Genomic DNA, 42,509 nt, shown 5'->3' with positions numbered 1-42,509 from the left:
TCGAGCGCTTTATGGCGCTGCAAGCAATGGGCAGCCCTTCGGCCAGACAAGACATCAAGACGTTAAAACACGCCGTGCTCTCACGCCCTGCGCCCAATCCAAACGCCCTGATGACCGGGCTCACCTTACTCGCCGACTGCGACTACCGCCACCAGCTCGCGGCGATCTCACAACCCACACTGCGCCTGTACGGCCGACTCGATGGTCTCGTACCCGCCAAAGTGGCCAAAGACGTCAGCGCCCTGATGCCACACAGCACCAGCCACCTCTTCACCGCCTCCTCACACGCGCCCTTTATCACCGAGTTCGACCACTTCTGCCAAATCATAAAAGAGTGGGTGGAGTAAGTGCCTAGAAAAAAGAAGTGCCTAGTTCCTAGAAAAATAAGTGCCTAGAAAAACAAGTGCCTAGTTCCTAGAAAAAGAAGTACCTAGAAAAACAAGTGACTAGTTTCTAGAAGTCCCCCTCTAGGAACTAGGCACTAGGAACTAGACACTAGGAACTCTCCCCTCTAGAAACTAGAAACTTCCCCTCAACTTTTCCGTTCACTGGTCGATAAATAATCGATACCAAAAAATCACCGCATTTGGTGAGGATTTGGTTGGGTGTGAGGAAGATAGCTATGCTCGTTTCACCAACGAATGTCAGTGTTCCACTCATCGCCCCATCGGTTAATGTGCAAACGGAGCAAGCGGCGCGGGAGAACAAAGTTCGCGAGCCGATTGGTCCTACAATGGCATTAGCCAAGAGCAACGCTGAGCGGAAAGTGAAAGCCGACGATAAGCGCCGCCGTGACGCCTCTTGGGATCCCTCAGAGCATCCGAGCTATGAGATGGATGAGAGTGGAGAGTCACACGCCGCGATTCGTGAAGAGCCTAAAGATAGACTCGATAGGCTGTTCGAGCTGCTGTCACTGGCCAGCTACAGCGAGCACCAAGGTAAAGGCTACGCCATGCGTTTTCGCTTGCCGAAACGCATAATCGATGCGGCGATAACTGAAGGCCAAATGGAAAAACGTCGGACCGTGATTAAGTTTCACTACGGTCATGCCGTGGCCCCCAATACGCCGTCAGATGTCATTGCGGTATTGTAGTACTGAGCGACACTGTGCTTGGAAGATCCAAACACTGCTCGGAAATGCCAAAAAAAACTCCCCGCCGTGGCGGGGATTTTCTTGGTGATGCTGGGTTTGGGGTTTAGGGTTATGGGTAGTGGGTTTGGGGTTAGCGCTTTGCTTTGGCGAACGCGGCGGCAAAGGCTCCGCCCATCGCTCCCCCAATCGCACTATCGCCTTGGCTCGCTTTGCTGGCATGCTCACGCGAGCGGCCATTCGATGGGCTCTGACGACGCGGCGCATTGGCGCGGCGCTCTTGCCCTGGCTCATCATTAAGACGCATCGACAAGCCGATACGCTTACGCGCAGCGTCCACTTCCATCACTTTCACTTTGACAATATCGCCGGCTTTCACCACATCACGAGGGTCCGCGACATAGCGATCCGTCAACGCTGAGATATGCACTAAGCCATCTTGGTGTACGCCAATGTCGACGAAGGCGCCAAAGTTGGCCACGTTCGACACCACCCCTTCCAGCACCATACCCGGTTCCAGATCGGTGATTTTGTTGACACCTTCAGCAAAGGTCGCGGTTTTAAACTCAGGGCGAGGATCTCGGCCCGGTTTGTCGAGTTCTTTGATGATGTCGGTCACCGTTGGCAAACCAAAATGCTCATCGGTGTAATCCACCGCACGCAGATCGCGCAGGAACGCACTGTCGCCAATCAGCGATTGAAGCGCTACGCCATTTTTTTCAGCGATATTTTTCACCACAGGGTACGCTTCTGGGTGCACCGCTGACGCATCGAGTGGGTTTTTGCCATCCATAATGCGCAAGAAACCGGCACACTGTTCAAATGCTTTGGGCCCCAAACGCGCGACTTTTTTCAAGGCGCTGCGCGTATCAAATCGGCCATGTTCATTGCGGTATTCGACAATGTTTTGCGCCAGCGTGCTGCTTAGGCCCGCCACACGCGTCAAGAGCGCCGATGACGCGGTATTGACATCCACACCGACCGCGTTCACACAGTCTTCCACCACCGCGTCCAAACGCTTGGCCAACATTGCTTGGCTCACGTCATGTTGATACTGACCAACACCAATCGATTTAGGATCGATTTTTACTAGCTCAGCCAAAGGGTCTTGCAAGCGACGCGCAATCGACACTGCGCCGCGCAGCGATACGTCCAGATCGGGGAACTCTTTCGCCGCGAGCTCAGACGCCGAGTAGACCGAGGCACCCGCTTCACTGACCATGATTTTCTGCACTTTCAATCCGTAGCGCTTGATCAGATCGGCGACAAAGCTGTCGGTCTCACGCGAGGCGGTGCCGTTACCGATCGCAATCAAATCGACCTGATACTGCTTGACCAGCGCGGCCACCACTTGGCCTGCTTTGTCGTATTGGTTTTGTGGCGGATGCGGGTAGATGGTCTCAGTGGCCAGCACTTTACCTGTGGCGTCCACCACGGCAATTTTGGAGCCGGTGCGCAGACCCGGGTCAAGGCCAAGCGTCGCGCGCGGGCCTGCCGGTGCGGCCATCAACAAATCTTTTAGGTTAGTGGCGAACACTTCAATAGCGTCGATTTCTGCGCGCTCTTTCAATGCGCCCATCAGTTCGGTTTCCATGTGCATGGCAATTTTGATGCGCCATGCCCAGCTCACCACTTGTTTGCGCCACCCATCGGCAGGGGCGTCACTCAGTGATAAGCCGTAGTGATCGGCGATGAGGGTTTCGCAATACGATTGACGCACGCCCTCTTCCTGGGCAGGGTCTGCGTCCATGGTCAGCGTGAGGAAGCCTTCATTGCGGCCTCGCAACATCGCCAAGGCGCGGTGAGACGGCACTTTGGCGAGCGGCTCGCGGTGATCAAAGTAATCTTTAAACTTCTCACCGTCACGCTCTTTGCCTTCAACAACGCGCGAGACCAACTCGGCGTGGCGGGTTAAGTAAGCGCGCACCTTTTCCAGTAAGCTGGCGTCTTCTGCCAAGCGCTCCATCACGATAGCGCGCGCGCCATCGAGCGCCGCTTTGCTGTCGGCGACCCCTTTACTTTCATCGACGTAACGCAGCGCTTCACGCTCCGGGTCATGTTCAGGATGATGCCACAAGGCATCGGCGAGCGGCTCGAGCCCCGCTTCAATGGCGATTTGCCCTTTGGTGCGACGCTTAGGTTTGTAAGGCAGGTATAAATCTTCGAGACGGGTTTTGCTGTCCGCTTGTTCGATCTGCGCTTTCAGCTCCGGGGTGAGCTTACCTTGATCGTGAATCGATTTCAGAATGGTCTGACGTCGGTCATCCAGCTCACGCAGGTAAGATAAGCGGCTATCTAGGGTACGCAGTTGGGTATCATCGAGTCCGCCGGTCACCTCTTTACGGTAACGGGCGATAAACGGCACCGTGTTGCCATCATCAATCAGCTTGACGGCAGACACGACTTGCTCAGGGCGAACATTCAACTCCTGAGCGATCAATTGGCAGAGTGCTTGGCTCATCCGTTGGCTCTCATTTTTCTCTTTAATGGGCGATATATTGGGGTGTGCACGATGAAATGCAACGATTTTCCATTCGAGACGCATCGCACCTCAAACAGTATCAAGGTCAAGATAGTCGCCAAACTGGTTGGCAATTGTGTGAAAATTGTGTCAGAACTAGAAAACGTCACGAACTTAATCACTCAGCACCCCTCTCACTCATTTCAACGAGTGACATTCACTAATCATGATGGAAATGCGATGAAAAAACTCTGGTTCAGTCTCTCCTTAACGCTTCTTTCCCTGTTGGCGCCGACGTATGCGCTGGCAGACGCCGCGTACGTCACGCTCGATACGCGCATCGACGCGACCACTGATGCGCCCGTCACCCGCCTCGAGGAAAAATTGGTGCTCGGTCGACTCGAAAACGTCACCCTGAGCGTCAAAGATGAGCAAGGGCAAACCGCTCTTGAAGGGGTGCCCTTTGCCGGCAAAATTGACACCGGCGCGGACACCACCTCGATGCACGCCATCGACATTCACGTCTCTCAGCCAACATCCGGACTACGCCCAGTGGCAAGATGAAGACTTGATGCGCGCGCTGGTCAAAGACGTCGAGCAAGTGCGCGACATTAATTACAACGATTGGAACCGAGCGGTGTTTGAGCCGTATCAAGTCAGCGTGCGCTTTTCCATCATTCACCCCTATAGCGGAGAGCGCGTCACCTTGGCTCTACCCCTCGAGCGTGTCGGCGTGATTCGCAGCCGATCCAGCGCAGAGCCCATTTTGCGCCCGACGGTCAATGTGCCGCTGACCATCGCCGGCACGACGGTGGAGACCGACGTCAACTTAACCGATCGCAGTCAGTTTTCAGCGCCAATCTTGATTGGTAAAACGTTCCTCAAAGATCACGCTTGGGTGTTTGCCGGCGCCGACCATCTGCAAACGTGGAACAGCGCGCAGCTGATTGGCCGCAAAGAAACCGTAGAGATTGACGGCGTGGCGCAGCGCGTCAGCTACTCGTTAAACGCCGCCTACAGCGTGCTCGATGCCAGTGACATTGACGTGAGTGACGATGGCATGCACGTGCGTTTTACGATTGAAGGCCCGCAAGGCGAGCGCAAAACGCTCTCTCGCCCGGTGATTCGCACGCTTAAGGTGAGCGGCAAGTCGCGCCCTATGGTTTACGTGCCTGTCACTCTCGGCGAGCAACAGAGTCAGCAGTGGCTGGTGTATCTCACCGATCGCCACCACAAGAGCAGTGACATTCGCCTCGGTAAACAGACGCTCAGCGAGCACTTTGTGATTGACCCAAGCGCGACGGATCTATTGTCCGGCAAAGCGCAAACGCTCTCGAGTCGTCAAGCGCAAGCGGCGCTTCAAATCACGGGGCAAGAAACGCTGCTGCTCGATGGTATCGCCCTGCCCGCCGAGCCCTCTTGGACAGTGGGCACACCGCTATTGAAAGTCGCCAGCTTTGAGACCTATCAACAAAAAGGCAAAGAGTGGGTCACTTATTATCTCAATGACAGCAAAAGCGGGCTCAATGACAACAAGGGCGAGGCCAAGCAGTTCTCCAAACCGATCCACAAAAAACTCAAAGTTGGGGAGACCACACGCCCAGTAGTGTTTGGCTCGTTTATGTTAAAAGGGCAAGAGGTGGAGCTGCCATACGCAATTGAGGTGCTTGGCGATAAAGAACCGCACGAGCACTTTATCATCGGCCGCAACATGACCGAGGGTGGCGTGCTGATCAACACTCGCAGCGAAGAATTACTCAGCCGCTACCCGCTGTTTAAGGCCGGCCACATTGAGGTCGCGCAAGTGGAAGGGCTCACCTTCCCGGTGAAACTCGATACCGGCGCTGATGTCTCCTCACTGAACGCGCAAAACATCGAGCGCTTTGAACGTGATGGTCAAGCCATGGTGCGTTTTGACTATGAAAACGATCAGGGCGATAAAAAGACCTTCACCCTGCCGGTGGTGCATGAGATGAGCGTGCGCGCCAAAAAAGGCGAGCAAGCCAACGTGCGTCCAGTGGTGGAAATGCGCGTCAAGCTCGGCGAGCTAGAGAAAAAGATTCGCGTCAATTTGCAAGACCGCGACCGCTTCCACTACAGCATGATTTTGGGCAAGAACTTCCTCAAATATGGCGTGGTGGTCAGCAGTGATGATGACTATCTAGTGACGAAAAAGCCAAGCGGCGAGTAATATAATAGGCCGGTAAAGCGGTTCAATAACTTGGATTACAGCAGTGAAAACAAAACTCATCACCCGCGAAGGTTACAAAAAGCTCAAAGCCGAGCATGACCATTTATGGAATGAAAAACGCCCGGAAATTACCAAAATAGTCACCTGGGCGGCCAGCCTTGGCGATCGCTCTGAGAACGCGGATTACACCTTCAACAAGCGCTTGCTTCGTCAAATCGATCGCCGAGTGCGCTTTCTGCGCAAGTTTCTCCCTGAGGTGACCATCGTTGACTACTCGCCGCAACAAGAAGGTAAAGTATTCTTCGGCGCGTGGGTCGAGATTGAGAATGAAGCGGGTGAGGTCAAAACATTCAGAATTGTTGGGCCGGAAGAAATTTATGGCGACGCCAAAGACTACATCTCCATTGATTCACCGATGGCGCGCGCGCTCCTCAAAAAAGAGGTCGATGACGAGTTCACCGTTCGCACCCCTGAGGGCGACAAAGAGTGGTTCATCAACGCCATCAGCTACCAGAAGCCTGAATGTTGATGCGCGTCTCTCACCGACCCCACGATTAAGATCCGGTTTAATATCAAAAAAGTCATACTCGCTAACAATTCTTTGCACCACTTTGCGCGGCGCTCTGTTACATTTTACTGTGCGCCCACTCAAATCGACTCGGTCGCATTGGAATGACATAGGTGGATTCACACATGCAAGAAAATCACAAAATCCTCGTCGTGGATGACGATGCCCGTTTGCGTGCATTGTTAGAACGTTACTTGTCTGAACAGGGATTTCAGGTACGCAGTGTCGCCAACAGCGAACAGATGGATCGTTTATTAACCCGCGAGAACTTTCATTTGATGGTGCTCGACCTTATGCTCCCTGGTGAAGATGGCTTGTCGATTTGTCGCCGTCTGCGCAATGCCGGCAGCTCACTACCGATTCTGATGCTCACCGCCAAAGGCGATGAAATCGATCGCATCGTGGGCCTCGAAGTGGGCGCCGATGACTATTTGCCTAAGCCGTTTAACCCACGTGAGTTGTTAGCGCGCATTAAAGCGGTGCTGCGCCGCCAGACGGTCGAGCTGCCAGGCGCACCGAGTTCTGCTGAGTCGATTGTTGAGTTTGGTGAGTTTCGCTTAAACCTCGGCACGCGTGAAATGTACCGCGGCGAGGAAGCGATGCCGTTAACCTCGGGCGAGTTTGCGGTACTCAAAGCGCTCGTGACCAACGCGCGCGAGCCGATGTCGCGTGATAAACTGATGAACATGGCTCGCGGCCGAGAGTACTCCGCGATGGAGCGCTCCATCGACGTGCAGATTTCACGTCTGCGCCGCATGTTGGAAGTCGATCCCAGCAAGCCAAGATACATTCAAACCGTTTGGGGCTTAGGTTATGTCTTTGTCCCTGATGGTAAAGACGCCTAAGCGGCTAGAGAGCGGGGCGCGCCTACCACAGGCGTTCCCCATCCCCTAGCCACCTTTCGGACCCGCTAGGAAAACTCCATGCGCATTCGCAGCTCATTCACTCAATCGATTCTCATCTTTCTGACCTTGCTGATTGCCAGCCAAGTCTACTCCTACTACGCCGTATTCAACTATGCGTTGATGCCCAGCTTGCAGCAGTTCAATAAGATCCTCGGCCATGAGATCAATTTGATGCTCGACGATACGCAAGACTTAGACAGCGAGCTCGATATGGACGCGCCGCTGCGTCGCCGAGTGCTTGAGCAGCTTGGTGTCACCATTCACGCCGAAAACAGCCCGATTGCTGCGGAGTACGAGCATGCGGTGACCATCGATTTGATGAGCGAAGAGATGAGCCAAGAGCTAGGCTCGGCAACCGACGTGCGGATGATGCTTGGCACAGACAGCTACGTGCTGTGGATGAAAATCGAGTCCCTGCCCGGCTCGCTGCTGCGCATCCCGCTCTCTGAGCTGCAAGAAGAGGATTTCACGCCCCTATTTCGCAACAGCGTCATCATGGCGCTGCTGATTGTTGCTGGGTGTTGGCTGTTTATTCGCTTGCAAAACCGTCCACTGATCGCACTAGAAAAAGCAGCCAAGGTGGTGGGTCGCGGTGAAATCCCGCCGCCACTGGTGGAGCAAGGCGCCTCAGAGATCCGCTCGGTCACCCGGGCGTTTAATCAGATGTCGAAGGGAATTCAGGCGCTCGAAGAAGATCGCGCGCTGCTGATGGCGGGGATCAGCCACGATTTACGCACGCCGCTGACGCGCATTCGCCTTGCCACTGAAATGATGTCGCCAGAAGACAGCTACTTGGCTGAAGGTATCATCAGCGATACCGAAGAGTGCAACGAAATCATCAGCCAGTTTATGGATTACCTTAAACCGGTGAATAAAGAGTCGTTTGTTGAGGTGGCACTCAATGAGATTGCCAGTGACGTCGCCAGCGCAGAGGGCGGCTATGAGATGGAAATTGACACCCACTGGCACCCTGCGCTCAAGCCGATCAGCGGTAGCCCGATTGCCATTAAACGTGCGATCAGCAATCTCGTGGTCAACGCCGTCCGCTACGGCAACGGCTGGGTGAAAATCTCAACCGGCATGACCGCCGACAGCAAACTGGCCTGGGTATCGATTGAAGACAACGGCCCCGGCATCAAGCAAAGCGACATCGGCAAATTATTTGAACCCTTTACCCGCGGCGACACCGCCCGAGGCAGCGAAGGCACCGGACTGGGCCTTGCCATCGTCAAACGTATCATGAGCCAACACAGCGGCTCGGTGATCGTCAATAACCGCAGCGGCGGCGGATTAAAAGTGCAGTTGAGTTTTCCGGTCCGAACTAAAGGTGTTTAGGGGGGAGTTCCTAGAGAAAACAAGTGCCTAGTTCCTAGAGAAAACAATCACCTAGCTTCTAGAAATCACCCTCTAGGCACTAGGAACTAGGAACTAGGAACTAGGAACTAGGAACTAGGAACTAGGAACTAGGAACTAAAAACTTCACCACCTCCCCCCATATTCAAACGCGTACTTTCCGTCCGTTGGCGCGGGGAGCCATTTTAGCTGCTCTTGGAGCGCTGGGGGGAAGTTGGATTGCGGTGTGAACCAGGCGCGGGTTTGGTAGCGGCGATCGGGGGTGAGATCGAGCGTGAAAGCGCTCTCGACCTGATCGCTTTGCTGATTACCTGCGACGCTAAGCGCGCTGTCTTGACAAGTAAACGGCGCGACAACAGGGCCTGTGGTTAATTCGGCGATGGGCGTGCCGACGCCTTGCGTATTGAGCACCACGCTGCCTTTCGCCGAGCGGCACCATGGCGCTTGATAATCCCAGTGCTGGATATTGAACTCCACCCGCCCTTGCACATCGAGTGGTACGGGCGGGCGAGGTAGCCAAGGTGTGATTTTCTCAACGGAGAGACTGGCCACCACGTTTTGTGCGAATGCGCCTTGGCGATTGAGACCCAGTGTGCCACGCCCCACGACAAGGCCGCCGCCTTGGCCCACGCGCACTTGCGCTTGTAGGCGGCCACTCAAAAGCGCGCCGATATCAAGCGACCAATTCACTGCGCCCAAATCGTAGCGCTGCCAACGCACTTGCGCCGCGCGCCCTTGCCAAAGGGTGCCTTGAATGCCATCGACACGCAGTTGCGCTGGGATAGCGGCATACTGACCTAAGGTGTGATAAACAAACGATGCCGGCATGTGCACCAACGCGCTCAAGCCAAATACACCCAGTAAACCTGCGCCGAGCAGAAGCCGTTTTTTCATCCCTCTACCCCTTCACCAACTGTAAGCGACGCACATCCACTACGCCCTCTTGCTTGCCTCTATCGAGATCAAGCGCGGTGACGTGCACGCCGTGGGTCTCTTGCAAAAAGGCAATCCAACTGACGAACTGGTTGAACGGCATTGGGCTTATCCACACTTGTAGCTCCTCACCGCGTGGCTGAACGCGCACCAACTCGACGTTGAAACGCTTCGCCGTTGAGGAGACCGCCTGATTCAGCGGTAAGGTTGATACCGAGCGCCCACCGGCGGCGCGCAAACTCGCGATCGTCTCGGCTTGATCTTCGACCCAGCCCAATAACTGCTTTTCGCTTTGCAGCCTAAGCTCTGCCTGCTCTGCGCGCGTGGTCAAGGGTTCGACAATGCCCCAGTATAGGCCGCCCGCCATCACAAGGCCCGCGCATACCATCACAAGGCGCTGCTCACGCGGGGTAATGGCGGACCACCATGCGCTCAGCTTGGTACTAAGCGGCGCCAATAGCGGCGCAAGGCTCGATTGAAAACGTGCTTTCATGACTCTCCTTACGACTGGCCGTCACGTAGCGTTAAAACAAACGAGCCGTTGACACGCTCGCCACTGCGACTGAGCTGCCCTTGCTCAACCTTAAAACGCGATTCAAGCTGCGCTTTGGCACGCTCAAAACTTTGGAAATCATCGCTTTGCGCTTCAAGGCGCACTTCTTTGCGATTGCGATCAAACTTGATACTGGTCAAGCTCAAACCCGGCACTTTGCTAACCGCATCAGGCAGTTGCACCATCCACTCTAACCAGACCGTTTCACTGCTGCCACCGGACAGTTGCGCCGCTTCTCGCTCCATCTCCCGTTTTAAATAGCTGACGGTCGGGATGCGCGTGCGCCCCGGTAGTGCCTCACGAAACAGACGCTCACTCTCGTTGCGATACGCATCGGCTTGTGTTTCAAAGCGCGCGGTTTTCAGCACACTGTCGACGCAAATCAGCGCCAGTAGCAGCATCGCGGCCATGGCACTGCCTTGCCAGACGCGCCAATATTTGCCGAGTGACGATTTAGGCTTGAATGCACCGGTTAATAGATTAACTGGGCTGAGTAAGGCGTGCTCGGCGAGCACCTGCATCACGAGCTTGCCCTCCTCGTTTTCCCAAACGCAATCTTGCCAAGCGGGATGCGCCTTAATCACAGACTCAGGCAGTGGGGTAAGCGCAGTCAGCGCCAAAGGCTCGCCAGCGCTATCTTTGACCCAATCAGAGGCGGTAATCCAAGGTAAAAAGCTTGCCTCTACCGAGACGCCTTGCCACTGACCTTTGCCAATCAGCCACTGCTCACCAATTTGCGCGGCGCACAGCGGCGTCTCCTTCGGCAGTGCCAATACATCCGGCAGCACTTTGCGCACCGAGCAGCCAAGCTCACGCAGATCATCGAGCACACTCGCCAGCCAAACACGCGGCGCGGCGCACACGTGCGCTTGATTGCCTTGTTTAGCCAGCACAACAAAGTGCAGCTCATCGACATCTTGCGCCAACTCATCTTCAAGCAAATAAGGCAGCATAGACTCAAATTGACGCCCAGCGCCGGCCGGGATTTCAACCTGCTTGAGCACCACATCGGCCGCAGAGAGCAGCACAGTCGTCGCGCGCCCCTTAGCGTATTGCGCTAACGCGTCACGCTGGGAATAGTTGGCCAGTTCGCCACTGGCGATCACGGCCCGCTCGCTCGCAGACCAGACCAACCATTGAACAGCGGCATTAGGGTTGTGACTCAGTCGAACGATCAGACTCTCGTTCACCGATACCTCCAAAGCGACGGCGTATCACCGTTGCAGTTTCACGATTTTCACTATACAGCAGGCTCCGCACTCGCACGCGCGAGTCGTTGACCAGCAGTTCAGCATCCATTTCAAAATAACGGCTATCGATATCCAAATAGCCTTTCGCCTGACTTTTCACATCGGCGCTGACCGAAGAGAGCGCCGACTCGGCATAAAATTCGTCGACCGATTGCCAGCCATCATAGGGGCGATTGTCGATGACGTTTTTAGCTTGTTCGACACTCAAACTGGGCGCCAACATGGCCGCAAGCAGCGCGCTGTGGCGCGCATCCAGCGTATTAATGTTGAGGCGAAAATCACTGGTCGGCAGCGCGCACACATGACCGCGCAGCTTCGTCATCACCTCTGCGCTCACTTGATGAATCGCGCGCAGCTCGCTGGCATCCGCCAGTAAAGAGTTGGCCGTCAGGTAGGCTGGCGACATCGACTCATAGTAGCTGTCTTCCACACCGGAAGAGGTATTCACCGTGGTGTCTTCATCAATGAACTCCCACACCGACTCCGCGATCGCCTGCGCTTGATAACTCTCCACCTCTAGGTATTCGAGCAAGGTTTGCAACACCTCAACCAAATAGGGCGTGGCGTTGGAGTTGGCCGTCTGCACAACCGCGTAGAGCGCATTGAGGTTCAAGCACGCTTGCCCGTCGGTCAGTGATCCGCGCAGCGTGCCAAAATCGAGCGGATAGGTTTGCTCTTCTATCGCCCAAGGCTGCGAGAGATTGACCGTGTCGCTATCTTGGTAGCTTTGTTCAATGCCCGCCCGCGCAAGCGCCTCTGCACTCAAGCTATACCAATACGCCTGCTGATAATCGAGCTGACTGCTGGCACGGCGAAACTGAGAAAAGAGCCGATCCGCCATGCTGGCCGCAATGCTGACCATCACTGCCAGCAGCAGTAGGATCACAATCAGGGCGACGCCGCGCTGCGAGCTAGCCGTTCTCATCGCTCTCTCCTACGCCCGCCAATGTGCCGCCACCCGTCAAATAAATGCGCTCTATCTCACCATAATCTTCCAGCGTTAAGGTGAGTGCCACCGCACTCGGCAACTGGTTACTGGCACGCCATTCACGCTGCCACTCACTGCCATCAAAAAAGCGTAAATCAAACTGCTCGACCTTATCGAGCAGTGGCATCACGATGCCCGCCTGCCCGGTGGGCGTATCTGGGTATCGCCACCAAATTCGTTGTAATACGCCATCTTGGATGCGATAGCCCACTTTGGTCACCTCGCCGCGCGGGAACTGCTGCTGCGGGTTAAACCAACCCAGGCGCGCGAACATCACCCCCTTTTCATCACTGTCGAGCAAGTTATCTTGCCAAGCGATCAGGGTAGATGAGGGCGAATCGCCGCCGGTGCGCGTTTGGCGCAGCGCCATTTGGCGAAAATCATTGTCGAGATAGACAAGGCTACGCTGCAATTCTCCGAGGCGCGCACTGCGCTGCTCTGAGAGCGCATTGCTGCGCTGCACCTGATTGAGCACTTGATAGGCCGCGACGCTCAAACTGGCAAAGATCGCCATCGCTACTAAAACCTCAATCAAGGTAAAACCTTGTGTTCGGCTTGCTTGTCTAGAGCGCCACATAGCTTCTCACCACCACGATCGGCGCGGCTTGCGCGCCCAGTGATACTTTGACATCAAACGCCGCCAACAGATCGCCGGTGGTGCTTACTGGCACCACTTGCCACTGCCATTGGCGCCCCGCTAACTGAGTAGTGCCCTTTTGCGCGCTGGGCTTCACGCCCGCTAAATGTACTTTGGCCATTTGGTTGTCGGCGACCATGGCAGCGAACGTCTTTTCCTCGATGTAACTTAGCGTATTGATGTGCTGACTGACCGAGCGCACTGTGGCGATCGCCGCCGTCGCAAAAATGGCAAGCGCGACCAACACTTCCAGCAAGGTAAAACCGCGCGCGGTAGCGGGGCGAGCAGCCGCAAATCGCCGTGTCATCATCATCGCGCGTGGTTTACTCATCGCTCTCTCCCGGCGCCAGCAGCACAATTTGGCCGTTCTCTTTGGCGATCACGCGCCATGCGGCCTCTTGTGACCACTGGCCGCTACTGGCCTTTGGCGCAATCGCGAGCTCAAACGGGCTCACTTCACCGCTCGACATAATAAAGACTTGCGGCGTCGGTAGTGCGTCTTTCTCTTCAAGGTCTGCAAAACGGTCGTCATCAAACAAGCTGCCGGGGCGAAACAGGCGATCTTCGTCCTGCCACGCCGAGCCGCCCATCGTGAGCTTGAGTGCCAAGTTTTCTCCAAGCTCCGTCTCTGCCGGAATTTGGCCATCGTCTAGACGCTGCCACCCCTTCGCGGTTAAGCTTACCAAACGATAGCGGCCGCGCTTTTCATCGACCCACAAACCGTAATCTTTCCCCGCCAGCATCGCCTCTTCGTTGAGGAGTTGCAGGCGATGAAACGCGGCGCTGGCCTGCTTTTTTGCCTCATCACTGCTGCGACTGACCAAGGTGGAGACCACCGCCGCCGATGACAGCGCGGCGATCACCACCACCAGCAAGACTTCAAGTAAGGTAAAGCCGCGAGCGCGTTGACGCATTATTGAAAGTCTTGGATATTCCAGTTACCAATGTCGGCATTGATGCCTTCACCGCCCTCTTGGCCATCGGCGCCCAAGGTAAAGATATCGATATTGCCGTTGTCACCTGGGCTTAGGTATTGGTAGTCGTTGCCCCAAGGATCGCTTGGCAAACGGCGAATGTAGCCACCCTCACGGTAGTTACGCGGCTCCGGGTTGGATGGCTTGCTGACCAACGCCTCTAGCCCCTGATCTGTGGTCGGGTAGACGCTATTATCAAGCTTGTACATGTCGAGTGCGTTTTCCAAGGCGACGATGTCTGTGACCGCTTTCTGTTGATCCGCCTTCTCTTTGTTACCTAACAGGTTAGGCACCACAAAGCTGGCTAAAATCCCCAAAATCACCACGACGACCATCACTTCTAATAACGTAAAGCCCGACTGTTTTTTGATTCTGTTTGTCATTGTTGTTCTCTCCGAGTGCGGGATCATCCCGCCATTAAATTATTCATTTCTAAAATGGGCATTAACGTCGCCATGACGATAAACAGCACCAATCCCGCCATCAGCGCAATCAGTACCGGAGTAAAAATGCCCAGAGCAATATTCACCATAGATTCAAAGTTGGCGTCTTGGTTGTCGGCGGCGCGCGTCAGCATGCCTTCAAGCTGACCACTTTGTTCACCACTGGCGATCATGTGCAGCATCATAGGTGGGAACAGTTTGGTCTGCTCGAGTGCGCGACGCAGGCTTGCCCCTTCGCGCACACTATCAGCAGCAAGGGTCACTTGCTGCTTGACGTAGCGATTGCTCATCACATCCACTGCGACCTTCATGCCATCCAAAATCGGGATCGCGCTCGACGTGCAAATCGACAATGTGCGGGCAAAACGCGAGGTATTGAGCCCTTTGCTGATTTTGCCAATCATCGGTAGGCCAATCAGTTTTCGATCATAAGCCAGACGAACACTTGGCTTGGCTAACGCCAGCTTGATGACGTAGCCCAGCGCCACAATCACGAGTAATAAGTAGAGACCAAAGTTCTGAACAAACTCGCTTGAGGCGAGCAGAAACTGGGTCGATTGCGGCAGTGCTTGGCCCATCTGGACAAACTGACCGACAATTTTCGGCACTACCGCCGCGAGCAAAAACGCCACAATGCCGATGGCAAACACCACCAGCACCACAGGGTAGATCAGCGCTTGCTGCAGTTTCGAGCGCATTTTCTGCCGATTTTCGGCGTAATCCGCCAAGCGCTCTAACACGGAGTCCAGATGGCCCGATTTTTCCCCCGCCGCGACCATAGAGCGAAACAGATCATCAAACACATGAGGAAAGTCCGCCAAGCTGTCGGCCAAGGTGTACCCTTCGGTCACTTTGGAGCGCACCGCAAGCAGCATCGAACGAATGCGCGCTTTTTCTGATTGCTCAGACACAGCGCGCAAACACTCCTCAAGGGGCATGCCCGATTGCACCAAAGTGGCGAGCTGGCGGGTGATCAACGCCAAATCTGGAGTACTGATTCCACGACGAAAACCGCTGCGCCCTGAATGGGCTTGCTTGGCGTTTTTCTGCCGCGTCTCTTTGACCTCCATCGGCACCAAACCCTGCTCTTTTAGCCGCGAGCGCAACTGGCGCGCTGTATCGGCTTCGAGCACGCCGGTTTTGGTTTTGCCTTTGCTGTCTAACGCTTTGTATTCAAATGCCGCCATTACGCTTCCTTGGTCACACGCAACACCTCTTCAAGCGTCGTGATGCCTTGTCTGACTTTCTCAAGGCCATCGCGTTGAATGCTTGGCGTGCGGGCACGAATGGCTTTCTCAATCGCTTGCTCGCCCGCGTCATCATGGATGAGCGATTGCACCTCGTTATCGACCCGCAGCAGCTCATGGATCCCGGTTCGGCCGCGATAGCCTTTAAAGTTGCACGCTTCACAGCCGACGGCTTTATGCAGCGTGAGGTTCTCGTCTTCGCCGAGCGCAAACCACTGTTTGATTTGCGCGTCAGCCTGATAGGGCGCTTTACACGATGGGCACAGGGTGCGCACCAAACGCTGAGCCAACACCCCAAGCAGCGAGGAGGAGATCAAAAACGGTTCAATGCCCATATCACGCAGACGCGTAATCGCCCCTGTGGCGGTATTGGTGTGCAAGGTAGACATCACCAAATGGCCAGTCAATGAAGCTTGAATGGCAATTTGCGCCGTTTCGAGATCGCGAATTTCGCCGACCATCACCACATCCGGGTCTTGGCGCAAAATGGCGCGCAAGCCGCGCGCAAAGGTCATATCCACTCTCGGGTTGACCTGCGTCTGGCCGATGCCGTCGATATCAAATTCGATCGGATCTTCCACTGTCAGAATATTGCGCTCATTGCTGTTGATTTCACTTAAGCCGGCGTACAAGGTGGTAGATTTACCTGAGCCCGTTGGACCGGTGACCAAAATGATGCCGTGTGGGCGACCAATGAGCTGGCGGAAATCATCGTGATTGGCCTTGGTCATACCAAGGCTGTGCAGATCCAATCGCGTGGCGTTTTTGTCCAAAAGACGCATCACCACGCGCTCGCCGTGCGACGATGGCATAGTCGAGACACGCACATCGACCGCGCGGCCACCGATACGCAGGGAAATTCGCCCATCTTGAGGCACGCGTTTTTCCGCGATGTCGAGCCGCGCCATCACTTTAACCCGTGAGACCAGAAGGGGCGCAAGTTTGCGACTGGGTGATAACACATCACGCAGTACACCATCGACGCGAAAACGGATCGCTAAGCTTTTCTCAAAGGTTTCGATGTGAATATCCGACGCGCCCTCTTTGATTGCCTCACCCAACATGGCGTTGATGAGTTTGATGATCGGCGCATCGTCTTCTGACTCCAGCAAGTCTTCATCCTGCGGCAGCTCTTCAGCCAGCGAGAAGAGATCGTCACTGTCCGCGCCAATGTCTTCCATCAACTGGCGCGCTTCCGACGAGTCGCGCTGGTAGGCGCGGGTTAAACGCTGTTCAAACTCACTGCTGCTGACCGCTTGCATACCAAACGGCTCGCCGACCACGCGATTCACTTCGAGCAGGGCGTCTACCGCAAGCGGTTCAACATAATAGAGCACCAAGCCAGGTGACTCGGTCTGCTCGGTTTCCAACACCAAGCTGAAACGCTTGGCAAAACTAAACGGCAAGCGACGAACGGACGGTCTCTCCATTACTGCACATCCATTTGGTCAAGGAAGGCTTGGATTTCCACCGGATGGCGGATCTCATCACCAAATTTTGGCAGCACAGGAATGTGCGCATCGTCCATCAGCTTAAGACCTTGGTCCGCTTTATAAAGCTGCTCAGCACGGATGAAGTTGTATTTACGCTGCGTGATGCCATCGGCCGTCATGCCATCGCGAATGATGGTCGGTTTGATGAACACCATCAGGTTCTTTTTCTCCACTTGGGTACTGGTCGATTTGAACAGATGGCCAAGATACGGAATGTCGCCCAGCAGCGGCACTTTCGATTCGCTCTCTAGCGCGCGCTCATCAATCAAACCGCCGAGGACAATCATCTGACCGTCTTCGACCATTACGGACGTGTTGAGCTGGCGCTTGGCAAACCGCACATCCACCGCGCCATTGGCACCAAGCACGTTGGACACCTCTTGCTCAATATTGAGCTGCACTGAGTTACCTTCGTTAATCTGCGGCACCACTTTGAGTTTGATGCCGACCTCTTTACGGTCGACGGTTTGAAATGGGTTATCGTTGTTCGAACCGGCCGTAGAGCCCGTTAACACCGGCACCTCTTCACCAACAATAAACGAGGCCTCGCCGTTATCCATCACGGTAATGCTCGGTGAGGAGAGAATGTTGGAGTTGGAGTCAGTCGATACCGCACTGATCAGCGCCGTCCAGTCGCCCATCACCACACTGAGCGCTGCGCCATTGACGCCAGAGAGTGCCGAGGCCAGCGTAGAATAGTCGCCTTCTTCCGTAGTGGTCTCATTACGCAAAAAGTCGCCATCTGAGTCATATACTGCTGTGGTGGTGGTGGTATCTTTTGCTTCCTCCAACCCGACCATCACTTCACCGATGCCAGCCCCTGTATTTCCATACTGGATGACAGAGCCGGTTTCCAACGATCCCCATTGCACACCAAGGTTGATGCCATCGCCCTCTGCCATTTCAACAATCAGTGCTTCAATCAGCACTTGCGCGCGGCGAATATCCAGCTGTGAAATCACCTCTTGCAACGCGTTCATGATATCTGGCGGCGCGGTGAGCACGAGCGCGTTGGTCCCCGGGTGGGCAGCGATCATCACGTCATTGCGCTGAGAATTGCTGTTGCTGCCAGCGTTTTTCTCCGCTTGCAGGTTGGCCGACACGCCTTTGAGCACCTCAACCATTTCATCGGCTTTGGCGTATTTGAGGTAGACCACGCGGTTGTTGCCTTTCGACGCCATTTCCACGTCAAGCTGCTTGATCAGTCGGCGCAGGCGTTCACGCACTTGCGGATCGCCGGAGATCAAAATCGAGTTGGTGCGATCGTCTGCCACCAACTTAGGCTCCAAAAACGCTGGGGTGTTTTTATCGGCGCTTTTATTCAGCGCATCGACAATACGCACCATCTCTGCGGCAGAAGCGTTGGCTAAATCCACCACTTCGATCTCTTTGTCGCCCGCCTGGTCGACGCGTTTGATGATGTCCGCCAAGCGGTTAACCACGGCGGCGCGTCCGGTGATCAAAATGATGTTGGCAGGGTCGTAGTGCACCACGTTACCGGCACCAGCGTTGTCATTGAGCTGTCTTAGCAGTGGCGAGAGCTCGCGCACCGAGACATTGCGCACGGCCACTACGCGAGTGACCACGGCGTCACCTTGCACGCTGCCATCACCCACCACTGGAATAGCCGAGGTTTTGGCGTCTTTTGCGCGAATGACTTTGAGTACGCCGTTCTCCATCTCCACCACGGCAAAGCCATACACTTCGAGCACATTGAGGAAAAAACGGTAGTACTGCTCTTCGGTTAACATGTCGTAGCTGCGCACATCGACTTTTCCGCGTACCGCTGGATCCACGATAATGGTCTTTTCTAAGTTTCGCCCCACAATGTTAATAAACTCTTGAATGTCCGTACCCTTAAAGCTGGCACTGAAATCATTGGCGCTCACCAGTGGGGTCAACAAGCTTGCTGCTAACAGCCAAGCACTGCGCTTAATTCTCATGTCCCCACCAAAAAAGAGCCCACAAAAAACGTTCTCAAGCCACTGCTTCACATTATTCTCCTTGTGACTCGCGCCGCTGGGCAAGTCTTATAATTCAATATAAATCTCATAGGGTTGGCCTTCTCGCTCTACGGTGAGCGTCAATTCCGTTAACTCAGACAAAGCGTTGAACACCTGTGTCATTGCCGCGGCGTCTTTTAGATCGAGGCCATTGATCTGCACCGCGATATCGCCATTTTGCAAACCCACCTCATCAAACAATTCTCGGTCTTTACCCGGAGAAAGGCGATAACCCAACACGTCATCACCTTCTTTAATTTGCGACATGCGCACGTACTGAAACACCTGTTTGGCGTCTTGACGTATCTCTTCTCGGATACGCTCTAAGGTATCAGGGGAGATGTCCACTCGATGGCTCGATGATGAGGAAGAAGAGGCCCCTTTCGATGAAGAGGAAGAAGGCGCCGACTGCGCAGAGTAGTCGATGCCTTGCAGCATGATGGTTTCATTGCGCCCCGCGTTGTCGATGATGACGCGATCGCTGTGGACTTGGACCAACTTGGCGCGCGTACCTTGAATGGCTTCACCGATGCCGACCGTCTCTTGCTGGCCCTTGTTGGCGATGACTGCCAAGCTCTTCTCGCTGTTGGAGCTGACCACCGCGCCCACCAGCACCAAATTGAGACGACTTTTGGGCGCTTCTTGAATCGGCGCCGCCTCGGTTGGGGTCTCTTGGGTGTAGCGGCCAAACAGGTGGCTATTTTGCAGAGAGGAGAGGTTTAAGCGCTCTGGCGCAGTTCGGGTGACTTCACCACTGGCGCGAATGGAGCGTGACACCACACTCGGCGAGTCCACCATCCACCAGACCAGCTCGCCCGCCAGCCAAGCGCACACCACCAAGAGCACAACGGTTAGGCCGCGACTGATTTTTGCTTGAACCTGACTGTTTTTGAGCGACATGCCGAGTTGCGACAGCCGAGTTGCCGAAAATTCCACTCAATTTCCTTATTGTCTGCACCTGGGAGTCCTGATATTCGGGAAAAACGACTCTATGCAGGGAGTTAAAACGGGTCTCATTGTATCAAAGTTTGCTATGGGCTCACTATCAATGCCTCTGGGCACGCTCTGAACGCACGAAAATCTGCCGATTTGCTTGAAAAATCGGATCTCCATCACCATTGTTAACGAATCGGTTATGCCGTGACCAGGTCATCGGCATCCCACTTCGATGTTTTTCGTACATGAGGTCGCCTTTTTCACCTCTTTCATCTCAATACAGAGCCAAGAAAGAGACGATGACGTTCATGCACGCTTATTAGAGAGTAAAAACCACAATGGGTTCCCAAACAGATGTCGTCAGGCTGGATAAATGGCTCTGGGCGGCTCGATTTTACAAAACACGCTCGATTGCACGAAACATGGTCGATGGTGGCAAAGTTCACTATAATGGCCAGCGCAGTAAACCGAGTAAAGCGGTGGAACTTGGCGCTGTCATCACTCTGCGCCAAGGTACGGAAGAGAAAACCGTGGTGATCGAGAAGATTTCCGATCAACGCCGCGGCGCTCCTGAAGCGCAAACTCTATACAGTGAAACCACAGAAAGTATCGCCAAGCGCGAAGACAATGCCTTGCGTCGTAAGCTTCATGCTCACAACCCAAGCCCAGATCGTCGCCCGGATAAAAAGCAGCGTCGCGACATCATCAAATTTAAACATCAATAATGTCTACCCGCACCAGCAAGGCAAAAATTTACGAGGAATCGCCACATGGCAAGCAATGTTTTGAATCGCTACTTATTTGAAGAACTATCAGTACGTGGCGAGTTGGTACAACTGGACGAAGCCTACCAACGCATCATTTCCAGCAAGGAATACCCGGTCGCTATTCAAAAGCTACTGGGTGAGCTGCTTGTATCAACCACTCTTCTCACCGCTACGCTGAAGTTTGAAGGGTCCATTACACTGCAACTGCAAGGGGATGGCCCGGTCTCTCTCGCGGTGATTAACGGTGACAACAAACAGAAAATCCGCGGTGTGGCGCGCTTTGAGGGCGACATTGCCGATGATGCCAGCATCCACGATATGATGGGTAAAGGCTACTTGGTGATCACCATCGATCCGAAACAAGGTGAACGTTACCAAGGCATTGTTGCACTGGAAGGCGATACCTTAGCCGAGATCCTCGAAGGCTACTTTGCTAACTCTGAGCAGTTGAAAACGCGTCTATGGATTCGCACCGGTGAATATGAAGGGACGCCGAAAGCCGCTGGCATGTTGATCCAAGTGATGCCCGATGGCACCGGCAGCGCGGATGATTTTGAGCACCTAGAGCAGCTCACTAATACCGTCAAAGATGAAGAGTTGTTCTCACTTGAAGCCAATGAGTTGCTGTACCGTCTATACAACCAAGAGAAAGTCCGCCTGTTTGATCCGCAACCTGTTGCGTTCCATTGTGGCTGTTCGCGTGAACGCAGTGGCGCAGCAATCGTTACGCTCGACCGTGTGGAAGTAAACGACATTTTGGCCGAAGAAGGTTCAATTTCTTTACATTGTGATTACTGCGGCACGAATTATTCGTTTGATGAATTCGAAGTCGCCGAACTGTTCTCACAAGCCTCAAACGGCAATTCCACGCTGCATTAATTTTCATAACGCAGCAAGCGTGTAATTTTTCTATCAAAAGGCCGACTCTATGTCGGCCTTTTTGTGATCCAATGGCCGTAATCACTCGCTTCAGCCGTAATAAACTAACCTCTTAATTTTAAGCAATTAATAATCCCTTGCGCTCTAGCGCAATGCTTTGCGCACACGATACACTGATCGCGCCAATATGTGATGAGTCGCTTAAAACCCCACGAAAATTACGGTTAATCTTTGAACTATATCCCTGTTTTCGAGCAAGCCCATTGCTAGCATGGTGAGCAGATAAATAAAAAAATATTGACAAAATCCCTACAAAAATATTCCTATAAGGAGCACCTATGACCGTTATGGAACATACAAAGGCTGCAACACTTGATCTTACCAAGCACGGACTTCACAACGTAAAAGAGGTGGTACGCAACCCCAGTTACGAGATGTTGTTCGCAGAAGAAACTCGCGCGGATCTGGAAGGCTACGAAAAAGGCGTAGTCACCGAACTCGGCGCAGTCGCTGTTGATACCGGGATTTTTACCGGCCGCTCACCAAAAGATAAATACATCGTGAAAGACACCACCACCGAAGAGCACATGTGGTGGACATCCGACGCGGTGAAAAACGACAACAAACCTATCGATCAAGCGGTCTGGAACGACCTCAAAGCCTTGGTCACCCATCAGCTATCTGGCAAACGCGTGTTTGTGATTGATGGCTACTGCGGCGCCAACCCTGATACGCGCCTCAGTATTCGCGTCATCACTGAAGTGGCGTGGCAAGCCCATTTCGTGAAGAACATGTTCATTCGCCCAAGCGAAGAAGAGTTGGCAACGTTTGAACCCGACTTTGTCGTCATGAACGGCGCGAAGTGCACCAACGATAAATGGCAAGAGCACGGCCTCAACTCAGAGAACTTCACCGTGTTCAACCTCACCGAGCGCATGCAGTTGATCGGCGGTACCTGGTACGGCGGTGAAATGAAGAAAGGCATGTTCGCCATGATGAACTACTTCTTACCATTGAAAGGCATCGCGTCTATGCACTGCAGTGCCAATATGGGTAAAGAAGGCGATGTGGCGATTTTCTTTGGTCTATCTGGTACAGGTAAAACCACACTATCCACCGATCCAAAACGTGCCCTGATCGGTGACGACGAGCACGGCTGGGATGACGATGGCGTGTTCAACTTCGAAGGCGGCTGCTACGCCAAAACCATCAAACTATCGAAAGAAGCCGAGCCAGATATTTACCACGCCATCCGTCGTGATGCCTTGTTGGAAAATGTCACGGTACGCAATGACGGCTCCATCGATTTTGATGACGGTTCGAAGACTGAAAACACGCGCGTTTCCTACCCTATCGAGCACATCGACAACATCGTTAAACCGGTGTCTAAGGGTGGTCATGCGAACAAAGTGATCTTCCTCTCTGCGGATGCCTTCGGCGTGCTGCCTCCTGTGTCTAAATTGACGCCGGAGCAAACCAAGTACCACTTCTTGTCTGGCTTTACCGCCAAACTTGCGGGTACAGAGCGTGGCATTACGGAGCCAACGCCGACCTTCTCTGCCTGTTTTGGTGCTGCGTTCCTCACGCTTCACCCAACCAAGTATGCAGAAGTGTTGGTCAAACGTATGGAAGCGGCGGGTGCTGAAGCCTACCTCGTCAATACCGGCTGGAATGGCAGTGGCAAACGTATCTCTATCCAAGATACGCGCGGCATCATCGACGCCATTTTAGATGGTTCGATTGAACAGGCAGAAACGAAGCACATTCCAATCTTCAACCTCGAAGTGCCGACCTCTCTACCGGGTGTCGACCCTGCGATTTTGGATCCCCGTGATACCTACGTTGATCCGTTGCAGTGGGAAAGCAAAGCCAACGATTTGGCCGAGCGCTTTATCAACAACTTTGATAAGTACACCGACAACGCTGAAGGTCAATCACTGGTTGCGGCAGGGCCACAACTCAAATAACGTGACCCTTCACCGTTAACTGTCGCCAAGCCCCTCATTTGAGGGGCTTTTTGATTGCCTGTTGAAGCAAAATGTTTCACTCTAAACACAAGGTGACCCCAACGGACTGGACTGTGAAGAAAACACTCAAGTGGTTAATGATCTCAATACTGCTGATAGCGATGATGGCTATCGGTGCGCTGTTTGCTGCGTTGCACACGAACAAAGCACCGCAAGTGGTCAAGCAACTGCTTGAGTCCTTGACCCCTTATCAGATCGAGATTGAGTCACTGCGTTACACAGCGCCTTACCAGTTTGAGATGGAGCAAGTCTCCCTGCACCTTGCCGCTGGAAAGCCCGATTCCCTCTTTAGCGATACAGACCATAACCACCCCACGCTCCAGTTGCCCAAGCTCACCCTATGGCTCAGCCAGTGGCCGTGGAAGGAGGGCAAACTCGCCTTCGACTCCGTTTTGATAGAAGAAGCTCGCTTGGATGTCACACAACTGCGCGATTGGCTGAACCCGCTGCGCGATACAACGCGTTCTCCTCTGCCCATTCATACCCAGCAACTGGCGTTGAAGCATGTCGATTTGAGCGGTGCCCACTGGTCCGCGCGCGATGTGGATCTGCAAATTCAAGCGCCAAGTTGGCAATCCGATACGCAAACGGTGCCGTTTGGCGACATTCAACTGGCGGCGAAACAGCTCTATATTCACGGCGAAGCGTTGAATAACCTACTGATTGATGGTCGCTATCGCGCACAAAACAGCACCGTCTATGGTGCCTCGTTTGACTGGAATAACGCGCAGCTGTCAGGCCAGGCGGAGCAATATCCACACGGTTGGTCACTGGTCAATGTGACGTTAACCCATCCAAACCAAAATCAGCCGCTCAACATTGAGCGCCTGCGCCGCAGTCTCGCCGCTGTAACGCTGCCGATTGCCCACATCAACAGCTTGGATATTCTTGGCGCGACCTTGCGCTATCAAGATTGGCAATTGGACAATCTCGATGCCTCGCTGGAAAACCTCGACCTCACCCAATCGCTGTGGCAACAAGACAATGGCTACCTATCGCTCAGCGCCGATCGTATCCACAATGGCGAGCTGGTATTGCTCTCGCCACTGACCAAAATCACCTTCAGTCAAGGTGAGCTCAATGTGCAGGAGTCGGATGCGGACTTCAAACAAGGGCGGGTGCAGCTGCGCGGTAAGGTCAGCCCAACGCACGTGGCGCTCGACGAGGTCAAACTCAATAACATCAAATGGTTGGAGGATACACAAAGCCTGCTGAATTGGTTTGAGCGTTCGCACTCCACCCTCGACACACTCTCTATCGAACAATTGCACATCAACAATGGCCAAGTCATCCAAATCGAAAAAGCGCCCTATTGGCAGCTCAGTGGCCTCAATGTTCGGGGCAAAGGGCTGACCTTGATTCAAGACCACCAGCTTGGACTCTTTGCGGGAGAGCTTGAGATGAGCGCCAACAACGCCAGTTACGACAAGCTGCTGACGACACAAGCGGTGCTCAATGCGCGCGTGGAGCAAGGTATCGTCTATCTGGATCGCTTTTTTGCGCCGTTAGCAACGGGCTATATTGATGCGAGCGGTCACCTCGATAGGCGCACCATCAGCCGTCCTTGGTCGCTCACTTTGCACGGCGATGGCGTGCCGCTAGAGCAAAGCTGGCTTTTGCGCTGGCTGCCCTTTACCTTGAGTGGATTTGCCGAACTCAGTGCCGAGCTGTCAGGGTTAGCGGGTGATTACAACATGCTGGCGCACAGCGTGTCGGGCAAAGTGACATTGGCCATGCATCAAGCCAACTTGGAAGCGCACAGCAGTGATGGTGAGCAGCAGTATCAACTCGCGTTGCCCAGTGAGCCGCTCGTCAGCCAAGTTGATCGCGGCCGCATTGAACTGAGCGCGCCGTTTGACGCGCCCAGTATTGCCGGCCACATCGATTTGACCAAACCACGCTTTGCCACCTTGCTGATTAAAAGCGAATCTGGCTGTCAGCACCTTTGGTCAGAAGTGTTCAGTCAGGCTACTCAGATCTTCGACCGCTGCCCTTAATTAGCGGGTTAAACGGCCAGTTCGCGCCCGGCTTCGCCAAGCATAGTGCGGTAATCAGGCAGCAGCATGTAGGTACCAATAAACTCCACTGCCGCCACATCGCCACTGTAGATGGTGACATGGATGACGATGCGCGCTTTGCGCCCTTGCGCTAAGCGGTCCAAATCGCCGCTGATACCATCTAGGGAGGTCGACGCCACCGGGTTTTGTACCACAGGGTGGCGATAGCGAATTTGGCTGTCAGCGAGCACGATGTCACCGTGCAAGTTGCGCTCTTTCATCAATAGCCAAGTCATGCCCCATCCAGTGAGAGTGGCCAATGTAAAGGCGGAGCCTGCAAACAAGGTGTTGTGCGGGTTGAGGTTAGGATTGAGCTGAGAGACACACTCAAATTGATAGCCCGTGTACTGGTTGATCTTAATGCCCATTTTGTCGCTGATCGGGATTTGATGCTCCCAGCGCTCTTGCAGCTCAGTGCACCATTCGGGTTTACGCAGAACATTTGCCATGGGATCGAGCGGCTTGACCATTTGCTGATGGCGCACGGGGCCACGCTCATCCGTCAACTCACCACGGCGCTCAAAGCCGTTTTTCTCATAGAAATCTATCGCGTCCTCACGGGCGTTACACACCAAGCGCTTGGCGCCTTCTTGACGAGCAAGCGACTCGAGCGCGACCAACACCAGTGACCCCATACCCTTGCTGCGACGATTGCCTTTGACCGCCATAAAGCGGATCTGACCTTCGTTATCTGAGGTAATGTATAAGCGCCCAATCGCCATCGGTCGGCCACGGCCATCGACAATCATGCGATGGTGGCTCAGCGGATCAAACTCATCGCGCTCAGAGCCGATTGGCATCCGCCACGGCTCTCTGAGCATTTGCCAACGAAAATGGTAATACTTGTTGAGCTGGTTGTCCGTCTTTGGCGTAATTAGCTTAAACATATCTATCCTTGTGTCTGTGTATTTACGCTTGGAGCCAGAAGGTCACAGGGCCATCGTTGACCAAAGAGACTTTCATATCTGCGGCAAAGCGTCCTCGCTCTGTGGGCAGTACTTGCTCACACAGATCGGAGAAATAATTATAGAGGCGCTCGGCATCCTGTGGCGCCGCGCCGCGAGAAAAGCCCGCTCGCGTGCCCTTTTTGGTGTCTGCGGGTAAGGTGAACTGCGAGACGACCAACAGCTTACCGCCCACTTGCTGCACGTTGAGGTTCATTTTCCCTTCCTCATCGCTGAACACGCGATAAGCGGTGACGCGCTCCATCAAGCGCTTGGCTTTGGCTTCGTCGTCGTCTTTTTCGACCCCAAGCAGGACCAATAAGCCATGTTCAATCTCACCCACGACATCGCCATCGACGCGAACGGCCGCTTCACTCACTCTTTGAATCAGCGCTATCACTCTCTTTTCCTTCTTGTTGTGCTGTCTCATCTGGGCGTGAGTGTACCACGGCTAACGTCTGGCTCCACTTCTCCCGCTCACCAAGAGAAGCTGTGACTTCTGCGCCAATCAACACAATCAGCCAGCACAAATAGACCCAAACGAACAAAATCGGAATCGCGGCCAGCGCGCCATAAATTAACTGATAGGAAGGAAACTGAGTAATGTAGAGGGCAAAGCCTTTTTTGCTCGCCTCAAACAGCAGCGCCGCAACAATCGCGCCGATCACCGCATGGGTAAAACGGACCTTTTTATTCGGCACCAACATATAAAGACCAATAAAGGCGAAAAAGGACAACAAAAACGGCAACCAGCGCAACATCAAGGTATAGATACTCGACAAGGTTTCATGCTCGAGAATGTTTAACGAGGTGACGTAAGAGGTCGCGGCGATACTTGCCCCCACTAGGATAGGGCCGAGTGTGAGCACCATCCAGTACATCGAAAAGGAGAACACCAAACGGCGCTTTTTGCGCACCCTCCAGATGTAATTGAGATTCTTATCGATGTTGGAGATCAGCATCAGCGCAGCGACAAATAAGAACGCACTGCCGATCGCCGTCATCTTGCCCGTATTGGTAACAAATTGCAGCAGCGCATTTTTCACCGCATCGCCCGCCGCAGGGACAAAATGGGTAATGACAAAGTCTTGAATCACCTCGCCTGCGTTCTCAAACACCGCAAACGAGGACAAAATGGACAGCAGCACCGTCAACATGGGCACGATCGACAGCAGCGTAATGTAGGCCAAATACCCCGCATTCACACTGACGCGGTCGTGGTCAATGCGCGCAGCGAGGTAGCGCACAAACAGCGCAGCCAGCTTGATGACAGGCTCCAATTTCAACTTGTATCTCCTTGTTTCCTCAGTCATCCTATGACTTTATCAGGATTAACAGTATAACCCTAAACGTGCGCGCCGTGGGGCAATAAGCCAAACTTCTCGCACGCGTGTTCGGTCAGAAAAGGAATTCACTATGCCGCAGTTACTCACCCTTATGCTCTCTCTGCTGACCTTGGTTGGCTGTCAATCCACCTACTATTCAGCGATGGAGCAAGTAGGCTATCACAAACGCGATATCATGATCGATCGGGTCGAAGACGCCAAAACGTCACAGCAAGAGGCGCAGCAAGAGTTCAGCAGTGCGCTTGAAGCGCTATCGGTACTCACGCAGTTTGATGGCGGTGAGCTGGAAAGCGTCTACGAGCAAATCAACGACAAGTACCAAGCCAGTGAAGAGGCGGCCGAAGAGGTAGCCGCGCGCATTGCCGCGATTGAAGATGTTTCCGAGGCGCTGTTTGATGAGTGGCAAGAGGAGCTGGATCTCTACACCAGCGCGACGCTGCGCCGCTCAAGCGAGCAAAAGCTGCGTGAGACCAAAGCCTCTTACCAAACCATGCTCAAAGCGATGAAGCGCGCAGAAAGTAAGATGACCCCAGTGCTCAACACGCTGCGTGACAATACGCTCTATCTCAAACACAACCTCAACGCCAGCGCGATCGGTTCATTGCAGGGTGAATTTACCAACCTAGAGAAAGAGATTCAGTTTGCCATCGCGCAAATGAACGAGGCGATCAGCGAATCCGATAAGTTCTTGCAAACTTTGCAGCAATAGAGCCCTATTAGGTCTTTCTCTCCAAACGATATTTAGCTCCAGGACATCTCGTCCCCGGGGCATCTCCCCAAAACGAAAAAAAGCCCCGAGTCTTAGACTCGGGGCTTTTTAAACGCATTATGCTTTAAGGCGATTACTTCGCTGCGCGAGACGCACGCTTACGGTCACTTTCCGTTAGGAACTTCTTACGAATACGGATGCTTTCCGGCGTCACTTCAACTAGCTCGTCATCATCGATGAACTCTAGCGCTTGCTCAAGCGTCATCTTGATTGGCGGAGTAAGCACCTGCGCGTCATCGGTACCCGATGCACGAACGTTGGTAAGCTGCTTACCTTTCAGTGCGTTAACGGTTAGGTCGTTGTCACGGCTGTGAATACCAATCACCATGCCTTCGTACACTTCCACACCGTGACCGATAAATAGGCGACCACGCTCTTGAAGGTTGAACAGCGCGTTAGTCAGCGCTTTACCCATCGCGTTAGCAATCAGTACACCGTTGACACGTTGACCGATGTTACCGCCTTTGTGTGGCGCGTAGCGATCAAACGTATGGTAAAGAAGACCAGAACCCGACGTTAGCGTCATGAATTCGGTTTGGAAACCAATTAGACCACGAGATGGCATTTCGAAGTCCATACGAACGCGGCCTTTACCATCTGGAGACATGTCTTTTAGCTCACCTTTACGTAGGCCGATGTTCTCCATGATGCCGCCTTGGTGCTCTTCCATCACGTCGATCGTTACCGTCTCGAATGGTTCCAATAGCTGACCATTCTCTTCTTTGATGATAACTTCAGGACGCGATACCGCAAGCTCAAAGCCTTCACGACGCATGTTTTCAATCAGGATAGAGAGGTGAAGCTCACCACGGCCTGATACGCGGAATTTGTCTGGATCGTCAGTTTGCTCAACGCGTAGTGCTACGTTGTGGACCAGTTCTTTCTCTAGACGCTCAAGGATGTTACGTGACGTCACGAACTTACCTTCTTTACCCGCGAATGGAGACGTGTTGACTTGGAACGTCATCGTTACTGTTGGCTCATCAACAGAGAGCTGTGGTAGCGCTTCTACCGCATTTTGTGCACAGATGGTGTCAGAGATTTTAAGCTCACCCAGACCTGTGATGGCGATGATATCACCCGCGTTCGCTTGCTCCACTTCGTGACGCTCTAGGCCAAGGTAGCCCATAACTGTGCCAACTTTACCGTTGCGCGTTTTACCGTCTGCACCGATGATCGTCACTTGTTGGTTCGCTTTCACGCTACCACGAGTCACACGAGCTACACCGATAACGCCCACGTAAGAGCTGTAATCTAGCTGAGAGACCTGCATCTGCAGTGGACCATCAAGGTCAACATTTGGCGCATCAACCACATCAACGATGGTTTGGAATAGAGGCTCCATGTCCTCGCCTGTTGCGCCTTCTTCCAGCGTAGCCCAGCCGTTCAGTGCTGACGCGTAGACCACTTTAAAGTCTAGCTGTTCGTCGGTCGCGCCTAGGTTGTCAAATAGATCGAACACTTGGTCCATAACCCAATCAGGACGAGCGCCTGGGCGGTCAATCTTGTTGATGACAACGATAGGCTTTAGGCCATGTGCGAAGGCTTTTTGCGTTACGAAACGGGTTTGCGGCATTGGGCCGTCTACCGCGTCAACGATCAGTAGCACTGAGTCTACCATCGACATGATACGTTCTACTTCACCACCGAAGTCCGCGTGTCCTGGGGTATCAACGATGTTGATGCGGTAGTCATTCCAGTTGATGGCGGTGTTTTTCGCCAAAATGGTGATGCCGCGCTCTTTCTCGATGTCGTTCGAGTCCATGACTCGCTCTTCCGCTTCACCGCGAGACTCAAGCGTGCCTGATTGCTGGAGCAGTTTGTCAACCAGCGTGGTTTTACCGTGGTCAACGTGCGCGATGATCGCGATATTTCTTAAATTATCAATCTGTGGAGTAGCCATGGATTTGATTCACTCGAATATGAGAAACACGCCGTTTATCTTAGGTGAATAAGGGCCATTGCCCTATTACCTATCAAACCGCGTGCTTACTTGATTAAAAAAACGGCCATAATGTACCAGATTTTCGCAAAAAACCCAGAAATATGTGATCTGCTTCGGCTCTTTTCACCTTTATTTTCCGTTTTTTCTCGCAGGCATTCCAATACGGCCTGACGTACCGACGCACAGTGCAGATTAGGTGAAAAATGCGGATTGACAATTGAGCAAAATCTAGGCTGAATGGTGTTCGGTCTTGAGTCATATTGGTGCATAAAAATGAAATTGCACCAAAATAATGCACTGCCAGATCATTTTGGTGCAAGAACGTGCACCAAACTTAAGCCCCATCCGCTAATTAATTGAAATTAATGGATTAATTTTTTTGGCATGATTTTGGCTTAGTTTGGATCAGCATCGGTTAATCAAGCGACACGGAATTAATCAATGCTGGATTTTTCCAAATCGAGTCATTCACGCTTTATCAACACTGGAGGTTTTCCAAGATGTCAGTAGAAAATGTTCTATCGCTGATCCAAGAGAACGAAGTTAAGTTCGTTGACCTACGTTTCACAGATACAAAGGGTAAAGAGCAACACATCTCTATCCCGGCTCACCAAATTGATGCGGACTTCTTCGAAGAAGGCAAAATGTTTGACGGTTCTTCTGTTGCTGGCTGGAAAGGCATCAACGAGTCAGACATGGTGATGATGCCAGACGCAACAAGCGCTGTACTTGACCCATTTACCGAAGATGCGACTCTGAACATTCGTTGTGACATCCTAGAGCCTGCAACCATGCAGGGCTACGATCGCGACCCACGCTCTATCGCAAAACGCGCGGAAGACTTCATGCGTTCAACAGGTATTGCTGACACAGTGCTTATCGGTCCTGAGCCAGAATTCTTCTTGTTTGATGACGTAAAATTTGCGACTGACATGTCAGGTTCATTCTTCAAGATTGATGACGTTGAAGCAGCGTGGAACACAGGCTCTGACTACGAAGAAGGCAACAAAGGCCACCGTCCTGGTGTGAAAGGCGGTTACTTCCCAGTCGCGCCAGTTGATTCTTCTCAAGACATCCGTAGCGCCATGTGTTTGATCATGGAAGAGATGGGTTTGGTTGTTGAAGCACACCACCACGAAGTGGCGACTGCGGGTCAAAACGAAATCGCAACTCGCTTCAACACGCTAACAACAAAAGCGGATGAAATCCAAATCTACAAGTACGTCGTACACAACGTAGCTCACGCGTTTGGTAAGACAGCCACCTTCATGCCTAAGCCACTCGTGGGTGACAACGGTAGCGGTATGCACGTTCACCAATCTCTAGCGAAAGACGGCGTAAACCTGTTTGCTGGCGATAAGTACGGCGGCCTATCTGAAACTGCGCTTTACTACATCGGCGGTATCATCAAGCACGCTCGCGCAATCAACGCATTTGCTAACCCGTCAACTAACTCATACAAGCGTCTTGTTCCAGGCTTTGAAGCACCTGTTATGCTCGCTTACTCAGCGCGTAACCGCTCTGCATCAATCCGTATCCCTGTGGTACCAAGCCCTAAAGCGCGTCGTATCGAAGTCCGCTTCGGTGACCCAGCAGCGAACCCATACCTATGTTTCGCAGCAATGCTGATGGCGGGTCTTGACGGTATCAAGAACAAGATCCACCCAGGCGAAGCAATGGACAAAGACTTGTACGACCTACCAGCTGAGGAAGCAGCAGAAATCCCAACTGTTGCCTACTCACTGAAAGACGCACTAGAAGAGCTGGATGCAGACCGTGAGTTCTTGACAGCTGGTGGCGTATTCTCTGACGACTTCATCGACTCTTACATCGGCCTAAAAGCGCAAGATGTAGAGAAAGTGAACATGACAACGCACCCACTAGAATTCGAACTTTACTACTCAGTATAAGTCTCGGTATAAAAAATCTAGTCGCGACGTTTCGTCACGTTACATAATTCTAAGGCTCGCCTCGCAGGCGAGCTTTTTTTATCTGTGCACATTGCCACTCTTGACTACTATGGGTTCACACCGTCAACGTGAGAGCTTAAGTATGAAACCTCTAGCCCCTTTCACTGCGTTCACTTTACTGAGTCTATCCTTTGTAAGCCTGCCGCTTTGTCACGCCCAGACTGTCTACACTTGGGTCAATGATGAGGGGGTGCGCCACTTCAGTGATTCACCCGGTCATGAGCGGGCGAGCGCTTTAACCTTGCCTGACGTCAACTCCCCGCCGCCCCAACCGGAATTTGATGCCGCCGAGCCAGTGCCAAGCAGAGACCATTCAAACGCACAAGCAAACGCGCGCAGCCAAGAGGCCACAAGCGCCTCTTCGGAGCACGCCGCTACCTCTTTGCAAGTGAATACACCTTTGCAAGTGAATACACCTTTGCAAGTGACGATTATCTCACCCAGTGACGATCAAGCCGTGCGCAGCAACAGCGGCCGTTTGACGATTCAAGGCGAAGCCAACCGAAAACTGGCGATTGGCGAGCAGTTTCAACTGTTGATGAACGGTCAACCCTTCGATGCGCCAACACACCGCCCAAACTGGTCCTTGACCAATGTGGACAGAGGCTCACACTCTTTTATTATTCAAGCCTTTAGAGACGGCAAGCTTATTGCATCTTCCAACCCTATTACGGTGCATCTACAGAGAGTCAGTACCGCTGCGGCGCCGAGCTCGCCCTAAGCCCATAAAATCAAGCGTTTGAGCTTTTACTCTCTCTGGAATTGCGCCATACTTGGGTGTTGCAATGCACCATTTTTGTGCATTGCACTATTCAGGTTCACGGAAGAGGGTAAACCGAGTGGAAAGTGGATTAAACGACATCATCTTGAATCATCAAGTGACCGCGATACTCATCATGAACGAGTCGCTTCAGGTTCGCTACGCCAACCCTGCTGCCGAGCAACTCTTTGCCCAGAGCATGAAACGCATTGTGGGCCAACCACTCTCTCATTTAGTTCAGCACGCTTCGATGGATCTCGCCTTGTTGTCGCAGCCCCTGCAAAGTGGTCAAAGCATAACCGACAGTGACGTGACCTTTGTTGTTGATGGCAAACCGCTGATGTTGGAGGTTACCGTCAGCCCAATATCTTGGGAAAAGAAACTGATGCTGCTGGTTGAGATGCGTAAGATTGGTCAACAGCGTCGCTTATCACAAGAGTTGAATCAGCATGCGCAGCAGCAAGCCGCTAAACTCTTAGTGCGTGGCCTTGCGCACGAGATCAAAAACCCACTTGGCGGCCTGCGTGGTGCCGCTCAGTTGCTCGAGCGTACCTTGCCCGATCCAACACTGACCGAATACACCCACATCATCATCGAGCAAGCGGATCGCCTGCGCGCCTTGGTCGACCGACTGCTTGGCCCGCAGAAACCGGGCAAAAAGCAGCTCGAAAACTTACACCTCATTTTGGAAAAAGTCCGTCAGTTAGTGGATCTTGAAGTCAATCAGCGTATCGAGATAGAACGCGACTACGACCCAAGTTTGCCGGAAATTTTGATGGACGCCGACCAGATTGAGCAGGCACTGCTCAATATCGTGAGTAATGCCGGTCAGATTTTGTCATCGCAAGACAATGGCAAGATCACCATTCGCACCAGAACGGTGCATCAAACCAATATCCATGGCCAGCGCTGCAAACTGGCAGCGCGCATTGAAGTGATTGATAACGGCCCCGGCATTCCGTCTGAGCTACAAGATACGCTGTTTTACCCTATGGTCAGCGGCCGAGACGGCGGAACGGGGCTAGGATTATCCATCGCGCAGAACCTTATCGATCAACATCAAGGAAAAATCGATGTCGAAAGCTGGCCAGGAAGAACCACATTTACGATTTATCTGCCCATTTAAGGTAGAGATTTATTTGCTGCCCGACGTCAAAGGCGAAGGGAAAGACTGTCATTTGGCGATGCTGTGAGGAAAGGAAGTTATGAGTAAAGGATACGTTTGGGTCGTCGATGATGACAGCTCGATTCGTTGGGTAATGGAGAAGACCTTATCGTCGGCCAATATTAAATGCGAAACTTTCGCGGATGCTGAGAGTGTCTTAATGGCTCTTGAGCGCGAGTCACCCGATGTATTGGTGTCGGATATTCGCATGCCGGGCATTGATGGCATTCAGCTACTCAAGCAGGTTCACGAGGCCTCACCCGACCTGCCTGTTATCATCATGACGGCGCACTCTGATCTGGATGCCGCGGTCAACGCCTACCAAAAAGGGGCGTTTGAATATCTGCCCAAACCTTTTGATGTCGACGAAACCCTCACCTTAGTGGAGCGTGCGATTACGCACAGCCACGAGCAAAAGCGTGAGCACGCCACCGCCGACCATGACACCTACAGCCCGCCAGAAATCATCGGTGAAGCACCGGCAATGCAAGAGGTATTTCGCGCCATCGGCCGCCTATCACGTTCGTCCATTTCGGTGCTGATTAATGGCGAGTCCGGTACCGGTAAAGAGCTGGTGGCACACGCACTGCACCGTCATAGCCCTCGAGCGAGTAAACCGTTTATTGCCCTCAACATGGCCGCGATTCCCAAAGATTTGATTGAATCGGAGCTGTTTGGCCATGAAAAAGGCGCTTTCACCGGTGCCAACAACGTGCGCCAAGGCCGATTTGAGCAAGCCAATGGGGGAACCCTGTTTTTGGATGAGATCGGTGACATGCCGCTCGATATTCAAACTCGCTTGCTCCGTGTCTTAGCCGATGGTCAGTTCTATCGCGTCGGCGGCCACTCGCCAATCAAAGTGGATGTGCGTATCGTCGCTGCGACCCACCAAAACTTAGAAAAATTGGTTCATGAGAACAAATTCCGCGAAGATTTGTTCCACCGCCTGAATGTCATCCGCATCAAGATTCCGTCACTGCGCGAACGCAAACAAGACATTGAGAAACTGACGCTGCACTTCTTAGCACTGGCCGCCGAAGAGCTGGGCGTAGACGTGAAGACACTGCATCCGACCACAGTAGACACGTTAAACCGCCTCGATTGGCCGGGTAACGTGCGCCAGCTAGAGAACGTCTGTCGCTGGCTGACCGTGATGGCCAGTGGCAGTGAAGTGTTACCCAACGATTTGCCGACGCAGTTACTGCAAGACAGCCATACGACGCAAAGCAGTGGCGAAGGAAACTGGCAGCAGCAACTGTCGAGCTGGGCGCGAGACGCACTCTCCAAAGGCGACTCTGAGCTGCTCTCTTACGCACTTCCTGAATTTGAACGTATACTTTTAGAAGCAGCACTTGAACATACCAACGGTCACAAGCAGGATGCCGCAAAGCTCCTTGGTTGGGGGCGCAATACACTTACCCGAAAACTGAAAGAGCTTTACTGATTGTATTTAAAGAGAAAATCGAGATGCAACCCTTTGCATGATAAGGATCCAAGGTCTCGATTTTTCTCTGATTTTTTCCTCGCTTGACTGTTTTAAAGCCGATAAGATGACTTAACGCACACGCAAGAATCCGGACTTTATGGCGACCACTCAAATCACTCTAAGAACTGCCGTTGTTCTCCCATTCGTGATGATCTTTATCATCACACTGGGTGTGATTGTTGCGGTGCAAAAAAGCAGTTATGAAGACATGGTCGTGAACGTCAGTGACCAGGCGCTCTCGTCACTGACCGACAACGTCACCTTAGAGCTCAATCACTTTCTCAGTCCCGCCTTTGATGCCAGTCTGGCGATCAGCCACACCATCGGCTTTGGTGAGCTCTATCGTCATGATGATATGCGCCAAATCGAAGCGTATCTGCGCAGCAGCTTTTCGGATCTCTATCGCTCGATCCCTAACTTGGATGCGATTGGTTTTGGTGGTGAAGGCGCCGAATATGTCGGTTATCGCCGCGAAGCCAATCAAGGGCTGACCTTGATGCTAAAAGACCGCCGCACTTTAGACAAACTGGTGATTTATCGCGGTCAACAGGTCTCTGGAGAGGTTCGCTCCGTCATCGATAACTATGACCCGCGTGTGCGCCCTTGGTACACGCCAATCGCAGACCATCACCATGGTGCCTGGTCGTCCATTTACGCCAATGCCGATGAGCGGCAAGATATCACGCTGACTGCACTGACGCCCGTGTTTGCTGAAGAAAAGTTTGTCGGCGTGGTGGGTGCCGATCTGAAAATCGACACGTTTAATGCCTTCTTGCGTCAGCAACGCGATAAGAACAGCGTGATTATTTACATTACGGATGCCGAGCAGCGTTTAGTCGCCCATTCCACCGAAGGGAGCGTCGTTTCTTGGGGTACCGCGCAGAGCAAAAAAGGCGACCGCCTGCTTGCCATCGAGAGTGGTCATCCGGTGGTCAAAGCCAGTGCCTTGCACGCCAGCGAGGCCAATCTATTCCAGCAAGGACGTTTCGAGCAGCAGCAATATTATCGCTTCCCGCTTTCGCTAAATGGCCAACGTTACTTCAACCACATTACGCCCTACACCGACTCGCATGGTTTGACCTGGTATATCGGCGTCGCCATCGCTGAGCAAGATTTACTGGGCGATTTGGCACAAAGTCAGCGCAACGGTTGGTTAACGGGTTTATTGGTCAGCGTCTTGGGGGTCCTCGTCTGCCTTATCGCTCTGAACAAAGTGGTCAAACCCATCACCTCAACCGCTGATGCCGCCAAGCATCTTGCCAAAGGCGATTGGGATAGCCACATGCCTAAACCTGGCCATATCTATGAAACCAATCTCTTGGTGTTCGCGTTTAACGAAATGGCAAACAACCTCAAAGCCTCTTTCAAAGCCTTAAAATCGCAACTGCTGTACGACTCGCTGACTCGCTTATATAGCCGTGAAGGGCTGGTCGATACCTGTGATAGCCTGAGAAAGCTCGAGGGGACCCTGCTGTTAGTCGGGATCAACAAATTCCGTGATATCAATGACAGCCTCGGCCACCTGCAAGGCGATCAACTGCTGGCGATCATTGCAGAGCGGCTGAAAACACGGTTTGAACAAAACAGCTATTTGGCGCGCATCGGTGGCGATGAGTTTGCGATTTATATTCCCGCTCATCGCGACAACGAACCTGCCAATGTCTACGCTAACCAAGTGTTGCAGATGTTTGCCTCGCCGTTTTCCATGGCGAGTGAAAATGTGGTAGTCAATGTCTCCGTCGGGATTGTGGAAGAAGGGCCGAGCCACAACATGACCCTGTGGCTAAGAAACGGCAGTATTGCCCTGAGTAACGCTAAGCAAGAGCCGTCCAACATCAGTTACTACAAACCCGAGATGGCGGATATTTCGCGCAAACGCACGCTAATGCAAGCGAAGATTCAGTCCGGCGTTGAGAACCAAGAGTTCTTACCTTTCTATCAACCGATCGTCGATTTAGCCAGTGGCAAAGTGGTCGGCGCCGAAGCGCTAGCACGCTGGCAATCCGCAGATTCAGGGCTTATCTCTCCTATGGAGTTCATCCCTATCGCTGAAGAGAGCGGACTGATTGGCGCCATCGGTGAGACCATTTTGCGTCAAGCCTGTAATGATACAGTGAAGGGGATGCAAGACGGAAAATGGGATGAGGATTTCCATATCCACGTCAATTTGTCGGTCAAACAACTGTCGAATGTCGATTTGATTGCCTCACTCAAGCGCATCCTTGATGAGTCCGGACTCGATGCCGATAACCTGACGTTGGAAATCACCGAGTCCCGTATTGTCGATAATGACCCAGTGATCATCAAAAACATGCGGGCCATTCGCGATCTTGGTGTCCACATCGCCATCGATGATTTTGGTACGGGTTACAGCTCACTGGCGTATTTGCACAAGCTGCCGTTCGATTGTCTAAAGATCGATCGCACCTTTGTCAACAAAATGCGCCCAGAGCAGCTCGATACGTCGATCGTCGCTGCGATTGTCAACATGACCAAGAGCATGAAAGTGGAACTGGTTGCCGAAGGGATCGAGACCCAAGAGCAAGCGCAAATGCTCACCTCCCTCGCCTGTCCATTAGGTCAAGGCTTCCTCTACAGCCGCCCCATTACCTATCAGGATTGGCCAACAGATCTGGTTAACATGAAGCGATAATCAGCACATCGGGTCGATTTTGCGCGCTTATCCTACTGACACTCACATCATTGACTCTTATACTTAGCTCAAATTAGACCCATTGGATCCGTCATAATGATAACGAAAAATCTCCCGCTTACCGATTTGCACCGTCACCTTGACGGCAATATTCGCACTCAAACGATTTTAGAACTGGGCCAGAAGTTTGGCGTCGCCTTGCCCGCGTATGATGTGGCATCGTTAACCCCCCACGTACAAATTGTGGAAGCAGAGCCTTCATTGGTTGCCTTTTTGTCCAAGCTTGATTGGGGCGTAGCGGTCTTGGGTGATCTTGACGCGTGTCGCCGAGTCGCCTATGAAAACGTGGAAGACGCTCTGAATGCTCGTATTGACTATGCCGAGCTGCGTTTCTCTCCTTACTACATGGCGATGAAACACAAACTGCCCGTGGCTGGTGTGGTGGAAGCCGTCGTCGATGGTGTAAAAGCGGGTGTGCGAGATTTTGGCGTTCAAGCCAATCTGATTGGGATCATGAGCCGCACCTTTGGCACCGATGCCTGTCAGCAAGAGTTGGATGCGATTTTGACACAGAAAGATCACATTGTTGCCGTTGACCTCGCCGGTGACGAACTCGGCCAACCCGGTGATCGCTTCGTGAAGCACTTTAAGCAAGTGAAGGATGCGGGCCTCAACGTCACGGTTCACGCTGGCGAAGCGGCGGGAGCAGAAAGCATGTGGCAAGCGATCAACCAACTTGGTGCGACGCGTATTGGCCACGGTGTAAAAGCCATCCACGATCCGAAATTGATGGATTATCTCGCTGAGCAGCGCATTGGCATTGAGTCCTGCCTGACGTCTAATATCCAAACCAGTACCGTGGATTCATTGGCCAACCACCCGATTAAGACCTTCCTTGAACATGGCGTGCTAGCCTGTCTCAACACCGACGACCCTGCTGTTGAGGGCATCGAGCTTCCTTATGAGTATGAGGTCGCCGCGCCGCAAGCAGGCTTATCAGCAGAGCAAATCCGTCAAGCTCAGATCAATGGTTTAGAGTTGGCCTTTTTGTCCGAAGCCGACAAACAAACCCTGAGAGAGAAAGTCGCCCAACGCGTCTAGACCGCACCTGGCCGGTCGCAACTAGCCGACCGCATCTAGCCGACCGCATCTAGCCAGCCATAGTGCTGGCTTTTTTGTATTTGGCGTTTGTGGATGTCGTTTTTGAGGGGAAAGGTCAAGGACAGGTAGGTTGCAGCGACTCGAAAAACACATGATAGTGACAGTCGCAGTCGGTAGATATAGATTTGAAAAAATAGATATGCACAGATATGAAAAAAGCCTCGCTATCACTAGCGAGGCTTTCAATGGTGGCGGAGAGATAGGGATTTGAACCCTAGATACGCTATTAACGTATGCCGGTTTTCAAGACCGGTGCTTTCAACCACTCAGCCATCTCTCCACAAATTGTCTAATCAAAGTCTTACTCACCCATAAAGGCTGCTTTGATTAGGAAATTGTTTCTATAACGCCGCAGATTTTGGTGTGAGACGCGCAGTGTGCAATCGCACATGAGCATCGCAGCAGCAAAAGATGCAAGTTATGGGAACAATTTATAATCAAAGCCTGGCGATGTCCTACTCTCACATGGGGAAGCCCCACACTACCATCGGCGCTAATTCGTTTCACTTCTGAGTTCGGCATGGAATCAGGTGGGTCCAAATCGCTATGGTCGCCAAGCAAATTCTTTAATTCGGAAAGCTGTTTTCAGTTCTTACACATTCAATGTTCTTCATTGAGTCCATCAAAACCCTTTGGGTGTTGTATGGTTAAGCCTCACGGGCAATTAGTACAGGTTAGCTCAACGCCTCACAGCGCTTACACACCCTGCCTATCAACGTTCTAGTCTCGAACAACCCTTAAGGATACTTAAAGTATCAGGGAAGACTCATCTCAGGGCTCGCTTCCCGCTTAGATGCTTTCAGCGGTTATCGATTCCGAACTTAGCTACCGGGCAATGCGATTGGCATCACAACCCGAACACCAGAGGTTCGTCCACTCCGGTCCTCTCGTACTAGGAGCAGCCCCCTTCAATCTTCCAACGCCCACGGCAGATAGGGACCGAACTGTCTCACGACGTTCTAAACCCAGCTCGCGTACCACTTTAAATGGCGAACAGCCATACCCTTGGGACCGACTTCAGCCCCAGGATGTGATGAGCCGACATCGAGGTGCCAAACACCGCCGTCGATATGAACTCTTGGGCGGTATCAGCCTGTTATCCCCGGAGTACCTTTTATCCGTTGAGCGATGGCCCTTCCATTCAGAACCACCGGATCACTATGACCTGCTTTCGCACCTGCTCGAATTGTCATTCTCGCAGTCAAGCGGGCTTATGCCATTGCACTAACCTCACGATGTCCAACCGTGATTAGCCCACCTTCGTGCTCCTCCGTTACTCTTTGGGAGGAGACCGCCCCAGTCAAACTACCCACCAGGCACTGTCCTCACCCCGGATAACGGGGCTAAGTTAGAACATCAAACATACAAGGGTGGTATTTCAAGGTCGGCTCCACAGATACTGGCGTACCTGCTTCAAAGCCTCCCACCTATCCTACACATGTAGGCTCAATGTTCAGTGCCAAGCTGTAGTAAAGGTTCACGGGGTCTTTCCGTCTAGCCGCGGGTACACTGCATCTTCACAGCGATTTCAATTTCACTGAGTCTCGGGTGGAGACAGCGTGGCCATCATTACGCCATTCGTGCAGGTCGGAACTTACCCGACAAGGAATTTCGCTACCTTAGGACCGTTATAGTTACGGCCGCCGTTTACCGGGGCTTCGATCAAGAGCTTCGACCGAAGTCTAACCCCATCAATTAACCTTCCGGCACCGGGCAGGCGTCACACCGTATACGTCATCTTACGATTTTGCACAGTGCTGTGTTTTTAATAAACAGTTGCAGCCACCTGGTATCTGCGACTCTCAATAGCTCCATCCGCGAGGGACTTCACCGTCAAGAGCGTACCTTCTCCCGAAGTTACGGTACCATTTTGCCTAGTTCCTTCACCCGAGTTCTCTCAAGCGCCTTGGTATTCTCTACCCGACCACCTGTGTCGGTTTGGGGTACGATTCCAACTTATCTGAAGCTTAGAGGCTTTTCCTGGAAGCATGGCATCAATGACTTCACGCCCTTGGGCGCTCGACATCGTGTCTCAGCCTTAAAGAGAGCCGGATTTACCTAACTCTCAAGCCTACGCACTTGAACCTGGACAACCGTCGCCAGGCCCACCTAGCCTTCTCCGTCCCCCCATCGCAATAAGTTGAAGTACGGGAATATTAACCCGTTTCCCATCGACTACGCCTTTCGGCCTCGCCTTAGGGGTCGACTTACCCTGCCCCGATTAACGTTGGACAGGAACCCTTGGTCTTCCGGCGTGGAGGTTTTTCACCCCCATTATCGTTACTCATGTCAGCATTCGCACTTCTGATACCTCCAGCATGCTTTACAACACACCTTCAACGGCTTACAGAACGCTCCCCTACCCAATACCTAAAAGGTATTGCCGCAGCTTCGGTTTATTACTTAGCCCCGTTACATCTTCCGCGCAGGCCGACTCGACTAGTGAGCTATTACGCTTTCTTTAAATGATGGCTGCTTCTAAGCCAACATCCTAGCTGTCTAAGCCTTCCCACATCGTTTCCCACTTAGTAATAATTTGGGACCTTAGCTGGCGG

33 protein-coding genes, 1 tRNA gene, 2 rRNA genes and 1 pseudogene are annotated in these 42,509 nt (G+C 52.9%); 17 read left to right on the top strand and 20 right to left on the bottom strand.

Annotated elements, in window-relative coordinates; genetic code table 11:
• The coding region (locus AC6R0S_RS11820; RefSeq protein WP_500637974.1) for an alpha/beta hydrolase family protein at positions 1–347 on the top strand (347 nt) is incomplete at its 5' end.
• A 275-nt stretch (positions 348–622) separates the two neighbouring features.
• Positions 623–1,093: an ATP-dependent Lon protease gene (locus tag AC6R0S_RS11815; RefSeq protein WP_334554907.1), complete on the top strand. Its 471-nt coding sequence runs from the start codon at positions 623–625 to the stop codon at positions 1,091–1,093.
• A gap of 130 nt (positions 1,094–1,223) precedes the next feature.
• Here the strand turns inward: AC6R0S_RS11815 and AC6R0S_RS11810 are convergent, their stop codons facing one another.
• The gene (locus AC6R0S_RS11810; protein ID WP_500637976.1) at positions 1,224–3,551 is read right to left on the bottom strand and encodes a Tex family protein; all 2,328 of its coding nucleotides are present in this window, start codon (positions 3,549–3,551) and stop codon (positions 1,224–1,226) included.
• Between the two features lie 240 nt (positions 3,552–3,791).
• Here AC6R0S_RS11810 and AC6R0S_RS11805 point away from each other — a divergent pair.
• The 4 genes and pseudogenes from AC6R0S_RS11805 (at position 3,792) to envZ (ending at position 8,550) form a co-directional block, all read left to right on the top strand.
• Positions 3,792–5,742 (top strand): annotated as a pseudogene (locus AC6R0S_RS11805) (putative ATP-dependent zinc protease).
• A 43-nt stretch (positions 5,743–5,785) separates the two neighbouring features.
• Positions 5,786–6,271, top strand: coding sequence for a transcription elongation factor GreB (gene greB, locus AC6R0S_RS11800; RefSeq protein ID WP_500637973.1), 486 nt, complete (start codon positions 5,786–5,788; stop codon positions 6,269–6,271).
• Between the two features lie 164 nt (positions 6,272–6,435).
• Positions 6,436–7,155, top strand: coding sequence for an osmolarity response regulator transcription factor OmpR (gene ompR / locus AC6R0S_RS11795; protein WP_500626432.1), 720 nt, complete (start codon positions 6,436–6,438; stop codon positions 7,153–7,155).
• 78 nt (positions 7,156–7,233) lie between these two features.
• Complete coding sequence (gene envZ / locus AC6R0S_RS11790; protein WP_487903068.1) at positions 7,234–8,550, top strand: two-component system sensor histidine kinase EnvZ; 1,317 nt, start codon at positions 7,234–7,236, stop codon at positions 8,548–8,550.
• A gap of 144 nt (positions 8,551–8,694) precedes the next feature.
• On the opposite strand, the gene AC6R0S_RS11785 is transcribed toward envZ, so the two are convergent.
• From AC6R0S_RS11785 to gspC, 12 genes are all read right to left on the bottom strand, one after another.
• Positions 8,695–9,462 carry a type II secretion system protein N gene (locus AC6R0S_RS11785; RefSeq protein WP_500630702.1) on the bottom strand — a complete coding sequence of 256 codons (768 nt, stop codon included), beginning with the start codon at positions 9,460–9,462 and terminating at the stop codon, positions 8,695–8,697.
• A gap of 4 nt (positions 9,463–9,466) precedes the next feature.
• Entirely contained in the window at positions 9,467–9,958 is a 492-nt protein-coding gene (locus AC6R0S_RS11780; protein WP_500628058.1) for a type II secretion system protein M, read from the bottom strand.
• Between the two features lie 44 nt (positions 9,959–10,002).
• On the bottom strand, positions 10,003–11,244 hold the full coding sequence (gene gspL / locus AC6R0S_RS11775; protein WP_500630701.1) for a type II secretion system protein GspL: 1,242 nt from the start codon (positions 11,242–11,244) through the stop codon (positions 10,003–10,005).
• Positions 11,204–12,229: a type II secretion system minor pseudopilin GspK gene (gspK, locus tag AC6R0S_RS11770; protein WP_500637972.1), complete on the bottom strand. Its 1,026-nt coding sequence runs from the start codon at positions 12,227–12,229 to the stop codon at positions 11,204–11,206. The genes gspL and gspK overlap by 41 nt, the downstream gene beginning before the upstream one ends.
• A complete protein-coding gene (gene gspJ / locus AC6R0S_RS11765) occupies positions 12,216–12,869 on the bottom strand; it encodes a type II secretion system minor pseudopilin GspJ (RefSeq protein ID WP_500630700.1) in 654 nt (217 codons plus the stop codon). The genes gspK and gspJ overlap by 14 nt, the downstream gene beginning before the upstream one ends.
• Positions 12,856–13,236 carry a type II secretion system minor pseudopilin GspI gene (gspI, locus tag AC6R0S_RS11760; RefSeq protein ID WP_500632566.1) on the bottom strand — a complete coding sequence of 127 codons (381 nt, stop codon included), beginning with the start codon at positions 13,234–13,236 and terminating at the stop codon, positions 12,856–12,858. The genes gspJ and gspI overlap by 14 nt, the downstream gene beginning before the upstream one ends.
• Positions 13,237–13,252: 16 nt before the next feature.
• On the bottom strand, positions 13,253–13,843 hold the full coding sequence (locus tag AC6R0S_RS11755) for a prepilin-type N-terminal cleavage/methylation domain-containing protein (RefSeq protein WP_500632559.1): 591 nt from the start codon (positions 13,841–13,843) through the stop codon (positions 13,253–13,255).
• Positions 13,843–14,286, bottom strand: coding sequence for a type II secretion system major pseudopilin GspG (gene gspG, locus AC6R0S_RS11750; protein ID WP_334554933.1), 444 nt, complete (start codon positions 14,284–14,286; stop codon positions 13,843–13,845). Before gspG ends, AC6R0S_RS11755 begins: the two co-directional genes overlap by 1 nt.
• 23 nt (positions 14,287–14,309) lie before the next feature.
• Positions 14,310–15,533, bottom strand: coding sequence for a type II secretion system inner membrane protein GspF (gspF, locus tag AC6R0S_RS11745; protein WP_500637971.1), 1,224 nt, complete (start codon positions 15,531–15,533; stop codon positions 14,310–14,312).
• A complete protein-coding gene (gene gspE, locus AC6R0S_RS11740) occupies positions 15,533–17,023 on the bottom strand; it encodes a type II secretion system ATPase GspE (RefSeq protein WP_500637970.1) in 1,491 nt (496 codons plus the stop codon). The genes gspF and gspE overlap by 1 nt, the downstream gene beginning before the upstream one ends.
• Positions 17,023–19,029 (bottom strand): type II secretion system secretin GspD, encoded by a 2,007-nt coding sequence (gspD, locus tag AC6R0S_RS11735; protein ID WP_487903089.1) that lies wholly within the window; start codon positions 19,027–19,029, stop codon positions 17,023–17,025. Before gspD ends, gspE begins: the two co-directional genes overlap by 1 nt.
• An 87-nt stretch (positions 19,030–19,116) precedes the next feature.
• Complete coding sequence (gene gspC / locus AC6R0S_RS11730) at positions 19,117–19,989, bottom strand: type II secretion system protein GspC (protein WP_500637975.1); 873 nt, start codon at positions 19,987–19,989, stop codon at positions 19,117–19,119.
• Positions 19,990–20,363: 374 nt separating this feature from the next.
• Here gspC and hslR point away from each other — a divergent pair, with 374 nt between their 5' ends.
• The 4 genes from hslR to AC6R0S_RS11710 all read left to right on the top strand — a co-directional run bounded on the left by hslR (position 20,364) and on the right by AC6R0S_RS11710 (position 25,695).
• Entirely contained in the window at positions 20,364–20,750 is a 387-nt protein-coding gene (gene hslR / locus AC6R0S_RS11725; protein ID WP_334554939.1) for a ribosome-associated heat shock protein Hsp15, read from the top strand.
• A 45-nt stretch (positions 20,751–20,795) separates the two neighbouring features.
• Positions 20,796–21,671, top strand: coding sequence for an Hsp33 family molecular chaperone HslO (hslO, locus tag AC6R0S_RS11720; protein ID WP_500637969.1), 876 nt, complete (start codon positions 20,796–20,798; stop codon positions 21,669–21,671).
• A 338-nt stretch (positions 21,672–22,009) separates the two neighbouring features.
• Positions 22,010–23,638, top strand: a complete 1,629-nt coding sequence (gene pckA / locus AC6R0S_RS11715) for a phosphoenolpyruvate carboxykinase (ATP) (protein WP_500637968.1) — start codon at positions 22,010–22,012, stop codon at positions 23,636–23,638.
• A gap of 71 nt (positions 23,639–23,709) precedes the next feature.
• Entirely contained in the window at positions 23,710–25,695 is a 1,986-nt protein-coding gene (locus tag AC6R0S_RS11710; RefSeq protein ID WP_500637967.1) for an AsmA family protein, read from the top strand.
• Positions 25,696–25,703: 8 nt separating this feature from the next.
• Here the strand turns inward: AC6R0S_RS11710 and AC6R0S_RS11705 are convergent, their stop codons facing one another.
• The 3 genes from AC6R0S_RS11705 to AC6R0S_RS11695 are packed head-to-tail and all read right to left on the bottom strand — an operon-like array spanning position 25,704 to position 28,012.
• Positions 25,704–26,642: a bifunctional GNAT family N-acetyltransferase/hotdog fold thioesterase gene (locus AC6R0S_RS11705; RefSeq protein ID WP_500628046.1), complete on the bottom strand. Its 939-nt coding sequence runs from the start codon at positions 26,640–26,642 to the stop codon at positions 25,704–25,706.
• 22 nt (positions 26,643–26,664) lie between these two features.
• Entirely contained in the window at positions 26,665–27,099 is a 435-nt protein-coding gene (gene dtd, locus AC6R0S_RS11700) for a D-aminoacyl-tRNA deacylase (RefSeq protein ID WP_500625617.1), read from the bottom strand.
• Positions 27,071–28,012 carry a virulence factor BrkB family protein gene (locus AC6R0S_RS11695; protein WP_500625618.1) on the bottom strand — a complete coding sequence of 314 codons (942 nt, stop codon included), beginning with the start codon at positions 28,010–28,012 and terminating at the stop codon, positions 27,071–27,073. Before AC6R0S_RS11695 ends, dtd begins: the two co-directional genes overlap by 29 nt.
• A 103-nt stretch (positions 28,013–28,115) precedes the next feature.
• Here AC6R0S_RS11695 and AC6R0S_RS11690 point away from each other — a divergent pair, with 103 nt between their 5' ends.
• Entirely contained in the window at positions 28,116–28,754 is a 639-nt protein-coding gene (locus AC6R0S_RS11690) for a DUF2959 domain-containing protein (RefSeq protein ID WP_500630187.1), read from the top strand.
• Between the two features lie 133 nt (positions 28,755–28,887).
• Here AC6R0S_RS11690 and typA read toward each other — a convergent pair whose 3' ends face one another.
• On the bottom strand, positions 28,888–30,717 hold the full coding sequence (gene typA, locus AC6R0S_RS11685) for a translational GTPase TypA (RefSeq protein WP_500637966.1): 1,830 nt from the start codon (positions 30,715–30,717) through the stop codon (positions 28,888–28,890).
• A 542-nt stretch (positions 30,718–31,259) separates the two neighbouring features.
• Between typA and glnA the strand changes: the two genes are divergently transcribed.
• The 6 genes from glnA to add all read left to right on the top strand — a co-directional run bounded on the left by glnA (position 31,260) and on the right by add (position 39,894).
• Positions 31,260–32,669: a glutamate--ammonia ligase gene (gene glnA / locus AC6R0S_RS11680; RefSeq protein WP_500630188.1), complete on the top strand. Its 1,410-nt coding sequence runs from the start codon at positions 31,260–31,262 to the stop codon at positions 32,667–32,669.
• A 142-nt stretch (positions 32,670–32,811) separates the two neighbouring features.
• Positions 32,812–33,450 carry a DUF4124 domain-containing protein gene (locus AC6R0S_RS11675; protein ID WP_500637965.1) on the top strand — a complete coding sequence of 213 codons (639 nt, stop codon included), beginning with the start codon at positions 32,812–32,814 and terminating at the stop codon, positions 33,448–33,450.
• A gap of 118 nt (positions 33,451–33,568) precedes the next feature.
• Positions 33,569–34,615, top strand: coding sequence for a nitrogen regulation protein NR(II) (glnL, locus tag AC6R0S_RS11670; RefSeq protein WP_334554963.1), 1,047 nt, complete (start codon positions 33,569–33,571; stop codon positions 34,613–34,615).
• A 79-nt stretch (positions 34,616–34,694) separates the two neighbouring features.
• On the top strand, positions 34,695–36,098 hold the full coding sequence (glnG, locus tag AC6R0S_RS11665) for a nitrogen regulation protein NR(I) (RefSeq protein WP_334554965.1): 1,404 nt from the start codon (positions 34,695–34,697) through the stop codon (positions 36,096–36,098).
• 139 nt (positions 36,099–36,237) lie between these two features.
• Positions 36,238–38,793 (top strand): phosphodiesterase GepA, encoded by a 2,556-nt coding sequence (gene gepA / locus AC6R0S_RS11660; RefSeq protein ID WP_500637964.1) that lies wholly within the window; start codon positions 36,238–36,240, stop codon positions 38,791–38,793.
• 96 nt (positions 38,794–38,889) lie between these two features.
• On the top strand, positions 38,890–39,894 hold the full coding sequence (gene add / locus AC6R0S_RS11655) for an adenosine deaminase (RefSeq protein WP_500637963.1): 1,005 nt from the start codon (positions 38,890–38,892) through the stop codon (positions 39,892–39,894).
• 249 nt (positions 39,895–40,143) lie between these two features.
• On the opposite strand, the gene AC6R0S_RS11650 is transcribed toward add, so the two are convergent.
• From AC6R0S_RS11650 to AC6R0S_RS11640, 3 genes are all read right to left on the bottom strand, one after another.
• Positions 40,144–40,234, bottom strand: a tRNA-Ser gene (locus AC6R0S_RS11650).
• Between the two features lie 162 nt (positions 40,235–40,396).
• Positions 40,397–40,512: ribosomal RNA gene (rrf, locus tag AC6R0S_RS11645) — 5S ribosomal RNA — on the bottom strand.
• Between the two features lie 85 nt (positions 40,513–40,597).
• Positions 40,598–42,509, bottom strand: a 23S ribosomal RNA gene (locus AC6R0S_RS11640); the annotation flags it as partial.

The sequence above is a fragment of the Vibrio sp. R15-SG3-ISO1B genome, from assembly GCF_059833835.1.
The sequence above is the reverse complement of the archived record's forward strand: the minus strand, read 5'-3'. Positions and strand labels throughout refer to the sequence as shown.

Bases quoted from the DNA above. Each gene is read 5' to 3' on its own strand.
- AC6R0S_RS11690 (WP_500630187.1), top strand. From the start codon at position 28,116: ATGCCGCAGTTACTCACCCTTATGCTCTCTCTGCTGACCTTGGTTGGC.
- gspK (WP_500637972.1), bottom strand. From the start codon at position 12,229: ATGAGAACGGCTAGCTCGCAGCGCGGCGTCGCCCTGATTGTGATCCTA.
- glnA (WP_500630188.1), top strand. From the start codon at position 31,260: ATGTCAGTAGAAAATGTTCTATCGCTGATCCAAGAGAACGAAGTTAAG.
- gspD (WP_487903089.1), bottom strand. From the start codon at position 19,029: ATGAGAATTAAGCGCAGTGCTTGGCTGTTAGCAGCAAGCTTGTTGACC.
- hslR (WP_334554939.1), top strand. From the start codon at position 20,364: ATGGGTTCCCAAACAGATGTCGTCAGGCTGGATAAATGGCTCTGGGCG.
- AC6R0S_RS11815 (WP_334554907.1), top strand. From the start codon at position 623: ATGCTCGTTTCACCAACGAATGTCAGTGTTCCACTCATCGCCCCATCG.
- AC6R0S_RS11705 (WP_500628046.1), bottom strand. From the start codon at position 26,642: ATGTTTAAGCTAATTACGCCAAAGACGGACAACCAGCTCAACAAGTAT.
- AC6R0S_RS11695 (WP_500625618.1), bottom strand. From the start codon at position 28,012: ATGACTGAGGAAACAAGGAGATACAAGTTGAAATTGGAGCCTGTCATC.
- AC6R0S_RS11755 (WP_500632559.1), bottom strand. From the start codon at position 13,843: ATGCGTCAACGCGCTCGCGGCTTTACCTTACTTGAAGTCTTGCTGGTG.
- glnG (WP_334554965.1), top strand. From the start codon at position 34,695: ATGAGTAAAGGATACGTTTGGGTCGTCGATGATGACAGCTCGATTCGT.
- pckA (WP_500637968.1), top strand. From the start codon at position 22,010: ATGACCGTTATGGAACATACAAAGGCTGCAACACTTGATCTTACCAAG.
- envZ (WP_487903068.1), top strand. From the start codon at position 7,234: ATGCGCATTCGCAGCTCATTCACTCAATCGATTCTCATCTTTCTGACC.
- add (WP_500637963.1), top strand. From the start codon at position 38,890: ATGATAACGAAAAATCTCCCGCTTACCGATTTGCACCGTCACCTTGAC.
- gepA (WP_500637964.1), top strand. From the start codon at position 36,238: ATGGCGACCACTCAAATCACTCTAAGAACTGCCGTTGTTCTCCCATTC.
- gspG (WP_334554933.1), bottom strand. From the start codon at position 14,286: ATGACAAACAGAATCAAAAAACAGTCGGGCTTTACGTTATTAGAAGTG.
- AC6R0S_RS11675 (WP_500637965.1), top strand. From the start codon at position 32,812: ATGAAACCTCTAGCCCCTTTCACTGCGTTCACTTTACTGAGTCTATCC.
- AC6R0S_RS11810 (WP_500637976.1), bottom strand. From the start codon at position 3,551: ATGAGCCAAGCACTCTGCCAATTGATCGCTCAGGAGTTGAATGTTCGC.
- AC6R0S_RS11710 (WP_500637967.1), top strand. From the start codon at position 23,710: ATGTTTCACTCTAAACACAAGGTGACCCCAACGGACTGGACTGTGAAG.
- AC6R0S_RS11785 (WP_500630702.1), bottom strand. From the start codon at position 9,462: ATGAAAAAACGGCTTCTGCTCGGCGCAGGTTTACTGGGTGTATTTGGC.
- gspC (WP_500637975.1), bottom strand. From the start codon at position 19,989: ATGTCGCTCAAAAACAGTCAGGTTCAAGCAAAAATCAGTCGCGGCCTA.
- gspJ (WP_500630700.1), bottom strand. From the start codon at position 12,869: ATGTGGCGCTCTAGACAAGCAAGCCGAACACAAGGTTTTACCTTGATT.
- gspE (WP_500637970.1), bottom strand. From the start codon at position 17,023: ATGGAGAGACCGTCCGTTCGTCGCTTGCCGTTTAGTTTTGCCAAGCGT.
- typA (WP_500637966.1), bottom strand. From the start codon at position 30,717: ATGGCTACTCCACAGATTGATAATTTAAGAAATATCGCGATCATCGCG.
- gspF (WP_500637971.1), bottom strand. From the start codon at position 15,533: ATGGCGGCATTTGAATACAAAGCGTTAGACAGCAAAGGCAAAACCAAA.
- ompR (WP_500626432.1), top strand. From the start codon at position 6,436: ATGCAAGAAAATCACAAAATCCTCGTCGTGGATGACGATGCCCGTTTG.
- gspI (WP_500632566.1), bottom strand. From the start codon at position 13,236: ATGACACGGCGATTTGCGGCTGCTCGCCCCGCTACCGCGCGCGGTTTT.
- hslO (WP_500637969.1), top strand. From the start codon at position 20,796: ATGGCAAGCAATGTTTTGAATCGCTACTTATTTGAAGAACTATCAGTA.